This is a genomic window from Undibacterium sp. 14-3-2, assembly GCF_016595265.1.
In the GTDB taxonomy this organism is placed as follows: domain Bacteria; phylum Pseudomonadota; class Gammaproteobacteria; order Burkholderiales; family Burkholderiaceae_D; genus Undibacterium; species Undibacterium aquatile.
The window spans coordinates 1-57671 of sequence record NZ_JAENGS010000002.1 but is presented as its reverse complement, the minus strand read 5'-3'; the positions used below and the strand labels follow the sequence as shown (position 1 = coordinate 57671).

The window sequence follows — 57671 nt, the reverse complement described above, 5'->3', positions numbered from 1 at the left end:
GGTCTTGTAGTCTGGTGCAACGCCTTTGGCTTTTGCATACATACGCGCCAGATTGACTTGCGCCCGGACATTATTTTGTTCCGCCGATTGCTGAAACAGTGCGCGTGCTTTTTGATAGTCTTGCTCTATACCTTCGCCGTTCAGATACATCAGCCCAAGGTTAAATTGGGCATCAGCGTTGCCTTTGTTTGCTGCGGACTGAAATGCTTTAGCGGCTTCGGTAAATTCCTGTTGCTCATACAAAGCGACACCATCCTCGAAATCACCGGCGCAGACACTTTGCAACGTGAATCCTGATAGCGTGATGACGAAGAGTGCAACGAGGTGCTTGAAAGGGCGCGAATTCATATGCAAGCCTTGAGGTAACGGAAAAAAATAGCGGATAAGGATGAGCTATTCTAGTCGCTTTTATTTTGCCTTTGCGGCCAGATTTAAAAATCCTTCACATAACCAGAATTCAGCCCGCCGTTTCTGTGCTGACCTTATCCCAGTCATTTTCATCATCGTATCGAATCAACCAGTTCACCACTTTGTGCCATTCATGTACAGCCACGGCATCCAGGCGGCCCGGGGTTGGCTTGCCAGTGATGTGGGCGTGGCGTACTGCCCAGTGCATGCGATACAGCAGATCTGCCCAGTCAAGTAATACGGACTTTGAACGCAGATGGATTTGTGATCGCAGATTGTCCGGGTGACTGGCAATTTGTTGCCACAACGGTTCTGCGATCGCCTCTTTATAACAACCATCAGGCATACCTATGGTTTTTTGTATGCCGCAACACCAGGCCAGAAAATGCAATGCGTCTGCGGATAACTCCGGGGCTGGCATCGCGGGACCAACTGAATGCTTCCGCATGAGTTGGCGTTCACCTTCGGAAAAATACGAATTGATCTGCTGCGTGTGAATGACATCAAGCACCGTCGCCCGTTGTTGCGCATTCTGTAAGTGCCAGATGGAAGTCAGTGCGATCAGACGTTGAAAAACGTCTTCATTGCTGCGCAGTTGAATTTCATCTTCACTCTCGATGAGCGGTAATTGCAGATTGATGCGTATGCCACGTTTGTGCAGCGTCAGTTCTGACAACTCTTTTCGCAGTTCCGGAGATTTCATAACAGACAGAGATAAAAAAGGTCTGAGATTGTAACAGTGGCGGGCGGATATTCCTCATCTTGCTCTCCGGATGAAATTAATTTTCATCAAGCTGGACGCCGGAAATCAGCATGTCATCCATGATTTGCGACTCAGTACGCAAATTTATGGAAGCAGAAAAATGGGTGAGATTAAACGTTATCAGATCTAATTTGATCTGATAAGACCTCTGTCAGCGGATTGTTATAGCCTATCAAAAGGCGAGTGCTTCTTCTTGTATCTCCGGCTTTACGCAGTGACTCAATTGCTCAATCACATTGTCGACACTGATGGCATCAACCCAGTCATGACGGTGATTCGAGGTAATCACTTTGCTATGAATCTGATCGAACGGCGCCCATTCAGGATTTTTTTGACGCATCAGCGCAATCACGGGCACATGTACTGCATTGGCAAGATGCATCACAGCGGTCTCAACAGAAATGATTAAGTCGCACCAGCTCAGCATTGCCGGTAGTTGAAAGAAATTTTCTTGCGCTGAGAAAAACTGGGTATTTTTCAGATTGTATTCTTTTAAGGCCGCCTGAGTTTGTGCCAGCTTTTCTGGCGGCGCGCTGACGACGAAACATGCGCCACGCCAGGCTTTCATTGCTTGCATGGCTTTAATTAATCCGGCGACTTTTGCCAGCGGCCAGCAACGCTTATTAATCTTGGCAAACGGATTAATGAATACCACTTTGCATTTGGTTTTATCGAAGCCCCATTCTTCCAATTGAAAGCGCGCTTGCTGCAGCCACTGTTTTGGAATGTTCACATACGGGAATAAGTCTTCTTCTTTGCTCTCGATTCCAAACGCCTGGTTAAACCAGTCTGCATAGATCGTGCTGATGTGCACTTGCTGACCTTGAAAGCGGTTTTCCAGAATCGTGGCATCTAATTTTTTGTAGGCAAAAAGATGATGCAGCTTCAGCAGGCTGACCGGTTGTTTGATTCCAGCGATATACCCTTGCGGACTGAGTTTGCGCGCCAGCGAAGCATAGTGCTGAGGACGCAGAATGGAGAGTGAAACAACGATGGGATATTCTTCATCTTTCGCTTCCTGAATACTTTCTGCCAGCAATGTCGGGTTGTAAGTACGGCGATAAACCTTGCGGAACAAATCACAGTCGCTGACCCAGTCATATAGCGCATATTTTTCCAGAAATGGCCATTGGCGTTCATCGCGGGTGCGGCGTAACTCATCCACCCACAAATGCATTTCGATATGCGGATATGCCTGTGAAAATGCCTTAAAAGAATTTTGTAAATAGCTGAAGTCGCCAATGGCGAGCGGCGCGACGAATAATATTTTTTTTGTTTTTTTGAGTAAATCAGCGGGAATTTGTTGCGTGGACATGAAAGGGTGGTGCTTTTCAGAAGATGGAATTGTACTGACTTGGTTACAGTTTGACACAGATACGGAAATTTGGTTCCGTTGCTGACAGGAAAACATATTCGCGATTGTGCTTAAGCAGTGAAGCATCTAATGCGAAATGGAATTCCATAGTGTGAAATTAACGCTGTAATTGCGAAGGATATTTTATCTCATTTTCTGAAAATGTATTTCATATAGCAAAAATATGAATTTAACTTATTGAATATAAAAGAAAAAAATTAAGTTATATGTCTTATATAAGAGTTGGCTTGGTTTCCGAAATGGTCTATCATTAACCCATACAGTTTTGCTTCAACCTGCTGTTTTACCGGTTCGATTCTGAACAGATAGGGCGGCACACGATATTGCTTCGTTAATTTTTTTACCTCTCTAGGAGATTCACATGTCACAGTATCAAGACGACATCAAAGCCGTTGCCGGACTCAAAGACAAACAAGGTAGTGCCTGGAACGCGATCAACCCTGAATCCGCTGCACGTATGCGTGCTCAGAACAAATTCAAAACTGGCCTGGATATCGCACGCTACACTGCGAAAATCATGCGTCAGGATATGGCTAATTACGATGCCGATCCTTCCAAATACACTCAGTCTCTGGGTTGCTGGCACGGTTTCATCGGTCAACAGAAGATGATTTCTATCAAGAAACACTTCAACAGCACTGATCGTCGTTACTTATACCTGTCTGGCTGGATGGTTGCTGCATTGCGTTCTGAATTTGGCCCATTGCCAGATCAGTCCATGCATGAAAAAACTGCTGTTTCCGATCTGATCAGAGAACTCTACACTTTCCTGCGTCAGGCTGATGCACGTGAACTGGGCGGTTTGTTCCGTCAACTCGATGCTGCTGAAGGCGCTGCCAAACAAGCGATTCAAGACCAGATCGATAACCATGTGACGCACGTAGTGCCTATCATCGCTGATATCGATGCTGGTTTCGGTAACGCTGAAGCGACTTACCTGTTGGCGAAACAGTTCATCGAAGCCGGTGCATGCTGTATCCAGGTTGAAAATCAGGTTTCGGATGAAAAACAATGCGGTCACCAGGATGGTAAAGTCACTGTTCCTCACGAAGATTTCCTCGCGAAAATCCGTGCGATTCGTTACGCATTCCTGGAACTCGGCGTGGATGACGGCATTATCGTTGCACGTACTGACTCTCTGGGTGCTGGTCTGACGAAACAAATCGCTGTGACACGTGAACCTGGCGATCTGGGCGACAAATACAACTCCTTCCTTGACGTTGAAGAAGTATCGACTGATTCCATGGCAAATGGTGACGTTGTGATCAAACGTGATGGCAAACTGCTGCGTCCTAAACGTCTGCCAAGTAACTTGTTCCAGTTCCGTGCCGGTACAGGTGAAGAGCGTTGCGTACTCGATTGCATCACATCTCTGCAAAACGGCGCAGACTTGTTGTGGATCGAAACTGAAAAACCACATATCGCTCAGATCGGCGGCATGGTCAGCGAAATTCGTAAAGTGATTCCAAATGCGAAGCTGGTTTACAACAACAGCCCATCATTCAACTGGACACTGAACTTCCGTCAACAAGTATTTGACAGCATGCAAGCAGCAGGCAAAGACGTATCTGCCTACGATCGCACTAAGCTGATGAGCGTTGACTATGACAATACAGAACTGGCGATCACTGCTGATGAAAAAATCCGTACATTCCAGGCTGATGCAGCCCGCGAAGCAGGTATTTTCCATCACCTGATCACTTTGCCGACTTACCATACTGCTGCCTTGTCCACTGACAATCTGGCTAAAGAATACTTCGGCGACCAAGGTATGCTGGGTTATGTTGCTGGCGTTCAGCGTAAAGAAATCCGTCAGGGTATCGCTTGCGTGAAACATCAGAACATGTCCGGTTCCGACATCGGCGATGATCACAAAGATTATTTCAGCGGTGAAGCTGCATTGAAGGCAGCTGGTAAAGACAACACAATGAATCAGTTCTGATAAAACTGCATGGTGAGCCTCAGGCTCACCATGTTCATAAAATAAACCCTGAAAATTGCTTGGCAGTTTTCAGGGTTTTTCTATGGGAAACCGATATCTGAGGTCGGCATTCGCGTTCTAAACGCAAACACTGATGCCAGCGTCAACGCAGACGCCAGATGACCACTTAATGTAACGGTACTCTGTCTGGTGCGACGAATGCCAGACCTTCTTCAAATGAGCGTAGCACCATATCGACATGTTTATTCACCGCCGATTGTTCTGCCAGATTGTCTTCAGAGAGCAGGCGAATAGTCACGATCAGCGCATGTGGAAGATTGCTGCGAAGCTCATTCACAATGGGAATCCAGTCTGCAAGTGTGGACGCAAGCGGATAGGTGATAAATACCGTTGAGACGATATTTGCCCCGTCTTCCCCCGGATCTTCATGATGATCGCCAAAAGAAAAACTACGCGCGTCGATGTTCACTTCCCGTAGTGCCATTACGAACAGCTCGCTCAGCAAGTCATCGCGTTCGCTGTCAAAACCCGCGCATAAAACGACCGAACGTGATGGCACATTCAGTGAGCCTTGCCAGCGACCCAGGCGCTTTTTACGCATCTGTCGTAAATGCGCGCCGACATTGGCATCCAGCATGGAAACGGCACGTCGCTTACGATTTTTATCGTCACCATAGGATGCCTGACTGACCGTTTCAGCAAGTGTGGCAATCGTTGTGCGAATTTTATTTTGCTGCGTTTTCTCCAGCAATCCATTTTCGAAATCATGCGCTCCGAGGGAAAGTCCCGGAATCAGGATGTGATCACAATATTTAGCAAAGCTGAATTTACGCAAAAACACTTGCGCATCGGTCACGATGGCATCGGTATCTGCGGCCAGTAAACGATGGAAAAAACGATGTGCCTCGTCCACGTTCGGCGTGTCCGCAAACAATATCGTGATCGGTTCCAGCGCGCTGACATGACGCCCGGCAACGACCAGACATAAAGTCAGCGGCGTTGACAGCAGCAGACCAATCGGCCCCCACAGTGCCCCCCAGAATAAGGCCGATACCATCACGGCCAGCGGTGACAGGCCAGAACTGTGTCCATAAACTTTGGGCTCCACCCAGTTCGCTACCAACACTTCGATCGCGCCGAAAAAGGCCATACAGACGATCGCCAGAGTCCAACCGGGATCGATTGCTGCGACAAATAGCGTAATCATGCCGCCAGCAATTAATGCACCCAGATAAGGAATAAAACGCAATAAGCCACTCAATGCGCCAAACAGAAAGGCATGCGGCACACCCGCTGCCCACAAGGCGAGGGCGACGATAATAGCGAATGCGGTGTTGACCAGAAATTGCGAAAAGAAAAAACGCGAGACGCCTTCCGTCGCATCCCCCAGCGCCTTGATCGTGCGGCCAACTTCGCTTTGCCCTGTCAGGCGTATCGCCCGGTCGCGTAAAGATTCATGATCAAGCAGGATAAATATCAGCAGCACCAATACCAGAAACGCCTCACCGACTGGCCCGGAAATGGACGACAGCAAACGTGTAATCGTTTCCGTTGTGGTTGGTTGCGGTGTGCGGATTTCTACAGGAATTGGCAGGTTTTGCCCGGACGGTAAAGTCCTCTCGTTTTGCATCGCCGGATCTGCTGACGGGAAGCTATTTGATGACACCGCCTTCATTTCCGCTTCTATGTGCGCAAATGGTCGCTCAGTGATCTGCCGCACCATTGCCAGCTTGGATTGAATCGCCGCGCGATATTGCGGAATTTCTGTAGTGACACTGACTAACTGCGAGGTCAGAACCGCACCGATGCCGATGATACCGGCACCGATAAAAATGACTGCACTGAAGGTAGCTGTCACACGCCCCATGCCCAAGCGTCGCAAGCTGCGTATCAGCGGTGCGATGATCAGGCTCAGTATTGATGCCAGTACGATAGGTTCCAGCACCTCTCGTCCAAAATGCAGCAGAGCCAGAACGCAAATAAGACTGACCAGCGAAGTCGCGGTTGATCTTGCAACAGAAGGGGAATTAGGCATGTGTTAATCCGGAAGAGGCAATCGCAAAACGGTAAAGAGACGGAGTAGCGATTATATTTAAACCAGCACCGAATGGCGCAGCATTGTCAGTGTGACATAAAAAAATTTGCAGCGCTGAAAGGCGTTTGCGGCGCAATCTGCGGCGAGAGATAAACGATGACGAACGACGATGAATGGATACTAATGAGATGTGGGTGGTGAATATGGGCGATGATATAAGTCGAGCCCGAACGCCCGAAGACTGATCACGTCATATTATCGAGACGTTTGGCGACCGCGACCAGCCATTGACGGATAACGGTTTCGTTTTCCGCACAAACGTCGGCCAGTAACTCTTTTTCAGCGGCACTGACGGCTGCTTTGCAGTGCTTTAGTAAACGCCGACCAGCAGGGGTCATCTGAATAATTTGTATCCGTCCATGTTCTGCATGCGGTGATCGAGAAACGATTTCTGCCCGCTCCAGATTGCCGATAATCACACTCATTGTTTGCGGTGTCAGTAACGAGAGCCGCGCGAGCTCGGCACCCGACGCATCGGGATATGCCGCCAGCATCGTCAGCACCGAAAACTGAGGCAGCGTCACGCCCATGGCTTGTAAGGTTTTCTCCATTCTGATTCTGTGAGCCGCATGTGCCTGCCTGAGCAGGTAGCCAATGTGGCCGTCTTCGCCGCGTTTGCCTTCGCCTATTGCGGGAATGGATGTGCTGTGCAGTCGCGTCTTGCGCATGATGTAAGAACTCGTATATTATTGTTCGAATTCTTATATTAACTCTTTTGCTCCCGATATGACAACACTAACGCAGCGTGGATTTGACTGGTCATCCTATGAAAAAACAGCGCCGGGCGTGATCGCGGCGCTGAGCCAGTTGGGTAAAGCTATTGATGAATCCGGCTTGGAAAAATCGCTGACTGAACTCATCAAACTAAGAGCATCGCAGATGAATGGCTGCGCATTCTGCCTGCAGTTTCATTTAAATCTGGCGCGCAAAATAGAGTTGCCTCAGCAAAAAATTGATTTGCTGGCGGCGTGGCGGGATACGGAAATTTACTCTGCCCGTGAATGTGCCGCACTGGCATGGACGGAAGCGCTGACTTTGATGTCGCAACAGCACATCGCAACGGAGGTGTATGCGGAATTGGCTGCCTCGTTCAGCCCGACCGAAATCGCTTTTCTGACTGCCGCGATCGGTGCCATTAATGCGTGGAATCGCATCGCTGGCGCTTTACAGTTTACGCCGCCTTTTCCTGCCAGTTCAGCGGCGCGTTAATTTTAGGATTTTAAGAAATTTGAGAAAATGTCTGCGCATTTATCGCCACTGTTTGCATCGGATGCACTTCATCGTGGAATGAGAATGTCGGCAGATTCGTCGTGCTGTGAAATAGTCACGCGCTTCATCAGCGGCTGGCGCTGCTTATCGTCGGTCAGCGTGCCGCAGTCACAGCAAGAACCAATGCAGCTAAGCCTTCGCCATCAAGGAGTCACAGTGAAATGAATATACGCCCTATGCAAAAATATCTTGGAAGTTGCCACTGTGGTGCCGTGCGCTTTCAGATCGAAACAGATTTTCCAGAACTGACGATGTGCGACTGCAGCATCTGCCGCCGTAAAAATGCGCTGATGGTCAAAGTACATGAAAGTCAATTTCAATTGCTGGCAGGTGAGGATTCGCTCACCGAGTATCAGTTCCACACCAAAACCGCGCGACACTTCTTTTGCAAAGTCTGCGGCATCTATCCATTCCACCGCAAACGGGTGACGCCAGACAACCTCGGCATCAACGTCCATTGCCTCGAAGGCTTTGACCCAACGGACATCCCCGTGCGTCAGGCGGTCGGCGCCGCCATGTTGTAAACCAGAGCCCAATCTGCCGACACAACTGCGCACGCAGCTTTAGCGCATCGTATTATTCACCGCTACATCCATAGCGCAGGCATCGTAAAACGCTTGCGACATGCATTTTTTGTGCTTAGCGCGTCTGAAAATACTGGGGGGAGTATATTTAAAGCCCCTTATTTTCTGCTGAGAATAAGGCATTTTTGGCACATACTCCCCTTTTTTTATATAAATGATGGGAATGAGCGAGCGATTTTGAGCTTGCAGCTACCTGACTTAAAATTGACCCATTGTTTCGAGATCAGCATTCAACGGAAATAGCTCTTTGATGCCCTCGTGTTAAACCTCAGGACTCTAAAAACTTTGCAACGTGTTCTCTTTATCTGCAGCATGAACCGCTGGCGCAGCCCGACTGCTGAACAGATCTATTCTGATTATCCTGGCATCGAGTGCGCTTCGGCTGGCCTTAATCGCGACGCTGAGAATCCACTGACACCCGAACTCGTGGAGTGGGCTGAATTGATCTTTGTAATGGAGCGAAAGCATAAGACGAAGCTATCCAGTGAATTTCGGTCGCACCTTCTTGGTAAGCGGGTGATCTGTCTGAACATCCCAGACAACTACAAGTTCATGGATTCAAAGCTCATTGATTTGCTCCATGCAAAAGTTGATGCGTTTCTTCCTCATCAGGGCTAGTGCTTTAATTGCTTAATTTAGCTTAATCGTGTCGACACGTTTTCAACGTGACTTAGCTTTGCCGTCAGCCACATTTTTTACATCCCTGCATCTCAAATTGACCTACGTGCCCAGACTTAGGTAGCTATCGTCTTCGAATTATCAATGAGCGATGGTTTGGTCTTAGTCTTAGCAGGGCTATTTGGTCGTAAAGCGTGCGTGCTTTGCGATGCTGATCTGGGCTTGGGATCATCAAATGAGTTATGTAACGGGCAGGTCGGGGCTTGGAGAGCTAGCTGCTTTTTTATAAAAACGCAGAATAAATCCGCAGAGGAACGGCAGGGCAATACCCGTGAAACCAAAAGAAAAAGCCCTTGAAAAAATCTAGGGCTTTTCTAATTCGAAGGGGGAAGTCAAATCTTCTTCTGAAAGCCTTATAAATAAACATAGTTTATTATTTTTTATAGTTATATGGCTCCAAGCATGGCTCCAAAAATTTGCTCACTCTAAGTTCTGTTGCAGTTGTATGTTGTTTCCTTGAACGTCAGGCGACCAAAATCGTTGAGAAGATATTTTTAGAAATTGACAAAATTTAATTACATTTAACCTTCTTATGACAAATATTTCATTTTTGATTGAATTTTAAGCTCCTTAATAAAAAACTTAATTAGAGGTCGCAAGTCGTAACAAAAATCCGTCCAATATCAGAAATCGTAAAACTATCGGTCAATTGACTATCGCAACAGTTTGCATTGAAGCGGGGGCGGACATTTGAAAATGATTTTCATTTTACAAATTAAATTGATAAAATGTAAATTAATCTCTACGCTCCTTTTGTCGATTTGGTTATCACCAATATTTTTGAGGTATAACCGATTTGAACTAGAAGCAATAAGGGTTTCAAGAGAAAAGAAACCGACAATCCTTTTTTTGTTGCCGGTTAATTTTTCAAAATGAAAATTAAATCACGTTAGGGTTCTAATTATGGAGGCTAAATGAAAGATACAGAATTACGTGGCATCGTTCTTCAGAATTACTATGACAAACGCAGAGAGGCGATGTTTACACCTAATGAAAAAGACTTTCAACAACAGATATCAATTGAAGATATTTGTGCAATTAGTGAGCAGCTAGGTGAGCATAGGCTTATTACATGGAAGACAATTAAAAAATTTGGTGGCGTATCTTTTGGAATGGGAAAAATTTCCGCATTCGGTATTGACGTAGTTGAGGGAGTTGCCACTCCAGACATAAAGGTAGAGTTTGTGCAAAACAAATCAATAAACATTACTGGTTCGTCGAATATCATCGTTGGCGACAATAACCAACAAAATATATCCCACCACGTTCAAGAAATTGTTCGAGCTATTGATGCAAGCCAAGCAACACCCGAAGAAAAATCTGAGGCAAAAGGTATTCTAAAAAAATTCATTGAGCATCCAATGGTTACTGCTATTGCAGGTGGTGCAATTTCATTACTTGGTAGCTAATGCACCCTAACCAATCCATCAAGCGGGACGCGCTAAAGCGCGCGCCTTATATCAAACGTTATGCATCCGGTTAGGAGTCCCCGTTGAGCGAAGAAGTGAAATACGAAGCGCTGCTTATAGACACATCTATCTTTGATGGAAATGGCCTCCGTCTTGAGAAAGGATTACTCGGGAAGCTCACTCAATTCAAGAGAAGTCCTGTTGTATTCCTAATGCCAGATGTCATTTTCGGAGAAATAAAAACTCACCTTGAGAAAAAAATCCGAGAGTCGAGAAGCGCCCTAGAAAAATCTATTAATGAAGCCGGCGACCATTTGTTCTTCGACGGCAGCACACTAACTGATGCGAAAGCTCTACTACTTGATAGCAAGGAAATTGAGGGACTTGCCGAATCAAGGCTGGAGAGCTTCATTGAAAGCACAGGTGCTCTCAGAGTCGAGTGCGCTGAGCATCTGAATATTTCGGACTTGCTCAAGCAGTATTTCTCAAATAAAGCACCATTTTCGGAGTCTGGAAAGAAGAAAAACGAGTTTCCAGACGCCATCACTTTGATGGCGATTGAATTGTGGGCAGAATTAAATGACAAATCAGTTCTTGCGATAGCTCAAGATCCCGACTGGAGTCGATATTGCGAAGAGTCCAAACGGCTGGTTTGTATCAGCGATCTATCTGATGGTTTGGCTTTCTTCAATAAGGCGAATGCACCATACGCATTCTTATCGAGACTGGAAGCAGAGCTAAAGAGCGGTATCGCGCATCAATTTTTAGATGGCGTAGCTTCCCGTTTAAGTTCTGTTCTTGATGGCTTTACACCTGACCAGGATGCTGATTCGTATCTTCATTGGGAACCAGAGGGTAGTAATGGATGGTTTGATAGTTTCTACTTTACATCTAATGAATTCAGAATCATCGAGAGTGATGACGAATATATTGTCCTTGAGGCGAAGGCCGCGATAACAGTTGAGGTTGAGGGAGAGTTCTCGTTGTCTGTTCACGACCCAATAGACGACGACTATGTGTACATCGACGCCGTTGTTGCTAAGGTCAAAAAAGAATTTGAATCAGCGATACTTATAACAATAGTAGGTAATCTTGATGGGCCAATTGAAGAGCTAGAAATTGATGACGTTGAAATCGTTAAGACAATAAAGAGCATTCACTTTGGAACTCTGGAACCAGAATTTAATATTGACGAGTAACAAGCATAACAAGGCAGTCGAGAGTGAAGCCGTGATACTGTTATTCCTTCGAGTGAGCTGCATTTCGCGGCTCGCCTCACTTTTGCGTTAGCCGTTTTCAGCAATTACCTATGGACATCGAAACAGTTCGCCGTATTGCTCTCGCAAGGCACTTGAACCAGCTAGCAATTTCAAGCCTTCGATCCAATAACGATCTACATTTGTTTGCCGCTGCGAATCTGTTGCAGGATGCCGCTGAGGCCTTCCTTGTTGCCATAGCCGATCACGTCGGCGCCGCAGTCGATCAGAACACCAAGTTCGATAAGTATTTTGTCCTGATCGATGAGCGAATTGCACCTAAAGAACTGCCGTTTAAGACGAAGTTGTTGCGTCTAAATAGGATTCGCGTCGATTCAAAACACTACGGCATTCAGCCTGCGCGGGATGAATGCGAAAGGCTCGCAGTTTCTCTTCGCGAGTTCTTCGAGGAAGTCTCACTGTCCATTCTTGGTGTCGTCTTTTCCACGGTGAGTGCAATCGATTTGCTTGAGGACAGCAATTCGAAGAATGCTTTGCTTGAGGCAAGAGCTGCTCTTGATACTGGCGACCACAGCGCCTGCTCTATCGCGTGTCGAAAGGCCCTTTATCTTGAGATTGAGTGGCGGTACGACATTACAAAGTTCAAGGATGGCAAGTCACTTGGGTTGTTAGGTGGTTTTAGTGACTCCCCGTACTTTGCGAGAAATACGGAATACATACAACAGAACGTCCATAACCCGACTGATTTCATCGTGCTTGACCACAGCAAGCTTGATCAGGATTTATTGAAGGATGGTGTTGACCCTACGGCATATTGGAATCTGTGGCGATTAACACCGGAAATATATAGAGCACCTGATGAACAATGGGTGGTCAAAGAAGACTTTGACAAACTAGACGCCGAGTTTCTCGCTGACAAGATCGAGTACATCTTCTCGACGGCAGTAGACATCGTCCTCGGGTTACACACTGCCCGTAAAGCAGTGAAGAGTCGCGGACATCGGAGCTACTTCCTCGAGTTGCGTAGGGAGGAAGTGTCCGTATTTGAGAGTGCGGATAAGGCATCGAAAGTTGTCGCAACCTCACCTCCTAGTCTGGTTCGCATTGACACCGATTACCGCGTCCTTGGGTTGAAGAGCGACGCAATGTACTGGCACGTCAGTCACTTTGGCGATGGCTATCATCTATGGGGCTACATTCATGCTGACGATGTCAAAAACGGCTAACCCTGCAGTCCACGTGACCTGCGCGAAAAGCCGCGCAGGACGGTGACTTTGGACGTTATTGCAATTATTGGTAACGTTGGTAACACCGGTAACGGCAACTCGTCCCTTAGCCCTATCAATCCATCAGCCTATGCATACGTCTAGGGATGACTATAGCTATCACTACAGACACGTACCCATAGATATGTATGCGCTAGATCTAGGCATATACATACCCATAGACACCCCTAGGCGCGTCTAGCCCTATGCCTAGGCACACCTAGGGCTAGGCAAACGCAAAATCATCGGCAGGTATATCTAAAACCGCTAGACCAAAAACAAAAAGGGTGAAATCCTTCACCCTTGGTTTGTTACCAGCGTTACCGCCGTTACTGATTTTTTAAAGCAGACGCTACTCGCTTTGATATTTAAGCACATACGCTTTGACTGATCCGAAGGTTGGAAGCCGGATATTTTGCGATGGTTGGCCGTTTTCAGCAGGGTTCAGGATGCCTGCTTTGATCAACACTTTTTTCACCAGCTTTTCATCTTTGTCTTGGCAGATTTCATTGCGAAAGACTTCAGGCAACACAATAAATTCTCTGATGTTGTCTGACGTGGTTCTGAAGAATCCAGCACGATGCGGAACCCGTTGTTCGTCGGTGACTCGGATATCTTCAAACCGGCTTGCTCCATGGGTTTCAAAGAAGGATCTGACTTGCGCAAGAATCGCACGTTCTTCGCGGTTGCCATTACCGCCGAAATTTTCCAGCCACGATATAAAGCAGGTTTTTGCTGCTGTCGTTGCATCGCCAGTATTCCAGCCCGTCAGGCCACATTCGGTCGCCAGTTCGCCTGCTACGGCAACCAGTGCAAAGCGCCGCGCTACCCGCTCAACTTGACCTGCTGATCCATTGGGAACCACCTGACGTATAAACAAATTGATTCGGTCATTCACATCTCTATGTAGCTGATCGCGGTTGGCGGTGAGTTGTTCTAACCACGCCTGACCAGTAGCACCATAATACTGAGATGTCCTGTCTTTGATTTCTTTGGCAAATTCAGCGGGACTGGAGCGGCCATGCAATGCTTCAAATATCCCCATATCCCGCCCTGCATCGGCTTCGATATCCGCCAGCCGGATTTCTTGCCCCGCTGTTGATTTCTTTCCGGCTCTGGCCATGATTGCGCTTAACGGTTCTTCACCTGAACTCAAAAAAATCAGCCGCCACTTTTGCGCAGGTTTGGCGACACCATTGCGGCTTGCTCTGGTTTTGCCTTGGCCGTTCGCCAACAGGTAAGCCGTATCGCCTGCAACGGTAGGATCAACTTGTCCGATTTCGTCTAAGATCAATAAGCCGTCATTGTGCAGTGCTGCCAGTCCTTCCATGCCATTCAATGTGGAGCGCCACAGACAGATGTACTTGACAGGTTTGCCCCAGACGGATGCTGCCATGGTGAGCGCAGTGGATTTGCCGGAAGATGACATGCCGCGCAAATGGAAGCCGCCAGAATCTTCATTAGCGATTTCTGCCAACGCGCCTGCAAATGCGATGGAAGTCGCAAACATCAGTCTTGAATTCCCTTGCGCTAAAGCGGCAACCGAATTGCGCCATTCTGCGATGCTCCCTGACGTTGAAAACGCTGGCTCAACGGATTGTGTATTCTGGAACACCATGATTTCATCTGATTTGCCAATGGCTCCCGCAGGGGTAATAAAGACATTGCCATGCCATCCTAAGCGCTGGACACATAGCGCTCTGGCTTTGATATTGGCGACTTTAATATAAGCCGATAGCAGTGCCCGTTCGGTTTGATTGGGCGAGATATGCAAACCTCGATTCGCTAATTCCCGCCGCACCTCTGCGCCGTCGCCTTCTAAGTTATCGAGTGGCATCGCCCATTGGTGTATCTGATCGTCGTCATCTTTCCATTCGAGCAGACGTCCCCATTCACTGCTTCTTTCGTCGCGTGTTTTGGCAATCACGTAAAGCGGAGCGCAAATCCAGCGTGGCTTTTGCTCATTACCGTCTTTATCCGTACCAAAAAAGAAAACGCCTTTTGAAGAAACCTCGAATTGTCCGCCACCATATTTAAAGCGACTCACAGCCTCTTGCTGAACTGGCTTAGATACATCTGCAACGCATTCATCATCGATTTGCATAAATCGCTCCTCAGATGGTTTTGAAGGCGCTGGCACGTGCTTCTTCTAGTTTGACGACCAAGGCGCGAATGCTCTGATCGTCAAATCCGGCGATACGCGCCTGAAGGAGTGCTGCCACTTCATTGGAAGGCCAGCCAATGGCACGCAAGCCAAGCTTGACGGGTTTTGTCCACAAACCTTGCTTGATGCGTAGATAGATAGTGGAGCGCGATGCACCGGATTCGGCTTTGACTGCCGGAAGTCTTAGAATAGTTTGAACCATGTTAGTACCCCTTTGGGCGTTGTTGAACATGGAGCCATTACACCTTTTGACGAACAGCGCGAATAGGCGCAGTTAACTGCGTTAACTCGTCATAATTTAGCCTGAAACCCGCACCAGTATTGGGTTTTAGTGGGCGCTGTTAACTATTTTCTTGGGCCGGTTGAGAGGCCATCAGCACGGAGTATCGTCGCCATCACTGATGCGGTTCGATTTGCGACACCGTTCTCCACCAGCCAGTCGACCACTTCTTTATTGGTGGGGGCAGTCGTCGGATCAGCCGCGTCGTAATTCTTCCAAAACCGATTCGCTGCTGCTGCCAGATGTCGCAATAGCTTGGTTTCGTGTTCTCCCCACGGCCATTCTCTGGAAAGGGGGGATAACGCCTGATCCTGCCAAGGAAATAGCTCTGGCAACGGATAGCGCATCGATTTAAGCCATGCACCAAATTTAGCGAGTTCTATTTCGCTTTCTTCTGATCCGTCTTTGCTGTACGCAATCGGTTTTAACAAAGGATTACCAAGATTCACTTTGGCTTGATTCAGTAGATCGTTAAATTGCGCTGGCGTTCGTGCAAATACCTTGTCCAGATTGGGCAATCCGAAATTCGTGAATTGAAACGGATCAAGATTGCAAGCCAAGGCGACTGCTTCCCAAAGTCTTGCTTGTTTTTGCTGTGACCAATACTCCCAGCTTGGCTCTTGAAGAGTGAAGAACGTCGTTTCGTTAGGAATATTGGGAGTCGTCATCTTGTCAGCTCAGGCGGCGTGTTGAGTGAATTTGGGCGGAACTATTTTATTGGCTGCAATTTGGTCGATGTAATCCGCCCAGTCTTGCATCATCTTTTTACGCTCTTCTAAGAAAATGGCGCGGTCGTAGGCGCTGGCGATTTTATCTTTCTGTGCGTGAGCTAATTGTCTGTCCACGACTTCATGCCGATACCCTAATTGCTCTTTGATGGTACTCATCGCTAAGGCTCTAAAGCCGTGGCCGGTCATTTTGTTCTGATAACCCATGCGCCGTAATGCCATCAGAATTGCGCCATTGCTCATGGGCTTTTCATGGTCGCGTTGGTTCGGGAATAAATACACACCACCACCTGTCAGCGTATGCAACTCGCGCAATAGCTCCAAAGCTTGGCGCGACAGGCAAACGTGATGATTGGTTTTATCTGGATTGATGGTTAATTTGCCGCGCTTCATGCGTTGCCAAGGAATGATCCATTCGCCTTTTTCCAGATCGATTTCGCTCCATGGCGTGGTAATTAATTCGCTGGTACGCACAAATAACAGCATCATCAAACGCAAGGCAATGCGGGTCGGTTTAAACAGGCGTGCATCGTTTTGATTCATCGCTGCCAGAAACGCCGGTAATTCATCGGTGGATATCGCCGCAAAATGTCCGGCCTTCACAGGTTTCAGTACATCCTTTAAATCTTGCGCTGGATTGCGGTTTTCTATGCCTTGCTGATTCGCGTAGCTGAAGATACGGGCACAGGTCGCTTTCAATCGGTGGGCGATCTCGACGGCGCCGCGCGATTCAACTTTGCGTAAGGCGGCAATCATTTGCTGGTGGGTAATTGATGCAATCGGCATGGAGCCAATTTGCGGGAAGATATCAATCTCAAGACGACGCAAGGTATCTTTTGCGGTACTGCCGCGCCATGTCGGGATTTTATTGGTATGCCATTCCCGCGCTAACTTCTCAAACGTATTATTTGCGTTCTCAGAACGTGCCGCCTTGTCGTTATCGCGGGCTTCGGCGGGATCAATGCCGCTATTGAGTAGTTTCTTTGCTGCGGTGCGTTTTTCTCGGGCTTCCAGTAAGCTGGTTTCTGGATATTGCCCAAACGTTAAGCGATTTTTCTTGCCGCTGGCTTGCACGAAATTCATGCGCCACGTTCGAGTACCGGACGGCATCACCTCCAGATACATCCCGCCGCCATCCGATAACTTATAAGGTTTGTCTTTAGGTTTCGCGTTGCGAACCTGCACATCCGTGAGAGGAGTCGCTAATTTTGGCATTTTGGAGCCATGGAAGTTAAGTGGTTACTTCATGGCTCCAAGCATGGCTCTAAATGTCTAGGATGTCAATAAACGTTAAAAACGCTAAATAAACAAAAAACCCGCATCAGCACTGGGCTAGAAGCGGGTTTTTGAACATCTTTGAATCTTAAAAAACTAATTCTTGGCGGAGAAGGGGACTGCCTGAAATTTATCCAATCATTTCCAATTTAATTTTATTTATCTATTTAATTCAATAGCTTATATAAAAATATATTCCAAATTCGTCCAATTAAATCTATCTATATCCGGATAAAATGGCATACTGAATGGCATACCAATTTTATTTAATCACATTCATCGACTATGGCTATTCTTACTGATGCAAAAGCTAGAAACATTAAACCTGACTCTGGCATACTGCCACACGGAGGCGTAGTTGGACTCTCATTAGTTCCTTCGAACTCGAAGGGTTTTGGGAAGTGGGTATTGCGATTCGTCAGCCCCATTACCGGAAAGCGTCGCAATGCTGGTTTGGGAAGTTATCCAGATGTTGGCATTGCTCAGGTTGCGAAAGTTGCACTGCAAATGCGTGAGAAAATCGGACAAGGCATTGATCCTTTGGAAGAGAAAGCGAAGGTTCATAACGTACGATTAATCCCGACTTTTCAAGTAGCAGCAGAAATCCTACATAAAGAGTTATCACCTGGCTGGAAAAATGCCAAACACAGCCAACAATGGATTAATACGTTGACCCAATATGCGTTCCCATTCATTGGTACTTTGCCGCTCGATCAGATACAGCCACGGCATATTGCAGATACTTTACGACCTATTTGGCTAGAAAAAACTGAAACAGCGAGTCGCTTAAAACAGCGTGTGCATGCAGTGATGGCTTGGGGTTGGGCGCATGAATACTGCCGTTCGAATCCGGTCGACGTCGTGCATTTGCTATTGCCTCAGCAAATTGGTAAAACGACACGTACTCAGCATCAGCCAGCAATGCCGTGGCAGGATATTCCCGCATTTGTTAGCACAGTGCTACATACTGACGATTGCTATGATGTGACGCGTACCATGCTCGAATTTTTGATTTTAACAGCGGCTCGATCTGGAGAGGTTCGGGGTATGCAGTGGAACGAAGTCGATTTTGAAAATGCGATTTGGACGATTCCAGCAGAGCGGATGAAAGCGCAATTGCAGCATCGTGTACCGTTATCAAATCGTGCTTTGAATATTCTCAAGGTTCAGCAAGGAAGACATGAGCAATTAGTCTTTCCTTCACCGCGTGATCAGAAAGAACTCTCCGATATGGTGTTGACCAGTTTTTTGCGTAGAGTGGAAGCGAAAAGTGATACCGCTAATCGATGTGCGACAGCGCATGGTTTTCGTTCTAGTTTCAGAGATTGGTGCAGTGAACATGGCTACGCTCGTGACTTGGCTGAGCGCGCATTGGCGCATATGGTGCAAAACAAAGTTGAGGCCGCCTATCATCGTACCGACCTGCTAGAACAACGGAGGCCATTAATGGCAGCGTGGGCGGATTTTATGCGCAAGGTAAAATGAATAATTATTTTGGTTACCGCCGTTATTGCCCTTGATGACACTGTTCTACGCAATATCAACTTACCACTACTGACAAGTATGCCGTCACTATGTCACACTTCTCCAATGTGTAAGTTTTAGTGCAATTGACCACTAAATCTAATCACTTTGGATAATAGGCGAACGGTTTGAAGCAGGAAATGTCCTTATATGAACATTCCACAATGCCTAATCTGTGATTAGGAGGTTGATGCCATACTGAATTAAAGGAACATCATGGAGATAAAGCGACTAAAGCTCGATAATTTAGGGCGATTCCGTTCATTGGAAGTTGATTTTGCCCCAACTCAATCGATTAATTCAAATGTAACCGTATTGATTGGCAATAATGGTGCTGGAAAAACGTCGATTCTAAAAGCTTTGGCAACGTCACTTAGTTGGCTTGTTGCTCGTGTACACAGTGATAAAGCAGCAGGTAGTCCCATTCCTGAAGAGGTCATATTGAATGGTAAGCCTTCTGCTGCGATCAGTATCACATTGCATAATAAGATCGATTATCAGTGGACTTTAGCCAAATCTCGTTCAGGTAGAAAGGGGGAACATATATCGCAGTTAAACGATGCATCTAAATTGGCAGATGAATATCGCACTACCTTAACTAACGATGAACATAGTAGCTTACCTTTGGTTGCTTTTTACCCCGTGGAACGAGTCGTGCTGGATATCCCACTGAAAATTAAGGAAAAGCATTCATTTTTGCAGCTGGATGGTTACGATAATTCGTTAAATCAAGGTGTTGATTTTCGTCGTTTTTTCGAATGGTTTCGAGAGCGGGAAGATTCCGAAAATGAGTCTGCCATTCCGAATGAGGTACTCGATCATCTAAAAGAAGTCTTCGAAAAAAATAGCAATGGTGTTGTTTGGAAAGAGTTGCAAAAATTAAATGCATCTGCAAAGGATCGGCAATTGACTGCGGTTCGTAGCGCAATTTCGAATTTTATGCCGGGCTTTAAGGATTTGAAGGTGAGACGCAAGCCTCGATTACATATGTCAATCGATAAGCAAGGTGAAACTCTGAATGTTTTACAGCTATCTCAGGGGGAGAAATCTCTTATGGCCTTGGTTGGGGATATTGCCCGGCGCTTAGCGATGATGAATCCTGCATTAGAGAATCCATTACATGGCGATGGAGTAGTGTTGATAGATGAGGTTGACATGCACTTACATCCGCAATGGGCCCGAAACATTATTGAGCGCTTAACGACAACCTTTCCTAATTGCCAATTTGTACTGACAACACACTCACCGCTGGTAATTAGCGATTGTAAGGATGTGCTGGTCTATGCGCTCGACAACGGCGAAATAACCCAAGTGCCCTCACAATATGGACAGGATGCAAACACCGTGCTACTAGACGTGATGGATACCCATATTCGCAATGCCTCTGTTTCTAAGAGATTGAACGAACTGTTCGATTTGATACAAGGTAAAAAATTTGATTTTGCTCGGAATATGATAGCTCAATTGGAAACAGAATTGCCTCAGCAGAATTTGGAGCTGACGAAAGCTCGATTGTTGTTGCGCAAGGAGGAGTTGCGTAGTGAGAAGAATTAATAAAGGTATCGAACCAGCAAGCCTGAGTGCGTTCAAAAGAAACCATCCTAATGGTAAATATGCGGAATTATCATCAGATGAAAGGCAAGACATACGCCAAGCTTGTACAAGGGAGCAATTTTATCTGTGCGCATATTGCTGCCAGTCGATCACGGGTAAAAAAGACGATACGATGAACGAGCATGTTGAAGCTCAAAGTTTGGCTCCTAATCGTACGCTTGACTTTAGTAATATTATTGCAAGTTGTAAAACACCTAGACAGTGCGATGCTTCTCATAAATCACAACCGCTACCAATTACGCCGCTAATGCCCGAATGTGAAGCAGAGTTACGTTTTAAACTTAGCGGTAGAGTCGAGGGACTAAGTGAAAACGCCAAAGAAGTAATTCGGGTATTGAATTTAGGCGACACTGAAGAAAACAACAAAGCTCTGATTGAAAAACGAAAACAGTTAGTTGCAACTTTGATTTGGTCGAGTTATGGAGATCCAATGCAACTTAAAATTGAAGACGATGTTGCATTGATTCAAATGATAATTGATGATTTGAAACAACCAATTGATGGCAAGCTTGGAGCATTTTCGCCAGTTTTGGTTAATATTTTAAGCAACTGGTGAGAATGAGTTAAAGTTTATATATGTAGTTGTGACTAGGCTTGTCTAAAGAGCGAAGTATGGGGCGACTTTACTAGATATGCCCCATAATTGACGCGAGCCCCATTACCAAATTTTATATAAGTATTTATCTATACTTATCAATTTTGCAAAAATCTACTCCCCCCTTCCCTTTAACTTAGCAATTCGAAGAAATTCCTTGGGCAAACTAGTCTTTGATCATCAGTTCGGCGAACAGATCATCTATCTTTGAGCGTATTTTTGCGGCGAGCTCGTTTTTCACTGAATTTGAAACTTTTGAACTTGTGTTTCCTTTAATGGTAAATTTGTCTATTGAGTAGGTGAATGGAGCACTCATTATTCTCGCAAAATTGCGTGTCTTGTCAAAGCTATATATCAGCGTACACGTCCCGGAATTCTGGGCTATCTCGAATTCGTATTCCACTACTAGCTTCGTAATGAAGAAGTATTCAAAATAGTCCTCTGACGAGAATATTGAGATATCGTTTAGCTTGTCGCCGTCTATCTTAAGATTCCGCATTGTTCCTTCCATCCACTTGATCCCGGGATCGTCAGGTAGCGCTTCTTTGAATTCGTTTCTGCGGATGTTCACGTCGACGATTATTCCAAGACCCTTATTGACACCAAACTCCGCCGCTAACTTTAGCAAGAATAGGATCCTGTTCTTGTTGTCGAACGACTTAAATAATATCTTTCTTGGTTCACTGTTATCACTAACTCCGTCAATCTTGAATTTCTGTGTCAATGACCTCACAAGCTGATCGTTTATTTTTCCCGTTTCCTTCGAGGAGTGTTGAGACAAAATTTTGAGAGTCAGCGAGCCAGCCTTCTGCTCAATCAGGATCTTCGCAAAAAAATTGAGATCTCGCCCCAGTAGATCTTGACTGTAGTCTGTCCTATTAATCGCGTATTCGATAGCTGCGCTGTTGGGGCCGCTAAATGATACTGAAGGGTTAGATGCGAAAGTAACGCCTGGAATTCCGTCTAGATGAACGAGGCCTACGAGCTCTCCGGCTAATGCTTTTACGCTGTTTTGCCAGTTTGCGCTATCGGACGCGAGTTTTATATCCTGTGGTTGTTCTTTAGGACGAGTTTCTCTTGATATAGAGGCTTCGAGCAAAGAAACGAACTCAAATGGGCGGAGAATCGACGTCGAAAGAATTGGAATTGTGTTACTTTTTTCCGTATTAGAGCAAAAAACTCCTTTTCCACGCAATACCGTTGCTACCTCGCCATATGAGATGTGATCGCTCCCAAGCAGTATCCGTAGTTGCTCTCCGTACGGAAGCCAGTTATCAGCATCCACTTTTTCCTTAATTGTTTCAGACATTATTATCCCAATGCGTTTAAATTTGAAAGGTTGAAGCAGAAGGGAACGAACTTCTTTTTCCTGTCGACGAAAGGAAGTTCCGACGCGATCACATCATTGGCATGGTGAGCTGCGTTGTAGTCGGGGAATCCTATACGAATTTCATGGGGCCACGCGCCGGCGAAACCAAGCGCTAGCGAGAGCACTCGCCGGTAGCAGTCCTGTTCGAAAGCTTGGTTGACGTACAGATAGAGTATTTCCTTATCTAATGCCTGCGCCTTGACTGGGATGATGTCTGACACTATCAACTCCAACGGAAGTATGTCGCCGTGTCGCTCGTCTAAGCGGTTTACTAGACCACCAGTTTCGGGGTAGAAAAAATCAAAGTGTTTGATACCGCTTTCGGCCTTAATGTGCGTGATCGCGGTGAGAATGAATTTGTATCTCGCCCCATCCACCAGATATACGCTCTTGTTGCATTTCTCTTCCTGCAACTTTACATTTTTTATGATGGAGAGTATGTCCTTATCAGCTGTTTTCTTTTCAGAACTAGTCCAAATAAGAAGCCCCGAATGCTCCTTGTGCTTTCTACTTTTGTATTTTGATAGCAGATTGAGCAGACTAGAGTCATATTGCGCACAGGAAATTATTTCATTGACTTCTTCTAGATGATTTTTGAAGTTACTCTTCAGGTCGCTTTCCTTTTCTGCGTATCCATTTAAGTTGTTCTTTACGGAAATATGAACGACATCTGTCCTGCTATCGTAAAACGGGTTGTTGTAAATAAATACGAGGTCGTCGCCGTGCGAGCGTTTCTGATTATCCGATGCGGTTTTATGGTTTAGGTCATTGCAATTGATCGAAACGGACTGCAGACTTTGCCCCCAACCTATAAGGTCTAAGAAAGCTTTGGCTAACGTTTCTCCGATTTCGCCTGATCGCTTAGAGTCTTCCCCGCTCATTGATTATCTCCCATGTCGATGGTTATTGTTAGATACCGTCCGTCTTTCGATATTTCTTTTTGGACTGACTGCAGCGCATTCTTTCCGCTTATAAGCAAGTCAATACCAGGGTAGAGTCTGATTTTTCTGAATGCAGATTTTGTCGCGTTCTGTATAGTTTTCTGATTCAATATCGAACTACTATCGAGCCTTAGCCCGGTTGATGAGGAGGTGGCTTCGATAATTTCCTCGGAGCGCGTATCTCCTATGAATCTGCTGTTTATCTTAAATAGCTTTTCTACGGTAGGTTCTTCGGAAGCTAATAATGCATTGAATTCATCTCGGTACTCTGATACCTTGGCAGGCTCCAATATTTCTTGGACGGTTGTCTTTACGATTTTGCCTATGTATTGAGCGGAAGATTTCGCAGTAGCAATAGGTTTTGTTTTCAAGAAGTCGTTAATCCAATAAGCGGTAGTAGCGTTCCCTCGTTCCGCAGCGAGAACGTGGAAACCATCCTCGATGACAAGCGCGGCTTTTTGAATTTCCCTAGGGTCAATACCTTCGTTATCTTGCAGGACTAACAAGCCATTCTCGTTTCTAATTGAAAGATACTTTTCTTTTGATTCAACTTTGAATATGCCTATGGCTCGCGTGACCTTAGTGTCGATTGTTATTCCTGAGAACAGCATTACGAAAAGGTCGCCACCAGCTATGTTGGGATGGGTCGTCTTGCTGTATAGATGCTTTGCTATTTTTTCTGACTCACGGAAAAAGCTTCCCTCGTTTTTGAATATTTCCTTAACATAGACGAGAATTTCGTTCAGGTTAACATCTGATTCATGATAGAAAGAAAAATCTTTAGAATTGCTTTTTATCCCGCCCAAGTAATCCTTAAGAATAATAGCCGAAATACTAGGGGTAATAATTGGCTCCGAATTGGATAAGACGATTCCCTCGTCGCGAATCTTGTTGCCAACATGATGCGCAACGAGCTTGTCCAGCTTAGCGAGACCTATGTCCATCGATTGTTCCAAATCAGATAAATAAAGTAGGGGGGAAGTGGACTCAGAATGAGCGAGTCCGACATATGTGTGCGAAATTTTAAGAGCCTGTAAATAAATTTGTGTAAATGTCCACGGTCTATTAACCTCTCGAGCGAGGAATTACCGATGGACATTTTAATGGATAGAGAAAAACTGAAAGCTTTGGCAAAAGAGCTTGCCAAGGACATCAAGACGGAAGCAGATCTGAATATGCTGTCGAGGGAGCTGGTCAAGCTCACTGTAGAAACCGCCTTAAATGCCGAACTCACTGAACATTTGGGTTACGAGAAGCATTCGGATAGCAAGCCAGGGCGAGGAAATACACGCAATGGCAGTACCGCAAAACGTCTCAAAGGTACGCATGGAGAAGTAGAAATTCTCACGCCACGAGACCGTGACGGTAGCTTCGAGCCGCAGCTCTTGCGCAAAGGACAAACGCGCTTAACGGCGATGGACGATCAAATTCTGACGCTGTACGCCAAGGGACTATCGACCCGCGAAATTGTGCAGACTTTTAAAGAAATGTACGATGCAGACGTCTCGCCTACATTGATTTCCAAGGTCACGGATCGAGTTCTAGAGCAAATCACACAATGGCAATCGCGTCCACTCGATCCCATTTATTCGATCGTCTATTTGGATTGTATCGTCATTAAAATTCGCGACAACATGCGCGTCATCAACAAGGCGATCTACTTGGCGCTTGGCGTGAATATGGAGGGTAAGAAAGAGCTACTCGGTCTGTGGATGTCCGATAATGAGGGAGCGAAGTTCTGGCTATCCGTGCTGACTGAACTAAAAAATCGTGGCGTGCAAGATATTCTAATCGCTTGCGTCGATGGCCTTAAAGGTTTCCCTGAAGCGATTGCCGCCGAATACCCAGAAACCCGCATTCAGCTATGCATCGTCCACATGGTGCGCAACAGCTTGAAGTATGTGTCGTGGAAGGACTACAAGGCTGTTACTGCTGATCTCAAGCGAATTTATCAAGCCACGACTGAGGATCAAGCATTGACTGAATTAGAGCGCTTTGGCCAGCAATGGAGTGAACAATATCCGCAAATTGCCAAATCATGGACGACACACTGGGTCAATCTGCGCACGCTATTTGAGTATCCCCCAGAAATACGCAAAGCGATCTACACGACCAATGCGATTGAGTCACTTAACAGCGTCATCCGTTCGGCAACCAAGCGCAGAAAGCTATTTCCAAGCGATGAATCAGCCATGAAAGTAGTCTATCTTGCCATCTCTCAGGCTGCAAAGAAATGGACCATGCCGATTCACAATTGGCGTATGGCCTTAAATCGTTTTATGATTGAGTTTGGTGATCGCATTCAAAAATACGATCACTGACTTGTTCCGTGGCATTTACACAGAATTTCTTACAGGCTCAATTTTAACAATATTGCAAATTAGCTGAAGATTGTCAATAACACTATGACTCTTAGAAGGTGGCTCAATATTAATGATGATTGCCTTAGGCCGTTACCGTTTAGCGAACAGTCTTACAGGTTAGTCTTTGGCTTTGTCTATGTCGTTATCGGTGCGAAGATCGGCGAATCATTTTATGGCGCATTGTTGAGTAATCTTGAATGTTTGAATTGTTGTTATACCCTCATTCTGACAGCCATATTCGGGTACCAGAATGGCATTCCAAAATTTTTCAAACATATATCACCCATATGTGACCAAGCAAATCCCGCTTAGTGACTCGGTTTTTGTCAGCCGATTTCTTCATCTCAACTAAGAGGTAATTCCCATGAACTATCGTTGTCCCAAATGCGACTCTGCGCGCATTACTGTGAAGCACATGTAAACCTCCCTCAAAATCTCATTTAAGAAAATTCTACTTTTAAATTTGTCTTTTTGGTGGAAGGATTACCTAGTAAATTTCAGGCAACGCCCCCAAACTTATTGCTAGGTTATATCGAGCTATTTTCCATTTCGCCAAAGCAAGGATTCGCTGTTGTTTGGCATCACTTAAGTCACTTTGTGCCTTTAATAATTCAAGGATATTTCCGATGCCAGCTTTATAGCGACCTTTACTCACCTCGAATGATTGTGTAGCACTTTGAATTAGAATTTCGGTCGTTTCTAAGTTACTTAATTCAGCAAGAAAATTTTGATAATTTACCCAAACTTCGTTTGCTACTTTCTGCTCAGCACCTTTAAGTTCATACTGGGCAAATTCTATCTTAGCTTGTGCCGCTCTTGATTTGTATTTACTGCTAAAGCCATCAAAAATAGGGACGCTAATTTGAATTCCTATATTGCGTGTCTTAATTACTTCACCCGCTGATACTTGTACTATAGGTGCGCCACTACGCTCTAACGATGTAAAAAGCGAAATCGTTGGTCGGTTTATCGCAACAGCGGTGTCATACTCAGATCTTGCGGCTAAGATTTGAGCTTTAGCAGTCAAAATTTTTGGATGCATTCGTATCGCATCATCGATTAAAACGTCAATCGATTTCACAATCGAATTTATATTCGGGACTTTATCTTCCAACGCAGGTAAATTAATCACGATATTGGGTTTATATCCCATCGACATTGCAAGGGCACCAATCGAATTTTGCAAATTACTTGATGCTTGCGAGCGTTTCAGAGTCGCCTGCGCTAAAGACGTTTGAGCCTGCAATTTATCAGCCAGTGTACCTACGCCAATTTTATATTTCGCATCTGCCGCACGAAAATTTTCTTCGGCACTATGCTCGGCATCTATTGTTGCAGCTAATAGAGCTTCGTTCGCTTGTGCCTGACAATAATTCTGCATCGCATCTTGAAACACTGTTAGCAGCTCAACATCATGAGATGCAAGTGCGGCATTAAAAAGTTGTTTTGCATTTTCTAAGTTAGATGAACGAAGACCAAAATCGTACAAGACCCAATTTATATTGAGATTCAAATCTGTACTATGGGTAGTAAAACCATAGTCATGTTGCGCATATCCTGGGGAATTTATATATTTACTCGCATCTGCCCAATTGCCAGTAACGCTTGCAGTAGGCAGGTATGCCGCATTCTGCACCCCTATGGCTGCAGCCTGCTGTTTTATCGCGGCCCAAGTTTGTAGGGTTTGAGGATTTTGACAAAGAGAACGTTCGAGTGCATCAATTAACTCCAAGGGTTTCGGTAGTGGTTGTTCAAAGTTACATCCATTTTTGTGCGAAAAAGTTAAACGTGATGAATAGCTCGGAACAGCTTTACTCGTACCAAAAGGGTCATCAAAGAAACTGCCGGCTAAAACACTGCTCCCCCATGCGCTACAAAGAACGCCAACCAGACATGAGTGAGTCGCAATTCTCTGGAGATGTCGTCCGCAGAATAAAATCTTCATGCCGGAGCATCCATAGTAGCCAAATTCTCATCCCCTTTACCCTTGGAAATTGAAATGTGCAATTTCCCATTAATAATTGACATAATCCGATCTGCTGACCTAATCGTTTCTGGTCTATGCGCCACGATCACTCTTGTAATGTTCAGGGATTTTATCGATTTATTGACAATACGTTCCCGCTCAATATCCAAGTGACTTGTGGCCTCGTCAAGAAACAGAATTTTTGGTCTTTTATATAGTGCCCTAGCGAGTAAAATACGCTGCTTTTGACCACCAGATAGAACGGTACCCATATCACCAACTAACGTGTTGTACCCCATCGGCATTCCGACGATATCATCGTGAATTGCGGCTAGCTGAGCACACTGTTCAACCCATTGTTGATCGATAGGCTGCGCAAAGAAGCTAATGTTATCAATAATAGAGCCTGCGAAAAGAACATCATCTTGAAGTACTGTACCAATCATATTTCGTAATGAATTTATCGGTATTCGGTTGATGCTTTTTCCTCCAATGAGAATTTCACCTTTGTTAGGAGCAAGAATGCCAAGCAGGATATTAACAAGGGTAGTTTTTCCACCACCGGATGGACCTACAATTGCAACTGATTCTCCATCATTAATGTCGAAAGAAATATCGTCGATAACATATGGCTCCTGATCTGAATACTTAAATCTTAGATTTTTTACTTGTATCGTTGTGGAAGTCAATTGAATATCGTTTTCAAGCAAATTACCGGAAGTCTGTTCTGGATCCGTCAACACAACATCGGCCAAACGCTCGCCTTGCAATTGCAACATCCTTACTTCAAAAAATTTATCGATTAATGAACTCACTCTTGCATCAAATTGGCCTTTATATGAATTAAAGGCAATTAATGCACCCACCGTGAAATTTCCACTCATGACAAATTTAGCGCCAAACCAAACTATCAATATGTTTTCTAGGCCAAATAAAGCGCCGTTCATAAATTTATAAAACAATCCAAGTTTTTGCGTTCTGAGATTCGCATTAATTTGATTAACGAGTAAGCTAATCCAACTGGATCGACGCTCATCTTGTCGATTAAATAGTTTAATTGTTTTTACGCCACGCATGGATTCCAGAAAATGACTTTGCTGCTTAGCAGAGTGAATAATCTGTTCTGCAGTAGAAGCCCTTAGAGGTGCGTACCATGCAAAACGACTTAGCGCATAGAGAACCATAGCACCAACGGCTATCCAAGCTAAAGTTGGGCTGTAGACGAACATGAGTACCAATGTCACAACTGACATCAAACCATCTAATATGGCCGCAATGAACGAAGTGGTTAAGGTTTGTTGAATAACTCCCACGGTATTGAATCTTGAAACAAGATCACCTAGATGACGTTTTTCAAAATACCCAATGGGTAGTTTTAGTAAATGCGCAAACACATTTGCTTGCCATTGGACATTTAGCGATGTTCCAGCATACATCAAGATCCAACCACGGAATAATTCAACACACTGTTGAATTAACATAAGCAATCCAAATCCAATTGCAAGCGTCGTCAACAAATTTTGATCTGCTGACACTAGAACGTTATCAATGACCCATTGCAAGTAAAACGGATTTACTAAGTTAAAAACTTCCAATACAAGAGAAAGTAAAAAAATTTGACTGAACGATCTAAATAATCCAGTCACTCTACCCATCAATGATCGCAATTTAAGAGGTTTCGTTTCGTTGACTTCTTTGAAATTCGAATTTGGCCACAATTCAAGTGCTACGCCAGTAAACGACTTTGAGACATTCGTTAAAGAAAGTTTGCGATGACCGCAAGCAGGATCAATGATCGAAACAGAGTTGGCGCTTACATCAGTCAGTACAACAAAATGATTAAAATTCCAATGCAAAATACATGGTAATTTCAATTTATCTAAATCATCAATATCAAGCGAAACCGCTCGAGTGGTCAAATTGATACAGTCAGCAATTTTTATCAGAGATTGTAAATTTGCTCCCTTCAATGACAATTGGAATCGACACCTAAGCCCTTGAAGGTCAACATGGTAGCCGTGATAACCTGACACCATACATATACTAGCAAGACCACATTCTGACACTTCAGTTTGCAAGATGACTGGTACTTTTCTTATTAATCCAAATGAAAGCCTGTCTAGCATAATTATATTTTCCCCGTTAAGGTGTATAAGGGATCTAACACCCATTCGTAGAGATAAAGCGTTTCTTGACGTATATCTGCGTCGAGAAGCATTCCAGTTTGTAATTTTTGGTAGCTTCCATAAGCCAAAATTTTCTGTGATTCTAATTTCACTATCACTCGGTACATCGGTTCAGTTGGACTGCTCGTGACGTCCCCATTAGCCATCGTTGTTACAGCATTTAATTCGCTTCCAAGCAAAGCCGTCTTAGAAACAGACTCGACTCTTCCCACGTGATGACCGAATTTTTGATATGGAAATGCTTGGTATCTAATCAAAACTTCATCACCATGCCTTACGAAACCAATCGAACGGCTAGGAGCATAAAGTTCAGCAACAAAAATAGCGTTTGTAGGAACAATACTTGCCATTGGTCGGGTCGTTTCAACTGATTGACCAACTTCTGCAACGATGGCAGTAACAGTTCCAGATTCAGGCGCAGTAATCTGAATGGTTCTTTTAGCTTCGCTTTCGGTAAGCTCTTGATCGGTGCTAGCTAATGCTCTTTCAATTTGCAGGAGATCATTCCTTTGCTTAAAGGTATTTCCTGCAAGATTATCTTGTTCTTCGAGTAAATTACGTTCAACAGTAATTCGATCTCTCTCCAAAGATTGGAGTTTATTTTTCTGATCTAATAACTCCTCTTGCTTTTGCTGCTGTTGCTCTACGGAAATATAATTTAGCTTTAAGAGATCGGTGTAACGATTGAGCGTAGTGTTTGCAAAATCAACTCGATTTTTTTGATCAACGATTAAATCATTCAACTTTGCAAGTTCTTGCTTCAGTCCATTCATTTTATTTAAACGAACCACCATGTCTTGTTTTTGTAAAAGACGTGTACTTAGAATTTCGTCTTGTAAACTTTTTTGACGTTTTGCTACTTGATTGCTGATAGATTTTTGGGTCGCACCTATAGTGCTACTTTCTCGATCAATTGAAACGATATAAAGAATATCTCCTGCAAAAACTGCCTGTCCTTCTTTCACGAATCTCTTAATTACGATTCCTGCTTGAGGAGAATAAAGTTTTATTAATCCAGTGTCTGGTAGTAACTGTCCACTTACCGTGACCTGCTCCCCGAGTTTAGTACGGTAATAATGTAGAGTTTGCCCTGATGGAGGCAAACATGAAGAATCGATTCACGGAAGAGCAAATCATTAGTGTCTTAAAAGAAGCAGAAACCGGTGTGAAAGTGGCAGAGATTTGCCGTAAACACGGAATCAGCGATGCGACTTATTACAACTGGAAGGCGAAATTCGGCGGGATGACGGTCTCAGAAGCGCAGCGGCTCAAGACACTGGAGGCTGAGAATGCCCGGCTAAAGCGGTTATTGGCGGAAACGATGCTCGATAACGCTGCACTCAAGGATGTTGTTGGCCGAAAGTGGTAAGCCCACAAGCCAGACGCGACGCTGTTTCCTATGTCATGGCAACTCACGGATTAGGCGTCACGCGTGCTTGTGGGCTGATCGGTATTTCCAGGTCGTTGTATCGATATGAATCGACTCGCCCGAGAGACGAGGAGTTGTCCAAACGATTGACTGAGCTCGCCGGCCAAAAGCGCCGCTATGGCTATCGACGCCTGCATGTGTTGTTGTGTCGCGAAGGCTGGTTGATTAATCACAAACGTACCTATCGGGTCTATCATGATGCTGGCCTGATGGTACGTAGGCGAAAACGCAAACGAATTGCAGGCGTTGAACGACAGCCGAAAGTAATAGCTCTAGCACCGAATCAAAGTTGGTCAATGGACTTTGTCTCGGACGGATTTATTGACGGGCGTAGGCTACGCTGTTTGAATATCGTTGATGACTTCACAAAACAATGTTTGGCAATAGAAGTAGATACATCGCTACCTGGACGTCGTGTTGTTACTGTTTTAGAACGGCTTGCAGAAAGTCGAGGATTGCCAAGATCGGTGACTGTAGATAACGGGCCTGAATTTATTAGCAAAGTACTTGATGAATGGGCGTACCGGAAGCAGCTTCAATTACGCTTCATCGAACCGGGCAAGCCTCAGCAGAACGCCTACATTGAAAGTTTTAACGGCAAGTTTCGGGATGAATGTTTGAATGAGCATTGGTTCTTATCAATGCGTCACGCAAGAGAAGTCATTGCAGCTTGGCGTCAGGAATATAACGAAGAGCGTCCGCACAGCTCACTTGGTTATCTGACACCAAATCAATTTGCAGATAGTTTTTTAACCGCAGACTCTATGTCAGTTCCGGACTAAATTGGGGAGCAGGTCAACCGTACTATGCTTCGTATAGGTTCCAAAAATCAGAAACAAACAAATGACAGAAGCAACTGCAACAGAAAATGCTACTCCAACTGTAAATGAAATCGGTCGAACTAAAATGACATCACTTAGCCATTTTGTTTGCTGTGCAGAGATTGCTTCTTCTCGAAAAATACCCATACTTCCATCATTCAAGCTATTTAATCTATCCTTGGAATCAGATCCTCTTGAATGATAAGGGATAAATAATTCCGCTCTTTTCAAATTGCTAGTTCCAGTAAGCGCAAAATTCAATTGCGCAATAAATTTTGTCGCACTGGAAATTTGAATAAGCCTAGTAAATAAAAACCTTTTTTCTAAATTACTGGCAATGGCATACGTGGAGAATCTGGAAGTTGCAACTTAAAGCCATCTCTTAAGGGGCCACCAAGAAGAGAAAGTGCCTCGTGTGCAAGCTTGATCAAATGAGTTGTATCACCGCAAATTGCTGTGGTAAGCGCATCATCTAATCGAATATAAAGTTCTACATCAATTTTTCTCAAATTTTTTGAGATAGCTTTCCCCGAACAAATACCAGCCCCTCCAGCAATTAAAAAAATACGAACAATTACTCGATATAGCTCAATAGCTAAAATTTTTTTATCTTCTGAAGTCATGTTTCTGTCAATATCTCTGAGGAAGTTCGTAACTGAAACTCTGTAACTTGGAGCACTCTTAGAAAGATATCCAGCGTTTCTAATTCGCTCTGCAACAACCCTTAATTGCGCAGAGATACTATTTTCAGATGGAAATACAACGCCTTCTCCAACAGCATCTAATAGCGCGAATTCACCACTAATTCTTGCGTTGTGAAGGGCGCCATTCAATGTCTCAACATCAAACAGCAAAACGTCTACATGATGCCCCATGAACAATCGTTTTTCATGAATTGGCTGAATCGCGGCGTCATATACGATGAGCAAATCTATGTCTGAGTCACTACACTGCTCTTGTCTAGTATGGGAACCAAAAATAAAGAAAAACGAACTATCACCATAAAATTGTGTGACAAACTCTTTGCTAACCGCAATTATTTCTGAGTTAATTTTGCATTCCATACGTTTTCCAATAATTCATAAATAATGAGTTTAAATAAAGCTCTTAAATCGCAGATTTGTATTTTCCACGTAACGATATAAATAAAATTATTTCTTGCCCGTAGCTCCAGGCATTTCCTCAACTATTTTTTAATCGGTAAATTTCACACTTGAGTAATATTGTGTACATTATTACCATCTTTGTTTCCTGCACTTTTAGTAGTTATAATCAGGTAACCGATAAACAAAGTTGCCGTTACAAGTTTGAGGTAATTTGAATATTTTTCTCCCAAAAGAGTATTTGAAACAAATCCAACAAAATGTGTATATCCAAGGAATCCTCCAAAGAAAATTGTTAAGAAAAAATCATATGAGAAATGCATCGCCATTACTACCAAGAGAGATCGAGTTCTCCTGTAGAGAGCTACGAGTAAAAGCGATGTAACCGACAACATTATCTGTCTTGAAAGAGACATGTGAGGCTGAGAGTAATGCAGCACAACAAAAAAGATAAGTTGAATGACAACAGATATCGCAACGCCCAAAACTCGTGACAATCTATCAAAAAGTAAAAACCTACAAACTAGCTCTTCTTCGAGTGCAGCCGCAATAGAAAGTAAAGTAATTGAAATAATATTTACAATGGAAGGTAAGACTAAGGACAAGTTAGCACCAAAATATAAATGCAAACCAGCAGTAGGGATAATCAAGCATAGAGGGAATCCAATTGCCAACAAGACACCAAAGCGGAATTCTCTTCTTTCTTTTACGTACAATTCCCCGCGAAGTTTTCGAGGAAATAAAATGAGTATTGCTAGAAACGAAAAACATGCGTGTAAAAAATATTGAGCAATTTGATCAAATAGACTATTTTTAAACAATAACTCTATAATGTAGTTTGTGATTTTATAGTTAACAAAACCACAAAAATAGATTGCCAATGCTATTCGAATAAAAATCCATAGTTTTACTTTAGATGTTTCGATCTTTACTGCCGAAAAATATGCATCTTGCTTTTTTATTTCTGAATTTAGCATCAACTTACCCTGAGGCACCTATCATATAAACGAAACTGTGCAGAGAACTCTATAATTAAAAATCCATTAACCGACGATTTAAGCGAAATCAGCGGAGCACTTTCCAGTTTTTAAAGAGACTTTAAGTAGTCTTTTAAGATCCACAATTTGATACATTAACCTTATTGTGGATCTTGGTAAATTTTCAAGTTATGTGCATAATTTGAAAAACTTAATCGTCACTTACATCAGTGATCTAGCGCAAAATAAATGCAATAAAGCCACTGCCCCTGGCTACACCTATACGAAATCTCCGCCTCTGGATCATTCCATTGACCCCAGCTGTTTTGACCAGGTAAACGTGTGGCAGCTGCATCAGCACCGCTAACATTTTTAATTTGATTGAAACTCAATTCACTAATAGCCATAAAATTTCCTTTTTAATACGTTAACACACCCAACTTGTTTTAATGCGCAAGGCTGCTAGTACGTCCGTATTGTTAAAAAGTAGCTTTGCCAGGAAATTGTAAAATGATCTTCACAATTTATCAACTGAATTAAAAGTCAATTGTTTTTTAACATCACTAACAATTAGTATTTCTTTATATAGAAACAAATGATAGTGCCGACTCACCCACATAATCTTGCAAAATTTCTGCAGCAGAAAATAAAAAATGCTTATTCAGAAATACGTAATAGCAGCTATTTATGCCAACTTTATACTCTGGGAAGTAATTAAGTAAAAATTTAAATAATAGGCCACAATCTGATTTTTGCTCTATTAGCACTAATCTACCCCCCTTCGATTGGAAAACTTAATATATTGACGCGCGCCGAATATTGACAGAAAGAATTTTTGTCCTACAGATCTTTGAATTGAGCGAGACCTGCCCGGCTGGCCTTGCTAATAGACGTCTTTCGTCTAGGACGAGCTCTTGTCGTGCTGTATCACTCTGACCAATTATCTAATTCAACCGATCGTCGCAACATTAGATTGCCGTTAAGGCATCTCCAGCACACTTTCAACGTACAGGCTGGTCAGCATACTGCCGAAGCGCGACACCACATCACCAAGGTGACGCTTCTCAAAAAAAGAAACAGGTAAATGCGTGAGATGGGCAAATACACGCGCACTCCATTGCAAGCTGATATCCATACTCCAGCACATCAGAAACCACGAGCGCGCCAAGCTGATCACTGTCTGAGTGATCATTAGTAAGACAAAGCCAAATACCAGCACCGTCAGCAACTCTTTATCGCCACTGACGATGACTTCGTCGATGACGAATTGATTAAACAAGGGTGAGCAGATTGCAAAAACTTCCAGCGCCAGCAACATGACTTGCACAATTGCAGGGCGCAGGCCGACGATGTGACCCGTCAGATCGCGAATCGCAATCCGTTTGCGCTCGTCTTTAGCGGCGAATGCCGTACTGGGAAATAATCCCAGGGCAACGTCAGTAAAATGCTCTGATGCTTCGTCTAGCGAGACCCGTCGCTCACCCACTGCAGGATCAAGCAATATGAGTGCAAGCTTGCCTTGCCAGTTTTTGGCTACTTTTTTTAAGACAACGAAGTGATTCAGATTCCAGTGCAAAATTCACGGCAATTGCAATTCAGGCAACTCATCCAATTCCAAGCGCAAAAGACGGGTTGAAAAATGCAATGCCGACGCATGGCGCATCAACTGCGCCAGCGTCGCCCCTTTGAGGCTGATCGCAAACTGGCGGCGCAAATCCGTGAGATCAGTATGGTACCCATAATGCGAAGCGATCATCGCCAGACAAGCGAGACCGCATTCGCTGGATTCGGTTTGGAGGACGGGGGACATTTTATCGATTATATAAAGATGATTATTTTTCCCATTCGCCTATCAAATGAATTCCGTAAGTTTTTTCTAAATTTTCAACTTCTTTAAAATTCGCAGGAAAATAATATTCTTGAATTCCGGATACATTGAAAGCCATGAGTTCGGCTTTTGACGGAAACCAATAAGCGTTTTCTATTCGTCCTTTCCAGTGGTACGAAATAACTGTTGCCTTTTCATATTTTGAATATAGGTTTAAATCATTTTCTTCATTACCCGTTAATTCGTATTCTTCTACCTGCCCTTGCTCAGTTTTAACCGACATGATGATAGACGGCGGCGCAAAAGATGTTTTACTCGCCATTTCACGATAGATAGTTGGAGATATTCTTGCTTTCGCGAATAGTGATTTCGCTGACTTTTCCCCTATAAGAAAAGGATTTTTTTCTGGATCTCCATGAGAAATTCGCAACTCCGTTCGGACAAGGTCAAATTGTGACGTAATGTCCGCATGAAATCCTAGTGCGGCATTGGATAAGAGAGCCTTCTGTTTCGCCGGAAGAAAAATCCAATTTGCGCATGCGGAAAAGCAATAATCACTCACGATAACCTTGATATTGTGCTCAAATATAATCAATCCAATTTCAGCTGCAGCATGCACTTCACCGCCACTTGATGTAACGATAAACTCTTTTATATTTTGTAAATCTTCCTTTTTTAATGTATTTAAACTTTGCTCGGTTATCATTCCAAAAGCAATTAAGGTGCTATCGTTTTTCTTCCAAAACTTCATGTCCAAATTCTGAGCTTGAACATTGGAAAGAAAGAAACTCAAGACAAATAACAATAATTTATGCAGTGTTTTCATTTGCAAATTTCATAAATTGATTTCGATAATGACTAAATAGCATTGAATCTATCATTTGTTGTTTGTAGCGTTTTCTCAATAGGAGTGTGGTTGGGATCATGGACATTTGGCTCACTTCCTACAAAATCGCATCTTGTATCGAGGCCATTAACCAGATAATTTGCGCAGTCTACGAATTGCTGGGCGATCAGTGCGGCTTTCACCTTGATCGCCATGCCGTTCGGTCGAAAGTTCAAACAACGGCTGGCCTGCATGTACGCTCTGCCCCTCTTTGACTAACACCTTTTGGAGAATGCCAGTAGTCGGTGCGATCACGCTGACACTGCCTGAGGCGGGCAAGGTTAGACCAGTGATACGCGCTTTTTTTGTAATACTGCCGAGGGTGATATAAGCAATTAAGGCAAGAGTGACGACTACTGCGACGAGTGCGATCAGCCATGTCGATAGCGGTTGCGCTAAACGAATTGCTCCCATCCATTGCTGGCTTTGTGCTGCGGCGACTTCAGTACGAAATAACGAACTGATCGTCTGAACGGCTTGTTGCGACATCTCCAACCTTCTTCTCTTATAAAAGTTATCATTAGTAATTTACATTAAAATAATTACAATTTAATTGCATTGTTAAATATAGTTAATTTTTTAAAACCAAGAATAATTCCTGTGAAAAAAAATTAACGACATCCTATTATTTTTTTTCAGCATGCCCCCCCCATCACCTACCCATCTCAGCCCCCCTCCCAAAACAAGAACGCATTCCAAAATTTTTCAAACATATATCACCAGTATGTGACCAAGCAAATCCCGCTTAGTGACTCGGTTTTTTCAGCCGATTTCTTCATCTCAACTAAGAGGTAATTCCCATGAACTATCGTTGTCCCCATTGCGACTCTGCACGCATTGCTGTGAAACACACTGGTAAAAGAACTGGCAGTGCCATCGGTACGGTTGCTGGTACCGTTGCCGGTGTCTCTGGTGCCACTGCCGGTGCTGAAGTCGGTGCCAGTATGGGTACCTTTGCCGGTCCTGCAGGCATGCTGATCGGTGGTCTGGCCGGTGCTATTTTTGGTGGACTCATCGGCGGCTCGACCGGTTGTGTCGCCGGTGCCAAGATCGGTGAATCATTCGATGGTGTTTTGTTCGATAACCATGCATGTCTGGAGTGTGGTTATACCTTCAGTATGCCGCGCAATTAAATTCTCTTTCCCTTCGTCGTTCTTTTCTCTTTTCCGTCTTTTTCCCCTCGTTTTTCCGTTTCATCTCACTCAATCGTTCACGCCATTTGGTTTGTGCCGGGTGGCTTTTTTGTGCGCGGATTTTAGTTTTCCGATTTTTGGCTTTTTAGTTTTCTGGTTTTTCCCGTTTTTCAATTCTCTTTTATTTACTTTCTTTATTTCTTCTCTCAGGAGGTTTTATGGCACATCTCGTCGAATCAATGGCTTATGTTAATCAAGTTCCCTGGCATGGTCTGGGCAATCAACTCACCGCAAAGCAACCAATTGAAGTCTGGGCACAACAAGCTGGGATGGCGTTTGACATCAAAGAAACGCCAGTGCGTTTCATGACTGAAAGCATCGGCAGTCTCGGGGCAATCATGTCTTTCCCTGAACAAAAGGTCCTGTACCGTTCCGATACCAAGGCGGCGTTATCGGTGGTATCCAACCGTTATCAGGTAGTGCAGCCACGGGAGATTCTGGAGTTTTATCGCGATCTGACGGAAATCTCTGGGTTTGAGTTGGAAACCGCTGGTGTCTTGAAAGAAGGCCGCAAGGTCTGGGCACTGGCTAAAACGAATCAATCGTCTGCTCTGAAAGGCAACGATGTGGTGAATGCGTATCTGCTGTTGGCAACCGCCTGCGACGGTACGCTGGCGACAACGGCGCAATTCACCAGTATCCGGGTGGTGTGCAATAACACGCTGGCGATTGCTTTAACCAATGGAGCTGGTGCAGTGAAGGTGCCGCATAACACCAGCTTTGATGCCCAAGCAGTCAAAAAGCAACTCGGTATTTCGGTGGCGTCATGGGATGCGTTTATGTATCGGATGAAGACACTCTCTGAACGTAAGGTGAAGTCACATGAGGCGATGAATTACTTCTTGCGGGTATTTACTGATGCGAGCCATACCGCTGGTGGCTTGTCGAATGAACGGGCGATCAAGAAAGTACAAGCACTGTATGACGGTCAAGGCAAAGGGGCTGAACTGGCGTCCTCGAAATCCACCGCCTTTGGTTTGTTGAATTCAGTGACGGAGTATGTCGATCATGAACGACGTGCCCGCAGCACCGATCACCGTCTGGAGTCCGCTTGGTTCGGCCAGGGCGCGGCCTTGAAACAGAAGGCACTGGATCAGGCATTGCTGATGATTGCCTGAGTTTGTTTCTTGTGTCTTCTTTCCCATCTCATCACAGCCAGGTCACATTTAACGCCCCGGGCTGTTCTTTTATGCCCGTGGAATTGCATGGGCATGCGCTTTTTTACTTCTGTACATTTTTAATTGAAGGAGTCGGACATGTCTCTTAGTCAGCAAATTCAGCATGGTTCTCAGCTTACTTCTCAGCGTCCTGCGCTGAAGTTAGTCAAAACCAATCATTTAAGTCGCGATGAATGGTTAGCAGTACGCAAAGGGGGCATCGGTAGTAGTGATGCCGGTACGGCGGTGGGACTCAATCCTTATCAGTCACAACTGGAATTATGGATGATCAAGACCGGACGTGATGCGGCCTTACCGCAAGTCGATCCGAATGATGAAGATAGTCCCATGTATTGGGGCACCTTATTGGAACCGATTGTAGCCGCGCATTACACACGTCGCACTGGTAACCGGGTACGCAAGATCAATGCGGTATTACAGCATCCTGACCCGGACAAGAACTGGATGCTGGCAAACATCGACCGGGAAGTCATGGGGGCAGCGGACGTGCAGATTCTGGAATGTAAAACTGCCGGAGAGTTCGGTGCGCGGTTGTGGCGTGATGGTGTGCCGGACTATGTCGTGTGTCAGGTTCAGCATCAGTTAGCCGTAACAGGAAAAGCGGCAGCAGATGTGTGTGTCCTGGTGTGTGGTCAGGAGATCCGTATTCATCGGATAGAACGGGATGATGTGTTGATTCGTCGTCTGATTGAATTGGAACGGCAGTTCTGGCATTACGTGGAAACGGATACGCCACCACCGGCGGATGGTTCTGCTTCTGCGGAGACGGCCTTACGTTGCTTGTATCCGCAGGACAAAGGGAATGTGGTGGATTTTAAAGAAGACAGACACTTGTCTTCCGTCTTTGCTGATCTGGTTGCCGTGCGTGACGATATCGCTAACCGCGAAGCGATTGAAGCGCAACTGAAACAAACCTTACAACAGCACATGGGTGACGCCAGCATCGCTTTATTTGAGACTGGCAAAATCAGCTGGAAACGTTCCAAAGACAGCAACGGCATTGACATGGCGCGATTGCTCGAAGATCAGCCGGATATTCCACGACAGTACGCGACGACGAAGCCGGGAAGTCGGCGCTTTCTGATTTCCACGTGAAGTCCATGCTACTCCATGTGGAACGCTGTGGGCACTACAAGCATTCATCAACGAATTGACGAACAAAAAACCACTACCCATAAATCCAAGGGCTGCGTCTTTCTTCTGAGAGAACGCAGCTTTTTTTATTTGAAGGAGCAATCATGATTAAAGGACTTGCCATTACACCGCCGGTACTGGGGCGGATTTCCATTGGTAAAGTGATCGAAAAAAATAGCAAACGCCTTCCTGAGAAGGACGATCAATTTACCATTACCTCACAGGTGCAAGGACGGGATGGCTGGGTGACGCATCCCCTTGATGAGGAATTACGCAAGCTTTCCGCGAATGGGAAATTGCGTTCGATTCCGGTTCGCGTGTTATTCAACGATCCGGATATCAACCTGCGTGCGGAATACAGTCTGTTCGATCGGCAGACGGGTCGTCCGCTCTGCGTCGGCAATGGCGACACCTGCAAACGCTACACGGCAAATGGAATGCAAACACTGCCTTGTCCGGCTCCGGAGAGTTGCGAACTGGCGAAGGGACAGGCTTGCAAACCCTATGGGCGGCTGAATGTGCAAATTGGGGATGAAGATGATGTCGGGAGCTTTATTTTTAGAACGACAGGCTTTAACAGCATTCGTTGCCTGACGGCGCGTCTGCATTATTACCAGGCCGTCTCCGGCAATCTGCTGGCCTGCTTACCGTTGGAATTACGCTTACGAGGTAAAAGTACGACGCAAAGTCACCGGTCAGCCATCTATTACGCGGATCTGACCATACGCGAAGGGATGAGTCTGGAAGAAGCGATTGCCACAGCCAAACAAATTCATGAACGACGACAAGCTGGCGGCTATATGCAGGACGCCTTGGATCAGGCAGTACGGGAGGGATTTGCGAATGGGGCGTTTGAAGACAGCGAAGAAGATGCGGGAGAGATTGTAGAGGAGTTCTTTGCAGGAGCTGCGGCAGAGACGCCATCCATCAGCGAGCCATTGACCACGCATGCTGACAAGACCAATGCGACGAGCACATCGACCAAACCCAATCTCATGGAGAAGCTGGAGAAAAAAGCAGCGCTGTTGTCGGCATCGTAATGCAACTCAGAGACCTGCCTCGTGCAGTAGTTCTGACGGGGTACAACCTATTGCTTTAGCTATACGAACGATATTCAAGATCGTGACATTACGCTCACCACGTTCAATTTTACCCATATGGGATCGATCAATCTCTGCGTAATCAGCTAAGGCTTCTTGCGACAGATTCATCAAAACCCGACGCGCCCGTACAGCCGCGCCTATTTGAACGAGGAACTGATCTTTATCTAATTTTGCGGAGACTCTTGCCATATCGCAAATGGTCGCGCTATGATGCTTAAACAGCCACGGCATTTACGACCCAATTAATTATTGATCAGCTTTGAAATCTGGCTTTACCCATTAAATGAAAGGAAATCCTCATGAGCAAAAAAATCAAGTGCCCGGAATGTAAAGGCAAAGGCGAGATTCCTTGCCCAATCGACTATGACGAACATCCTCATCCGGCTAACTGTCCCGGTTGTGCCGGTGACCGCCATGTCCGTGTTGAATGTCCTCGTTGCGACGGTACCGGAAAAGTCGACGCTAACTAATTCACTTTATCGCTTCTCATGCTGAAAGGAGCACTCCATGAGCGACAAGAAAGAGAAAGACCCTTATTACAAAATGTCCGATGCCCTCGACGAGTTACGCTTTGATGCTGTGGGCAAAACCGACAAAGCGGTTGCGGGACTTAAGCTGGTTGGCAAAGGTTTGTACAACATTACCCGCTTCACGTTTAAGGAAGCACTTCCTGAAATAAACAGTCGCGCACAGAAAGAAATCAACAACACCAAATCCAAAAAATAATTGCGCGCACCCATTCTCAGGCATTCAACATACTGTCTCTACACTTTGTCTGGTAGGGCTGTGTTCAGCTAACTTCTTTAGTTCAACCACCGCATCACACCTGATCGGTGGTTTTTATTTACATAAATAATTAACTATTAATCAATATTTGGAGTTTATTTTGAAAACGAATTACCCACAATACAAAACAGCCCTTGCTGTCATCGCTGCTGCACTTTTACTGACTGCCTGCGGCAAAAAAATCGATTATCGTGAAGCCGTTAATCAACGTGGTCTAGTTTACCGCGCCAATGAAAACACTCCGTTCAATGGAACTATCAAAAATGAACCCTGGGGCACGTCTTATCCGGAAATCGCCACAGGTAGTTGCAGTGTCGAATATAAAGAGGGTCTGAGGGATGGCAAGATGCTCTGTACCTCTGCTAACGGAATCAAAATGGTGGAGTCCGAGTGGCGTGAGGGGAAGAAAAATGGTTCAGAAAAACTCTGGGAGGCGACCACCAGTAAATTCTGGAGAGAAACTCACTATAAAGACGGAAAGAAAGATGGAGTAGAAGAGGTACATAACCCTTATGAAAACGAGGTCTTGATCTCGAAAATCGAATGGGTTAATGATCAAAATGTTGGGAGTGAAAAGATCTGGGATATTACCGGCAAAAAACTGCTCAAGGATTTCACTTGGGTCGATGGAAAACAAACTGGTTTTAGCAACTTTAACCTCGAACAAAGAACATATAAAAATGGCAAACCGGATGGTGTTCAAAGAACGTATGGATACCCTACCGATTTCAACCAATCGCAGGCGCTCGTGGACAAAGTGAGCACTGCTAGCAGCATTGTAGAAAAATTGCGCGGTGGTATGTATTTCATGGGGGAACAACCAGGAGTGGTAGTTTACAAGGAAGAAATCTATGCGGATGGCGTCTGGCAAGTCAAACCGAAAAATCAGTCTTGCGTTAATACCAAGATGACTGAATATCAAACCGCTGAAGGCAAGAACGTGATTATCGGCAATCTTGAATTATCACGTTGGGAGAGTGCATGTGAACAGACTGCAGTGATTACAGCGAATCCTCAATATAAGGCATGTTTTGATGCAAAAGTGGCACATTTTCATGAGGGTTTAGATATTCGCCTCACTTCTGGAATGCAGGACCAATACGAAAAAGAGTGTCTGCAGGGACAATGATCCGTATTGCTGTAGACAACTAACTAGCCAATCACCCGTTGTAGTAAGGGTGATTGGCTAGTTAGATTCAGTCGTCGTTCGGTAGTCTGGCGCCATGATTTTTAAGATACCCCGGTAGACAGACGAAGTGTCAACCGAAAGAAATGAGCCTGTAAATAAATTTGTGTAAATGTCCACGGTCTATTAACCTCTCGAGCGAGGAATTACCGATGGACATTTTAATGGATAGAGAAAAACTGAAAGCTTTGGCAAAAGAGCTTGCCAAGGACATCAAGACGGAAGCAGATCTGAATATGCTGTCGAGGGAGCTGGTCAAGCTCACTGTAGAAACCGCCTTAAATGCCGAACTCACTGAACATTTGGGTTACGAGAAGCATTCGGATAGCAAGCCAGGGCGAGGAAATACACGCAATGGCAGTACCGCAAAACGTCTCAAAGGTACGCATGGAGAAGTAGAAATTCTCACGCCACGAGACCGTGACGGTAGCTTCGAGCCGCAGCTCTTGCGCAAAGGACAAACGCGCTTAACGGCGATGGACGATCAAATTCTGACGCTGTACGCCAAGGGACTATCGACCCGCGAAATTGTGCAGACTTTTAAAGAAATGTACGATGCAGACGTCTCGCCTACATTGATTTCCAAGGTCACGGATCGAGTTCTAGAGCAAATCACACAATGGCAATCGCGTCCACTCGATCCCATTTATTCGATCGTCTATTTGGATTGTATCGTCATTAAAATTCGCGACAACATGCGCGTCATCAACAAGGCGATCTACTTGGCGCTTGGCGTGAATATGGAGGGTAAGAAAGAGCTACTCGGTCTGTGGATGTCCGATAATGAGGGAGCGAAGTTCTGGCTATCCGTGCTGACTGAACTAAAAAATCGTGGCGTGCAAGATATTCTAATCGCTTGCGTCGATGGCCTTAAAGGTTTCCCTGAAGCGATTGCCGCCGAATACCCAGAAACCCGCATTCAGCTATGCATCGTCCACATGGTGCGCAACAGCTTGAAGTATGTGTCGTGGAAGGACTACAAGGCTGTTACTGCTGATCTCAAGCGAATTTATCAAGCCACGACTGAGGATCAAGCATTGACTGAATTAGAGCGCTTTGGCCAGCAATGGAGTGAACAATATCCGCAAATTGCCAAATCATGGACGACACACTGGGTCAATCTGCGCACGCTATTTGAGTATCCCCCAGAAATACGCAAAGCGATCTACACGACCAATGCGATTGAGTCACTTAACAGCGTCATCCGTTCGGCAACCAAGCGCAGAAAGCTATTTCCAAGCGATGAATCAGCCATGAAAGTAGTCTATCTTGCCATCTCTCAGGCTGCAAAGAAATGGACCATGCCGATTCACAATTGGCGTATGGCCTTAAATCGTTTTATGATTGAGTTTGGTGATCGCATTCAAAAATACGATCACTGACTTGTTCCGTGGCATTTACACAGAATTTCTTACAGGCTCAAAGAAATCCTCACATTAACGATACCCATCACCATATAAGGTGCTTTTATGAAATCAATATTCATTATTCTCAGTGTATTTTTCACCTACCTATGCCTACCTGCGTTCGCAGCAGAAGGCAGATGGACGCAAGGCTATGGTCAAGGCAATCTGGAGTATTTCATTGATCAGAAAGGAATGCAGTTATATATTGGTTGTCCGACTCAGAATGGCAGTGCTGAAGCAGCCTCGTCCGTCTCGCTACGTCGACTCAGCGATAATAAGGAAATTAAACAATTTACCATCATTGTCAATGGCATCAGCTACGATGCGCCCTTTGATGCGGACAGTCACGTTGGCGCACAAAATTTTTTGTCTCTGCTAGACGGACTTCGTAAAACGAATGCCGTCGTCAAGTTCGGTAATCAATCAATGACTTTCCCGAAAAGTAATGCTGCCACAGTCATTCCTGTCTATGGCAAGAAATTTGAATGCAATTTAATGTAGCGCCGTACTCAAAGTGAGTTTGGGTTGCTTGGCAAGGATCGGTTGCCGTTAGATAGATGGTAATTATCCGTAGCGACCCTTTAGGAGAAACTGGCACCGGCGAAGCGAGGCTTGTCTGTGTCTTGAGTAACTAAGTGTATAGATCCGGCTTTACTGCATTCTTTAAGGAAAATGTAGCTCACAGATCGGAACTCGATAGTCCCCAGCTTGAAGAAATCAGGGAATCTTGACATACGGGTTGGATCCTATCAAATGCTGGAGGCCTGTTTCGAAACCAAATCCGAAGCAATGGCAGTGGCGTCCAAGCTCATTAATAAATGTACAGCTTTGGCTCGCTATATAGACATGGCTCAGATTACATTCGCAGTTGCGGTGATATCTATGTATCTCCCAAGTTTAGATATTTCCGAACTTGTTGGCGGTCACGATGGAACATTCAGGGATGAAATATTCAAGCAGGGTAAAAGCCGCATGCTTCTTACTGTGGAACTCCTTTGACACATAAAACGGAACTCCTTTGACATCGCTATCTCATCGTAAACTATTTGATTTAGTCCAAAAAATAGATGAACGATCCATTTCTAATTAGAACAACAGAAGTCACTCTCGACACTAACTTAACAGAAAAATTCAAGAGCTAACGACCAACAGCTCCCTTAGGATGGAATCACCTTCCCAATGAGAAATCATAATATTTAATTAATTCCGAATATTGGTTTTTATGCTATTTAATTAATTTAATTTAATTTAAAATTTAAATTGAGTTGATAAATTAATAAAAATTAATAGCCATCTAAAAGGGGAACTTAACGTATAAAAAGTAAGGGTGATATTCAATATCGTCAACGAATATCAAATAACGATCTCGTAAGTAATTACTTTTACAAAAGTAACGAAGCAATATTCGATAAGAATAATAGACCTATAAATTAATCTAAATTGCATATACGAAACTTTTCTACGCATAAGCATTATGTCTATGGAGTACAACTTTTACCGGGATGAAGTTGTCTCTCCTATCACCTTGTTGAATTCTCAAGTGAAACATTTACTGTCACTGGGATTCGCGTATCCGACCCAAGGCATCATCGGCCTAAATAGGCGAAGAAACTCGTTCACTTTTTATCAAAAGCAAATTTAATTTGTCTTTTGATGAATTATTCATTGATATTTTATTAAAGAATAAGCCGTAAAAACATAAAAGTAGCGAGCAGATTTTTTTTACACGATTCCCCTCCCTTTCAGATCGTTTTCTGATGATTTACAGTCATTCGGTCATCAACTGAAAGGGAAAAATCATGACGTTACCTCCTCCAAACAAAGTATTACGGCTCCGTGATGTCGTTGAGCGTCTGGGCATTTCACGCAGTTCACTGTACGAAAAACTCTCGCCAACGTCACCACGTTACGACAATACATTTCCACGCCCATTTAAGCTCGGAGCATCCTCAATCGGCTGGCTGGAATCATCCATAGATACCTGGCTAGAGCTCCGCATCCAGTTTAGTGCGGGAGCCCAAATGCCCATTCAGCAACGGAATCGGAGGAATCAAAACGTTACAACTGTGTGCTAATAAAATAAGCAGGTAATGGTTATGAATACGCTAGAAAAAATATCCGTCTTAGAAGCATTTGCAGAAGGAAAAATCACTTCTTTGGGCGTAAATAGTAATGGGGTGAAGTTCGTGAGTACCGATTGCTATTTTCTTGCCCGCGAGTTGCATCAACTCGAAAAAATAGTCATTAAAATCAGTAAGAGCGATCAAGTTCTATTTGGCATAACAGCTGACTGGAAAAAACAAAAATATTTTCTGAAACCTATTGGACTTGGAAAGAATCTTCTTAATGAACTCAAAATCAATATGGACGGAATTAATTTGCATTTTCCAATGCATCAGATGAATCCGTATATCGATTTGTTTTTACAGGAGTTAAACAAAAATACGTCAATGGATCCATTTGAGATGGAAAGATGGGCAACAGAAGAGGTTATAAATCAGCGAGTATCTCAGCTGAATGAATTTGTTGAAAAATTAAGGATTACAACTCGCAGTAAGGAATTTTGTAATTTAATAAACAATTTTCAACGTTCCTCAAACAAAAATTTCCAAGAAGGTCTTAAGTACATCAAAGCATTATTTACTCTCCACTCCAGATTACTGATACTGCGAATTGATCTTGGATACGCCAAATCGTTAGATTTACTGTATGAGCCTGATTCAACTATCAATCACTCCTTAGTTCGTCTGCATCGAGAAAAACTATTGCGCTATCTGAAAGCGCAATTCCCTACAGTTGGTTTTATATGGAAACTTGAATACGGTTTGGAAAAAGGATTTCATTACCATTTGATTGTTTTTTTGCGAGGTTCACGTGTACAGCAAGACGTGAACATCGCAAAAAAAATAGGAGAGCAGTGGAATGTAATTACAGAGAGAAAAGGTGTGTATTACAACTGTAATGCAAGCAAGTCCAAGTATAAATATTGCGGAATAGGAATGATTAATCACCACGAGGAACACTTACTCCATGGGTTGAAAAAAGCATTGCTTTACATTACCAAAGTTGATTATTACGTTAAATGTCTGTTGCCGGACAAGGGGAAAACCTTTGGCAAAGGCAATATGCCACAAGAGCCCACAAGTACGGTTGGACGACCACGCACTAAGAAAGGAACCTAAGTGCTACGACTGTACCGAATCTGAATGAGGTAAGCATGGTCGAGTGAATGATAATTATTTTTTAGCTTAGACTTGATCGGACAATGGATGTCAGATGCATGCCCCTCACCCTCAAGTGATTAGAAATTGGCGACGAAGACTACATGCTTTCAATATCGCTTAGCGACCAGCCTATTATTTCGACAATCCGCACGCCGGGCATCCCTATTATTTTCTGTTTACGTACCATGCCCAACACTCTGGACCACGTCGTATACTAGTATATCTGTAGTAGCCTGATCCATATTTGACAAATATCTGGTCGATCAGAAGCTGCGTGACTCCTTTGATTTCTGCTATATGTTGAATTACCAATATCGACTTCACGTCGGATTACCCATGGAGCTCAATCACTCGCGCAGCGCTACCTTAAATTCATATCGAAAATCTTCATCGTTTTTCAGCCAGCGCTTTAAGTTGTTTTGCAAACCTTCGGGCTTGAGTTTGATTTTTCGATCGATACAAAATTGTTTAAGATCACCCACAATGCGTTTGATAGCGGTGTGTTCACTACTCCAGCCTTGTTGTGGGCGAAGTTCTTTGACGAGAATTATGGCTTGTTTTTTCGCGCGCCCGGAATGTTGCTCGCTACGTGCTTTGCCACCTCGGGATGCACTTTCACGTCGATTTCCATCGAAGACCTGTGAGTTTTTAAGATAAAAATACGTCCTGGCATCCCCAGCGTAATAGCGAGCCAGACAAAGCATAGGCCAAGCATCCTCTCGTTTGTCGGATAACATCACGTGCTCGATGAGGATAGTGAAAATCATCCACAAAAGAAGTGGTGTATAGCAAGGATCATCCGCGGCAATTCGGTCACCCATAAAAAACATTGTATCTTTAATCCAATACGCACCGTATGAACCATCTTCGATCCCCTGATTAATTCTAACTTTCAATTCATTGAAAGTTTGATCTTTGATGTACGTTTTGAATAAGTATTCCAGATCATCAGAATTTTTTTTAACACTAGTCGCCAGATCATCTAGTCGAATATGATCAAGTATTTGCGCACGACGGTTTGTAGGTGACATGCCTTTTCGCTATCAAAAATAAAACTATAATCGAAGTTGTTATTCTTCGCACAATTAAAAGCATTAATTGCACCTAGATTACGCAAGCTTTTTTAATAAAGAATTTTTACTATGCATGCGGTTTGATTAAAGCCCGGTAGTCGTATATTTAGGTCGGGCGCGCTCAAAATTGAGGCGAGTAGAATCGAGGTTTCGTTGGAGTGATTATTGAATTGGTTCGGTAATGTCCAATGAAGTGTTACTCTATCCAAATGGGAATGGCATACCGGATGGCATACTGATCTTCGCAAAAAAAGAAAAAGCCCTTGAAAATCAAGGGCTTATCTTTAAATTATGGCGGAGAAGGGGGGATTCGAACCCCCGGTAGGGATAAACCTACGCACGCTTTCCAGGCGTGTGACTTAAACCACTCATCCACCTCTCCTGCTTTTCGCCGATGCCAGATCAGCGAAGCTCGCTATTCTAGCAAAGTATTGAGGCAGATGGAAGTATGTTTTTAATGTATTTGAAATATCATGCGCCAAGCCACGGTAAATCGTTGGCGCACCAGCCTCCGACTGTTTTTCTGTGGCCATGCGCATCTCTGTCTCCTTCAAAGCCTTGCAGGATGTCAAAGCACTGGGTGTAGCCGGATTCGCTGGCGAGTTTTGCGGCATGACGTGAGCGCACACCTGAACGACACAGAAAAAGAATGACGGCATTTTTGTTCGTCGTAATGGTGGCGAGTTGCTGTAAGAAATCAGGGTTTTGCGCTCCGCCCGGATACAGGCTCCACTGCACTGCAAAATGTTGAGTGTCGTGAATCACGACCTTACCAACCCAATCACGTTCGGCATTGGTGCGGACGTCAACGAGGATGCAATCTGGATTTGACTGCAATAGTTCAAAGGCCTCAATGGGAGTGACCGCTCCGGCATACGGAAGCGATTGTTCCTGTGCGCGTTGTCGGGCAGATGTGAGCGTAGTGTTGCTAGACATAGTTAATCCAATGCGGGCAGTTTGAGTCGGATGTTTGTCATTGAATTATGCATGAAGCGACACGTGTATGCATCGTTTCCGTTTGGTTTGATTGATGGCGCGTATAAAATTCAGTTGTTAGCAGGCTCTGCGTCTGAGATGGATAATTTGCATACAAATCAGTAGTCATATGAGAGCGCACGCAATTTTGGCGACAGCTTATGCTGCCGATAGCGCACCTATTCCGCAATGCACGCTAATGGTGCAATCATTTGCACCTAAAAAGTGCGATCATTTTTTTCATATCCTTATTTTGTTTTTTTTGGTGCACCGCCAGAAGCTTTTTATTCTTGATTTTGATTAAACGTTTTAAAAACAAGGTGTTAGCGATAATTTTCCAATGCTGTGCGGATTCTGGAATATGGCATAGTTTCTGCTATTATTGTCCACGGAGTTGAGCGGTCAGATGATTAAGCAGAAAGAAAATTAACGACAGGTTTCTTTTGTCAGGATGGCAGAACGAAGGCTCAGTAATCCCCGATTTATTTTTAGCGCTACTTGAGGAGTTTCACATGGCAATGACAGCTGCAGAAGTTTTGAAGATGGCAAAAGATAACGAAGTAAAATTCGTTGATTTCCGTTTTGCTGATACACGCGGTAAAGAACAGCACGTGACTGTGCCTGTTTCTGCGTTCGATATCGATAAATTCGAATCTGGCCATGCATTTGATGGCTCTTCTATTGCGGGCTGGAAAGGTATCGAAGCTTCTGACATGTTGTTGATGCCAGATCCAAACACAGCGAATATCGATCCGTTTATGGAAGAAACCACATTGTTCATGCAATGTGACGTCATCGAGCCTTCCGATGGCAAAGGTTATGACCGTGATCCACGTTCTATCGCAAAACGCGCGGAAGCTTATCTGAAATCTTCCGGTATCGGCGATACAGCCTATTTTGGTCCTGAACCAGAATTCTTTATTTTTGATGGTGTACGCTGGAAAATCGACATGTCCGGTTGCTTCGTCAAGATTGATTCTGAAGAAGCTTCCTGGACTACAGGTGAAAAACTGGAAGGCGGCAATTCTGGCCATCGCCCTACAGTTAAAGGCGGTTACTTCCCAGTTCCGCCAGTCGATAGCTTCCAGGATATGCGTTCTGAAATGTGTTTGATTCTGGAATCTCTCGGTATTCCAGTTGAAGTACATCACCATGAAGTTGCTGGCGCTGGTCAAAATGAAATCGGTACAAAATTCTCTACATTGGTAGAGCGCGCTGACTGGACTCAAAATCTGAAATACGTTGTCTGGAATGTGGCTCATACCTACGGCAAAACAGCGACTTTTATGCCTAAACCTATCGTTGGTGATAATGGTTCCGGTATGCACGTGCATCAATCTATCTGGAAAGATGGCAAAAACCTGTTCGCAGGCGACGGCTATGCTGGCTTGTCTGATTTCGCTCTGTACTACATCGGCGGTATCATCAAACATGCAAAAGCACTGAACGCGATCACAAATCCAGGTACTAACTCTTACAAGCGTCTGGTTCCAGGCTACGAAGCACCGGTGAAACTGGCTTACTCTGCTAAAAACCGTTCTGCATCTATCCGCATTCCTTACGTTGCGAATCCAAAAGGCCGTCGCGTTGAGGCGCGCTTCCCAGATCCACTGGCAAACCCATATCTGTGCTTCTCTGCACTGATGATGGCAGGTCTGGATGGTGTGCAGAATAAGATTCACCCAGGTGAAGCAGCTTCTAAAGATTTGTACCATTTGCCACCAGAGGAAGATGCATTGGTTCCAACAGTGTGCGCGTCTCTGGAAGAAGCCTTGGATGCACTGAATAAAGATCGCGAATTCCTGACTCGTGGTGGTGTGTTCAGCGACAGTATGCTCGACGCTTACATTGAACTGAAAATGCAGGAAGTTCAACGTATGCGCATGACTACGCATCCTGTTGAATTTGACATGTACTATTCCCTGTAATTGCAAGGGATGCTATAAAAGCGGGGGCAACCCCGCTTTTTTTGTTTTGTTACTGCGCGTAACGTGGAATTGTGAATATGCGCAGCATCGCATACACTACACCTCTGTTTTTGACTAGTGATTGAATATGAAGCGACTATTGATTGGTTTTATTTCGTTAATCGCCATCCAAAATATTGCCCACGCGCAGGCCGATGTGTTTTTATGCGTCGATGATAATGGCAAGAAAGAGTATAAAAATACGGGTGCAACGAAAGGCTGTAAGAGAGTCGAGTTGCCCGGCATTACAGTTGTTCCTGCCCCGGCTTTACCTTCCACTCCCAAGAAAACACAGGCAAAATCCGCTTCTAGCCCTGCAGATTTCCCTAAGGTTGACGAGGGAACGCAAAAGGCCAGAGATTCGGATCGCCGGCAAATTTTGTTGGATGAGCTCAAAGCGGAAGAGCAAAAACTGGCTGATTTGAAAAAAGAGTACAACAATGGTGAGCCTGAGCGTCGTGGTGATGAGCGTAATTACGCAAAATATCAGGAACGCACCGGAATGATGAAAGATAACATCAGCCGCACCGAAAAGAACATTGAGGCATTGCGGCGCGAAATTTCCAACCTAAAATAATGCAAAATCTCTGCTTTCCATGCAAGAAATTGAATCGGCGGGCATGATGCTTGCATAATAAGGTCGCACTATGCGGCCTTTTTTTATGGATTATGGTGAAAAATTCTCTCTCTATTCTGCCGGCATTCGCCGGACTTGAGTTGCTCAGCTCTGCTGTCATCGTGTTTAATGCTGACGGTAGTATCAAGTTCGCTAATCCAGCGGCGGAGATATTGCTGGATTGTTCAGCAAAATCCCTGATCGACCAAAAGCTCAATGCTTTATTTTTAAATGGCGATGCTTTGTTGGCGGTGTTTCATCAGGCCGTCGCCCATCATTTCGCTGATAAGCGTCAGGATCTGACTCTGGAGCGTGCTGGCAGAGAGCCTTTGCATGTGCATAGCATTGTCACAGCATTAGATAATCCTGAAACACCAGTGTTGATTGAATTCCGGGAAAACGTCCAGCAACTCAAGCTGGATAGAGAAGAGAGGATGCTCGATCAGAGCAAGGCAAATAAGGAGCTGATCCGTAACCTCGCGCATGAAATTAAAAATCCACTCGGTGGCATCCGCGGAGCGGCGCAGTTGCTTGAGTTGGAATTGCCGGAGCGCCAGCTAAAGGAATTGCGCGAGTATACGCAAGTCATCATCAAAGAGGCAGATCGCTTGCAGACGCTGGTTGATCGTTTGCTTGCTCCGCACCGCCTCCCTCATATAGTAGGTGATGTCAATATTCATGAAGTGTGCGAGCGGGTTCGCAGCCTGATTGTGGCGGAATTTCCGCAGGGACTGACAATTCACAGGGATTACGATTTGTCGATACCGGAATTCCGTGGCGATAAGGAGCAGTTGATACAGTCAGTGCTGAATATTGCCCACAACGCCGCACAGGCGTTAGCGGAGCGAATTCGTCACGGAGATGCAGAGCTGACTTTTAAAACCCGTGTCGTCAGGCAGATTACTTTAGCCAAGGTCAGATACAGGTTGGCATTAGACTTGCATATCATTGATAACGGTCCTGGAATCCCGCCTGAAATTTTTCACCGCATTTTTTATCCTTTAGTTTCAGGAAGAGATGGTGGCAGCGGACTTGGACTGACTTTGGCGCAAACCTTTGTCGATCAGCACTTGGGTGTAATTGAATGCGAGAGTCGTCCCGGTTGTACTGATTTCAGAATCCTTATTCCTCTGCCTTAAAGTCGGACGAGGAAACGCTTTATTAGTGCAAGTTAGCGCCTTTGCTAATCAATATGTTCAAACCTGGAACTAAAAAAAATATGAAACCTATTTGGATAGTGGATGACGATGATTCAATTCGCTGGGTGCTTGAGAAAGCGCTCGCAAGAGAAAATCTGACGACCAAGAGTTTTACAAATGCGCGCGATGCCATGACTGCCTTACAGTCAGATACGCCACAGGTATTGGTTTCTGATATTCGCATGCATGGTGCCTCTGGCCTGGAATTGCTGCAAACTGTCAAAGCTAAGCATCCCGGCTTGCCAGTGATTATCATGACCGCGTTCTCGGATCTGGATTCTGCCGTCGCTGCTTTCCAAGGCGGGGCATTTGAATACTTAGCCAAACCATTCGATCTTGATAAAGCGGTTGAATTGATTCGTCGTGCACTTGATGAGAGTCTGCGCGAATCCAGCGTCGAACAAACGATTTCTGAAGCGCCGGAAATTCTTGGTCACGCACCTGCAATGCAGGATGTTTTTCGTGCGATAGGGCGTTTATCGCAATCGAATGTGACAGTATTAATTACTGGTGAATCAGGTAGTGGTAAAGAGCTGGTTGCCCGCGCCCTGCATAAGCATAGCCCGCGATCATCCCAGCCTTTTATCGCGCTGAATACTGCTGCAATTCCTAAGGATTTATTAGAGTCTGAATTATTCGGTCATGAGCGCGGCGCATTTACCGGGGCACAGACAACGCGACGCGGTCGTTTTGAGCAAGCAGAGGGCGGTACTTTATTTCTCGATGAAATTGGCGACATGCCATTCGATTTACAGACAAGATTACTGAGGGTGCTGTCGGATGGACATTTTTATCGTGTAGGTGGTCATCAGCCGATGAAGGCGAATGTACGTGTGATTGCAGCGACCCATCAAAATCTTGAAACCAGAGTCCGCGAAGGTTTGTTTCGCGAGGATTTGTACCATCGCTTGAATGTTATTCGCTTGCGTTTGCCTAGTTTGCGTGAACGTCGAGAAGATATTCCTGTGCTGGCGAAATTTTTCTTGTCTCAAAGTGCGAAGCAACTGGGTGTCGAGGTCAAACGTTTATCTGAGTCAGCTTTGCAGTTTTTGTCAGGACTGGATTTCCCTGGAAATGTCCGGCAATTAGAAAATCTGTGTAACTGGATTACCGTCATGGCACCAGGTCAGACGGTGGAGATCCCGGATTTACCGCAAGATTTGTTGCCCTCAGGTGAGCAAGGTAACGGGATAGCAACGACAGCGAATAGGGTTGAGGCAGAACCCTATATCAGCAGCGCTTCTGAGGCGACCCTGTTGCATCACTCACATATTTCTGTCCCCGATCGCCAGCTTCATCCTGCGCAAAGCTGGATTGAGCTTTTAGAAGAAGAGGCAATGACGATGCTGTCGCAAGGCCAGCCTGAGGTCATTGTGAAATTAGGTGATAAGTTTGAAGCAATCGTGATTAAGGCTGCGCTCAAATATACACATGGTCGGAAAAATGATGCTGCTGTCAGGCTGGGAATCGGACGTAACACGATCACGCGCAAAATACATGAATTGGGTATCGACGGCGCAAAAGATGACTGAACTGCTGTCCAGTCTCGTGAAATTTTAACCCTCTGAATTCCGTAGCAGTTTTGAAGCGCTGCAGTTCTGATGTTTTTGGTGTTAACGAGATATGGGCAATTTCAAGATGAATCCGATTTACCTTGAAATTGCCCGCTCTTAATTGGTCTGTTTTGCGTTAGGTTAGTTGTATATCGAGTTAACTGTCTGCGTTGATGGACAGCGCTACTGCTTCCGCAATTTTGATGCCATCAACACCTGCCGAAAGAATGCCCCCTGCATATCCTGCACCTTCGCCAGCAGGGTAAAGTCCTTTAGTGTTCAGACTTTGCAAGCCATCGTCAGTTCTCTTAATGCGAATGGGCGATGATGTCCGGGTTTCTATGCCAGTCAGGATGCCATCGTTCATCGCAAAGCCTTTGATCTTTTTATCGAATTCAGGAATTGCTTCGCGTATCGCGTTAATCGCAAAATCAGGTAAGGCGTCGGCCAGATTGCAAAGCGTCACGCCAGGTTTGTATGACGGCGTTACATTACCCAGTTCTGTTGATTTGATCCCTTTAATGAAATCGCCGATAAGCTGCCCTGGTGCATTGTAATTTTCACCGCCCATTTTGTAAGCGCGTTCTTCGAGTTTGCGCTGCAAATCAATACCTGCAAGAGGATTCCCCGGGTAATCTTCCGGAGAAATGCCGACGACAATGGCGCTGTTTGCATTGCGTTCATTGCGCGAATACTGACTCATCCCGTTGGTTACCACGCGTCCCGGCTCCGATGTCGCAGCGACGACCGTTCCTCCGGGGCACATGCAGAAGCTATACACGGAGCGGCCATTCTTTGCGTGATGCACCAGCTTGTAATCTGCGGCACCCAGAATTTCATTTCCTGCATTCGGGCCAAAGCGCGCTTTGTCGATGACGGATTGCGGGTGTTCGATACGAAAGCCAATTGAAAATGGTTTAGCTTCAATATAAACGCCCTTATCGTAGAGCATCTGGAACGTGTCACGGGCGCTATGGCCGATCGCAAGAACAACGTGATTTGATTCGATGTATTCGCCATCATTCACGCGCACTCCACAGACTTCACCATTTTTGATATCGATATCCGTTACTTTTTGCTCAAAACGAATCTCGCCGCCAAGTGCTTCAATGTTATGCCGCATCTCTTCTATCATCTTCACCAGCCGAAAGGTGCCTATGTGAGGCTTGCTGACATACAGAATTTCTTCCGGCGCGCCTGCCTTTACAAATTCAGTGATTACTTTTCTACCGTAATGCTTTGGGTCTTTGATCTGACTGTACAGTTTTCCATCAGAAAATGTTCCTGCACCACCTTCGCCAAATTGCACATTTGATTCTGGATGGAGTTCACGCTTACGCCATAATCCCCAGGTGTCTTTTGTGCGCTCCCTGACGGTTTTTCCTCGCTCGAGAACGATGGGGCGATATCCCATCTCTGCCAGTAATAATGCAGCGAACAGACCGCAAGGTCCAAAACCAATAACAATTGGACGTTTAAATTTACTATCGTGAGCATGTGCAACGAACTTATAGCTGGTGTCTGGTGTGGCAGAAATATTTGGTTGCTTGTTCAGACGAGCCAGTGCCTTAGATTCATTTTTTAATTCTACGTCGATGGTGTAGATCAGAATAATTGCAGTTTTCTTTCGTGCATCGTAGCTTCGCTTAAATATATTGAAGTCAATAAGATCCGATTCAGGAATTGCTAATTGTTCCAGTATCGCCCCTCTTAATGCGGATTCAGGGTGATCTAAAGGAAGTTTTAAGTCGGTGATGCGTAACATAGATGGTGTCCGTAAAACTAATCAGTAAAAACTGTTTAGTAATTTAATTCTGCGTAAAAGTAATATTTTACCTGTTACCGTAAAGGCAGCAGTTAATTGTTGCCCAGAACATGAGCTATTGCGCAGGATGTCCATGCCGCCGTCATTCGCATATTCATTAAAATAATTTACCTGTTAGATTGCGAATTGAGGAAGGTTTTGCTATAGTTCGGCTCCCGCTGAGAAGCGGGGGAAGAAAGTGAAGTGAAGCAAGAAGTCA

General features: G+C 44.7%; 53 protein-coding genes, 1 tRNA gene and 1 pseudogene (1 of these 55 running past the window's edge). 27 read left to right on the top strand and 28 right to left on the bottom strand.

Annotated elements, in window-relative coordinates; all coding sequences use genetic code 11:
• The 3 genes from Undi14_RS04795 to Undi14_RS04785 all read right to left on the bottom strand — a co-directional run.
• Window positions 1-348, bottom strand: the 5' portion of a protein-coding gene (locus Undi14_RS04795; protein ID WP_200178360.1) for a tetratricopeptide repeat protein. The gene continues 363 nt to the left of window position 1, outside the view; the window shows 348 of its 711 coding nt (coding positions 1-348); the start codon lies at window positions 346-348; its stop codon lies off the left edge, out of view.
• Window positions 349-457: 109 nt separating this feature from the next.
• Window positions 458-1111 (bottom strand): DUF4272 domain-containing protein, encoded by a 654-nt coding sequence (locus Undi14_RS04790; RefSeq protein ID WP_200178358.1) that lies wholly within the window; start codon window positions 1109-1111, stop codon window positions 458-460.
• Between the two features lie 232 nt (window positions 1112-1343).
• Window positions 1344-2486: a glycosyltransferase family 9 protein gene (locus Undi14_RS04785; RefSeq protein ID WP_200178356.1), complete on the bottom strand. Its 1143-nt coding sequence runs from the start codon at window positions 2484-2486 to the stop codon at window positions 1344-1346.
• Window positions 2487-2907: 421 nt separating this feature from the next.
• On the opposite strand from Undi14_RS04785, the gene Undi14_RS04780 reads away from it, so the two are divergent.
• Entirely contained in the window at window positions 2908-4488 is a 1581-nt protein-coding gene (locus tag Undi14_RS04780; protein ID WP_200178354.1) for an isocitrate lyase, read from the top strand.
• 166 nt (window positions 4489-4654) lie between these two features.
• On the opposite strand, the gene Undi14_RS04775 is transcribed toward Undi14_RS04780, so the two are convergent.
• Together Undi14_RS04775 and Undi14_RS04770 are read right to left on the bottom strand one after the other, a co-directional pair.
• Window positions 4655-6523 carry an AI-2E family transporter gene (locus Undi14_RS04775; protein WP_200178352.1) on the bottom strand — a complete coding sequence of 623 codons (1869 nt, stop codon included), beginning with the start codon at window positions 6521-6523 and terminating at the stop codon, window positions 4655-4657.
• A 245-nt stretch (window positions 6524-6768) separates the two neighbouring features.
• Window positions 6769-7251, bottom strand: coding sequence for a MarR family winged helix-turn-helix transcriptional regulator (locus tag Undi14_RS04770; RefSeq protein WP_200178350.1), 483 nt, complete (start codon window positions 7249-7251; stop codon window positions 6769-6771).
• Window positions 7252-7309: 58 nt separating this feature from the next.
• Between Undi14_RS04770 and Undi14_RS04765 the strand changes: the two genes are divergently transcribed.
• From Undi14_RS04765 to Undi14_RS04740, 6 genes are all read left to right on the top strand, one after another.
• Window positions 7310-7792, top strand: a complete 483-nt coding sequence (locus Undi14_RS04765) for a carboxymuconolactone decarboxylase family protein (protein WP_200178340.1) — start codon at window positions 7310-7312, stop codon at window positions 7790-7792.
• A 221-nt stretch (window positions 7793-8013) separates the two neighbouring features.
• On the top strand, window positions 8014-8376 hold the full coding sequence (locus tag Undi14_RS04760; RefSeq protein WP_200178338.1) for a GFA family protein: 363 nt from the start codon (window positions 8014-8016) through the stop codon (window positions 8374-8376).
• Between the two features lie 345 nt (window positions 8377-8721).
• Complete coding sequence (locus Undi14_RS04755; protein WP_200178336.1) at window positions 8722-9054, top strand: low molecular weight protein tyrosine phosphatase family protein; 333 nt, start codon at window positions 8722-8724, stop codon at window positions 9052-9054.
• A 974-nt stretch (window positions 9055-10028) separates the two neighbouring features.
• The gene (locus Undi14_RS04750; protein ID WP_200178334.1) at window positions 10029-10523 is read left to right on the top strand and encodes a hypothetical protein; all 495 of its coding nucleotides are present in this window, start codon (window positions 10029-10031) and stop codon (window positions 10521-10523) included.
• An 83-nt stretch (window positions 10524-10606) separates the two neighbouring features.
• The gene (locus tag Undi14_RS04745) at window positions 10607-11722 is read left to right on the top strand and encodes a PIN domain-containing protein (protein ID WP_200178332.1); all 1116 of its coding nucleotides are present in this window, start codon (window positions 10607-10609) and stop codon (window positions 11720-11722) included.
• Window positions 11723-11832: 110 nt separating this feature from the next.
• Window positions 11833-12966, top strand: a complete 1134-nt coding sequence (locus Undi14_RS04740; protein WP_200178330.1) for a hypothetical protein — start codon at window positions 11833-11835, stop codon at window positions 12964-12966.
• A 391-nt stretch (window positions 12967-13357) separates the two neighbouring features.
• Here Undi14_RS04740 and Undi14_RS04735 read toward each other — a convergent pair whose 3' ends face one another.
• From Undi14_RS04735 to Undi14_RS04720, 4 genes are all read right to left on the bottom strand, one after another.
• On the bottom strand, window positions 13358-15109 hold the full coding sequence (locus Undi14_RS04735) for a DUF927 domain-containing protein (RefSeq protein WP_200178329.1): 1752 nt from the start codon (window positions 15107-15109) through the stop codon (window positions 13358-13360).
• Between the two features lie 10 nt (window positions 15110-15119).
• Entirely contained in the window at window positions 15120-15371 is a 252-nt protein-coding gene (locus Undi14_RS04730; protein WP_200178327.1) for an AlpA family transcriptional regulator, read from the bottom strand.
• A gap of 143 nt (window positions 15372-15514) precedes the next feature.
• Window positions 15515-16117 carry a hypothetical protein gene (locus Undi14_RS04725; RefSeq protein WP_200178323.1) on the bottom strand — a complete coding sequence of 201 codons (603 nt, stop codon included), beginning with the start codon at window positions 16115-16117 and terminating at the stop codon, window positions 15515-15517.
• 9 nt (window positions 16118-16126) lie between these two features.
• On the bottom strand, window positions 16127-17392 hold the full coding sequence (locus Undi14_RS04720) for an integrase arm-type DNA-binding domain-containing protein (RefSeq protein WP_200178321.1): 1266 nt from the start codon (window positions 17390-17392) through the stop codon (window positions 16127-16129).
• Window positions 17393-17737: 345 nt separating this feature from the next.
• On the opposite strand from Undi14_RS04720, the gene Undi14_RS04715 reads away from it, so the two are divergent.
• The 3 genes from Undi14_RS04715 (at window position 17738) to Undi14_RS04705 (ending at window position 21146) form a co-directional block, all read left to right on the top strand.
• Window positions 17738-18937, top strand: a complete 1200-nt coding sequence (locus Undi14_RS04715) for a site-specific integrase (RefSeq protein ID WP_200178319.1) — start codon at window positions 17738-17740, stop codon at window positions 18935-18937.
• Between the two features lie 255 nt (window positions 18938-19192).
• Window positions 19193-20530, top strand: a complete 1338-nt coding sequence (locus tag Undi14_RS04710) for an AAA family ATPase (protein ID WP_200178316.1) — start codon at window positions 19193-19195, stop codon at window positions 20528-20530.
• Window positions 20517-21146, top strand: a complete 630-nt coding sequence (locus tag Undi14_RS04705; RefSeq protein WP_200178314.1) for a retron system putative HNH endonuclease — start codon at window positions 20517-20519, stop codon at window positions 21144-21146. The genes Undi14_RS04710 and Undi14_RS04705 overlap by 14 nt, the downstream gene beginning before the upstream one ends.
• A 205-nt stretch (window positions 21147-21351) precedes the next feature.
• Here the strand turns inward: Undi14_RS04705 and Undi14_RS04700 are convergent, their stop codons facing one another.
• The 3 genes from Undi14_RS04700 to Undi14_RS04690 are packed head-to-tail and all read right to left on the bottom strand — an operon-like array spanning window position 21352 to window position 24439.
• Window positions 21352-22494 (bottom strand): hypothetical protein, encoded by a 1143-nt coding sequence (locus Undi14_RS04700; protein ID WP_200178313.1) that lies wholly within the window; start codon window positions 22492-22494, stop codon window positions 21352-21354.
• A gap of 2 nt (window positions 22495-22496) precedes the next feature.
• A complete protein-coding gene (locus Undi14_RS04695) occupies window positions 22497-23435 on the bottom strand; it encodes a hypothetical protein (protein WP_200178312.1) in 939 nt (312 codons plus the stop codon).
• Window positions 23432-24439 (bottom strand): nucleoid-associated protein, encoded by a 1008-nt coding sequence (locus Undi14_RS04690; protein ID WP_200178310.1) that lies wholly within the window; start codon window positions 24437-24439, stop codon window positions 23432-23434. The genes Undi14_RS04695 and Undi14_RS04690 overlap by 4 nt, the downstream gene beginning before the upstream one ends.
• Before the next feature lie 159 nt (window positions 24440-24598).
• Between Undi14_RS04690 and Undi14_RS04685 the strand changes: the two genes are divergently transcribed.
• On the top strand, window positions 24599-25816 hold the full coding sequence (locus tag Undi14_RS04685) for an IS256 family transposase (protein ID WP_200179190.1): 1218 nt from the start codon (window positions 24599-24601) through the stop codon (window positions 25814-25816).
• Window positions 25817-26345: 529 nt separating this feature from the next.
• Here Undi14_RS04685 and Undi14_RS04680 read toward each other — a convergent pair.
• Genes Undi14_RS04680 through Undi14_RS04670 form a run of 3 tightly spaced genes read right to left on the bottom strand, consistent with a single transcriptional unit; the run spans window position 26346 to window position 30975 of the window.
• Window positions 26346-27803: a TolC family protein gene (locus Undi14_RS04680; RefSeq protein WP_200178304.1), complete on the bottom strand. Its 1458-nt coding sequence runs from the start codon at window positions 27801-27803 to the stop codon at window positions 26346-26348.
• Window positions 27800-29956 carry a peptidase domain-containing ABC transporter gene (locus Undi14_RS04675; RefSeq protein WP_200179195.1) on the bottom strand — a complete coding sequence of 719 codons (2157 nt, stop codon included), beginning with the start codon at window positions 29954-29956 and terminating at the stop codon, window positions 27800-27802. The genes Undi14_RS04680 and Undi14_RS04675 overlap by 4 nt, the downstream gene beginning before the upstream one ends.
• On the bottom strand, window positions 29953-30975 hold the full coding sequence (locus Undi14_RS04670; RefSeq protein WP_370589888.1) for an HlyD family secretion protein: 1023 nt from the start codon (window positions 30973-30975) through the stop codon (window positions 29953-29955). Before Undi14_RS04670 ends, Undi14_RS04675 begins: the two co-directional genes overlap by 4 nt.
• Before the next feature lie 140 nt (window positions 30976-31115).
• On the opposite strand from Undi14_RS04670, the gene Undi14_RS04665 reads away from it, so the two are divergent.
• Window positions 31116-32221, top strand: a protein-coding gene (locus tag Undi14_RS04665) for an IS3 family transposase (protein WP_200178303.1) whose coding sequence is annotated in 2 segments (ribosomal slippage) — window positions 31116-31374 and window positions 31374-32221 — 1107 coding nt in all. Because the reading frame shifts where the segments join, the coding sequence is not laid out codon by codon here.
• Here Undi14_RS04665 and Undi14_RS04660 read toward each other — a convergent pair.
• From Undi14_RS04660 to Undi14_RS04625, 8 genes and pseudogenes are all read right to left on the bottom strand, one after another.
• A complete protein-coding gene (locus tag Undi14_RS04660; RefSeq protein WP_200178302.1) occupies window positions 32207-32491 on the bottom strand; it encodes a hypothetical protein in 285 nt (94 codons plus the stop codon). The two genes, Undi14_RS04665 and Undi14_RS04660, sit on opposite strands and share 15 nt — an antisense overlap.
• Before the next feature lie 92 nt (window positions 32492-32583).
• Entirely contained in the window at window positions 32584-33324 is a 741-nt protein-coding gene (locus Undi14_RS04655; protein ID WP_200178301.1) for a nucleotidyltransferase domain-containing protein, read from the bottom strand.
• 143 nt (window positions 33325-33467) lie between these two features.
• Window positions 33468-34340 (bottom strand): CPBP family intramembrane glutamic endopeptidase, encoded by an 873-nt coding sequence (locus tag Undi14_RS04650; RefSeq protein WP_200178300.1) that lies wholly within the window; start codon window positions 34338-34340, stop codon window positions 33468-33470.
• Window positions 34341-34567: 227 nt separating this feature from the next.
• Window positions 34568-34747: a hypothetical protein gene (locus tag Undi14_RS04645; protein WP_200178299.1), complete on the bottom strand. Its 180-nt coding sequence runs from the start codon at window positions 34745-34747 to the stop codon at window positions 34568-34570.
• A gap of 572 nt (window positions 34748-35319) precedes the next feature.
• On the bottom strand, window positions 35320-35658 hold the full coding sequence (locus tag Undi14_RS18155; protein WP_234030470.1) for an ABC transporter transmembrane domain-containing protein: 339 nt from the start codon (window positions 35656-35658) through the stop codon (window positions 35320-35322).
• A 108-nt stretch (window positions 35659-35766) separates the two neighbouring features.
• A pseudogene (locus tag Undi14_RS18150) lies at window positions 35767-36150 on the bottom strand (cysteine peptidase family C39 domain-containing protein); the annotation flags it as partial.
• A 22-nt stretch (window positions 36151-36172) separates the two neighbouring features.
• Complete coding sequence (locus tag Undi14_RS04630) at window positions 36173-36994, bottom strand: hypothetical protein (protein WP_200178296.1); 822 nt, start codon at window positions 36992-36994, stop codon at window positions 36173-36175.
• Between the two features lie 147 nt (window positions 36995-37141).
• Window positions 37142-37543: a biotin/lipoyl-binding protein gene (locus Undi14_RS04625; protein ID WP_200178295.1), complete on the bottom strand. Its 402-nt coding sequence runs from the start codon at window positions 37541-37543 to the stop codon at window positions 37142-37144.
• 311 nt (window positions 37544-37854) lie between these two features.
• On the opposite strand from Undi14_RS04625, the gene Undi14_RS04620 reads away from it, so the two are divergent.
• The 4 genes from Undi14_RS04620 (at window position 37855) to Undi14_RS04605 (ending at window position 41599) form a co-directional block, all read left to right on the top strand.
• Window positions 37855-38187, top strand: a complete 333-nt coding sequence (locus Undi14_RS04620; RefSeq protein ID WP_200178294.1) for a hypothetical protein — start codon at window positions 37855-37857, stop codon at window positions 38185-38187.
• 218 nt (window positions 38188-38405) lie between these two features.
• On the top strand, window positions 38406-39365 hold the full coding sequence (locus Undi14_RS04615) for a DUF932 domain-containing protein (protein WP_200178292.1): 960 nt from the start codon (window positions 38406-38408) through the stop codon (window positions 39363-39365).
• A gap of 138 nt (window positions 39366-39503) precedes the next feature.
• A complete protein-coding gene (locus Undi14_RS04610; protein ID WP_200178291.1) occupies window positions 39504-40520 on the top strand; it encodes a YqaJ viral recombinase family protein in 1017 nt (338 codons plus the stop codon).
• 143 nt (window positions 40521-40663) lie between these two features.
• Window positions 40664-41599, top strand: a complete 936-nt coding sequence (locus Undi14_RS04605) for a hydrolase or metal-binding protein (protein ID WP_200178290.1) — start codon at window positions 40664-40666, stop codon at window positions 41597-41599.
• A 6-nt stretch (window positions 41600-41605) separates the two neighbouring features.
• Here Undi14_RS04605 and Undi14_RS04600 read toward each other — a convergent pair whose 3' ends face one another.
• The gene (locus tag Undi14_RS04600) at window positions 41606-41851 is read right to left on the bottom strand and encodes a helix-turn-helix domain-containing protein (RefSeq protein ID WP_186884987.1); all 246 of its coding nucleotides are present in this window, start codon (window positions 41849-41851) and stop codon (window positions 41606-41608) included.
• A gap of 110 nt (window positions 41852-41961) precedes the next feature.
• Here Undi14_RS04600 and Undi14_RS04595 point away from each other — a divergent pair, with 110 nt between their 5' ends.
• The 7 genes from Undi14_RS04595 (at window position 41962) to Undi14_RS04565 (ending at window position 48222) form a co-directional block, all read left to right on the top strand.
• Complete coding sequence (locus Undi14_RS04595; RefSeq protein ID WP_200178289.1) at window positions 41962-42132, top strand: hypothetical protein; 171 nt, start codon at window positions 41962-41964, stop codon at window positions 42130-42132.
• A 37-nt stretch (window positions 42133-42169) separates the two neighbouring features.
• Window positions 42170-42388: a hypothetical protein gene (locus tag Undi14_RS04590; RefSeq protein WP_200178288.1), complete on the top strand. Its 219-nt coding sequence runs from the start codon at window positions 42170-42172 to the stop codon at window positions 42386-42388.
• Between the two features lie 160 nt (window positions 42389-42548).
• Window positions 42549-43577: a toxin-antitoxin system YwqK family antitoxin gene (locus Undi14_RS04585; RefSeq protein WP_200178286.1), complete on the top strand. Its 1029-nt coding sequence runs from the start codon at window positions 42549-42551 to the stop codon at window positions 43575-43577.
• 221 nt (window positions 43578-43798) lie between these two features.
• Complete coding sequence (locus tag Undi14_RS04580; protein ID WP_200179190.1) at window positions 43799-45016, top strand: IS256 family transposase; 1218 nt, start codon at window positions 43799-43801, stop codon at window positions 45014-45016.
• An 87-nt stretch (window positions 45017-45103) separates the two neighbouring features.
• Window positions 45104-45541: a hypothetical protein gene (locus tag Undi14_RS04575; RefSeq protein WP_200178284.1), complete on the top strand. Its 438-nt coding sequence runs from the start codon at window positions 45104-45106 to the stop codon at window positions 45539-45541.
• A gap of 1298 nt (window positions 45542-46839) precedes the next feature.
• Window positions 46840-47115, top strand: a complete 276-nt coding sequence (locus tag Undi14_RS04570) for an AlpA family transcriptional regulator (RefSeq protein WP_200178282.1) — start codon at window positions 46840-46842, stop codon at window positions 47113-47115.
• A gap of 21 nt (window positions 47116-47136) precedes the next feature.
• On the top strand, window positions 47137-48222 hold the full coding sequence (locus tag Undi14_RS04565; protein WP_200178280.1) for an inovirus-type Gp2 protein: 1086 nt from the start codon (window positions 47137-47139) through the stop codon (window positions 48220-48222).
• Between the two features lie 389 nt (window positions 48223-48611).
• Here Undi14_RS04565 and Undi14_RS04560 read toward each other — a convergent pair whose 3' ends face one another.
• The 3 genes from Undi14_RS04560 to Undi14_RS04550 all read right to left on the bottom strand — a co-directional run bounded on the left by Undi14_RS04560 (window position 48612) and on the right by Undi14_RS04550 (window position 50273).
• On the bottom strand, window positions 48612-49295 hold the full coding sequence (locus Undi14_RS04560; protein WP_200178276.1) for a hypothetical protein: 684 nt from the start codon (window positions 49293-49295) through the stop codon (window positions 48612-48614).
• A gap of 334 nt (window positions 49296-49629) precedes the next feature.
• Window positions 49630-49719, bottom strand: a tRNA-Ser gene (locus Undi14_RS04555).
• Between the two features lie 89 nt (window positions 49720-49808).
• The gene (locus tag Undi14_RS04550) at window positions 49809-50273 is read right to left on the bottom strand and encodes a rhodanese-like domain-containing protein (protein ID WP_200178273.1); all 465 of its coding nucleotides are present in this window, start codon (window positions 50271-50273) and stop codon (window positions 49809-49811) included.
• Window positions 50274-50824: 551 nt separating this feature from the next.
• On the opposite strand from Undi14_RS04550, the gene glnA reads away from it, so the two are divergent.
• The 4 genes from glnA (at window position 50825) to ntrC (ending at window position 55626) form a co-directional block, all read left to right on the top strand.
• A complete protein-coding gene (gene glnA, locus Undi14_RS04545; protein ID WP_200178271.1) occupies window positions 50825-52240 on the top strand; it encodes a type I glutamate--ammonia ligase in 1416 nt (471 codons plus the stop codon).
• 127 nt (window positions 52241-52367) lie between these two features.
• A complete protein-coding gene (locus Undi14_RS04540) occupies window positions 52368-52856 on the top strand; it encodes a DUF4124 domain-containing protein (RefSeq protein WP_186896624.1) in 489 nt (162 codons plus the stop codon).
• A gap of 92 nt (window positions 52857-52948) precedes the next feature.
• Window positions 52949-54034, top strand: a complete 1086-nt coding sequence (gene glnL / locus Undi14_RS04535) for a nitrogen regulation protein NR(II) (protein ID WP_186883306.1) — start codon at window positions 52949-52951, stop codon at window positions 54032-54034.
• Between the two features lie 80 nt (window positions 54035-54114).
• Window positions 54115-55626, top strand: coding sequence for a nitrogen regulation protein NR(I) (ntrC, locus tag Undi14_RS04530; RefSeq protein WP_200178262.1), 1512 nt, complete (start codon window positions 54115-54117; stop codon window positions 55624-55626).
• Between the two features lie 178 nt (window positions 55627-55804).
• Here the strand turns inward: ntrC and Undi14_RS04525 are convergent, their stop codons facing one another.
• Entirely contained in the window at window positions 55805-57412 is a 1608-nt protein-coding gene (locus tag Undi14_RS04525) for an NAD(P)/FAD-dependent oxidoreductase (RefSeq protein ID WP_200178261.1), read from the bottom strand.
• Between the last annotated feature and the right edge of the window lie 259 nt (window positions 57413-57671).

Bases quoted from the DNA above. Each gene is read 5' to 3' on its own strand.
- Undi14_RS04790 (WP_200178358.1), bottom strand. From the start codon at position 1,111: ATGAAATCTCCGGAACTGCGAAAAGAGTTGTCAGAACTGACGCTGCAC.
- Undi14_RS04785 (WP_200178356.1), bottom strand. From the start codon at position 2,486: ATGTCCACGCAACAAATTCCCGCTGATTTACTCAAAAAAACAAAAAAA.
- Undi14_RS04780 (WP_200178354.1), top strand. From the start codon at position 2,908: ATGTCACAGTATCAAGACGACATCAAAGCCGTTGCCGGACTCAAAGAC.
- Undi14_RS04775 (WP_200178352.1), bottom strand. From the start codon at position 6,523: ATGCCTAATTCCCCTTCTGTTGCAAGATCAACCGCGACTTCGCTGGTC.
- Undi14_RS04770 (WP_200178350.1), bottom strand. From the start codon at position 7,251: ATGCGCAAGACGCGACTGCACAGCACATCCATTCCCGCAATAGGCGAA.
- Undi14_RS04765 (WP_200178340.1), top strand. From the start codon at position 7,310: ATGACAACACTAACGCAGCGTGGATTTGACTGGTCATCCTATGAAAAA.
- Undi14_RS04760 (WP_200178338.1), top strand. From the start codon at position 8,014: ATGAATATACGCCCTATGCAAAAATATCTTGGAAGTTGCCACTGTGGT.
- Undi14_RS04750 (WP_200178334.1), top strand. From the start codon at position 10,029: ATGAAAGATACAGAATTACGTGGCATCGTTCTTCAGAATTACTATGAC.
- Undi14_RS04740 (WP_200178330.1), top strand. From the start codon at position 11,833: ATGGACATCGAAACAGTTCGCCGTATTGCTCTCGCAAGGCACTTGAAC.
- Undi14_RS04735 (WP_200178329.1), bottom strand. From the start codon at position 15,109: ATGCAAATCGATGATGAATGCGTTGCAGATGTATCTAAGCCAGTTCAG.
- Undi14_RS04730 (WP_200178327.1), bottom strand. From the start codon at position 15,371: ATGGTTCAAACTATTCTAAGACTTCCGGCAGTCAAAGCCGAATCCGGT.
- Undi14_RS04725 (WP_200178323.1), bottom strand. From the start codon at position 16,117: ATGACGACTCCCAATATTCCTAACGAAACGACGTTCTTCACTCTTCAA.
- Undi14_RS04720 (WP_200178321.1), bottom strand. From the start codon at position 17,392: ATGCCAAAATTAGCGACTCCTCTCACGGATGTGCAGGTTCGCAACGCG.
- Undi14_RS04715 (WP_200178319.1), top strand. From the start codon at position 17,738: ATGGCTATTCTTACTGATGCAAAAGCTAGAAACATTAAACCTGACTCT.
- Undi14_RS04710 (WP_200178316.1), top strand. From the start codon at position 19,193: ATGGAGATAAAGCGACTAAAGCTCGATAATTTAGGGCGATTCCGTTCA.
- Undi14_RS04700 (WP_200178313.1), bottom strand. From the start codon at position 22,494: ATGTCTGAAACAATTAAGGAAAAAGTGGATGCTGATAACTGGCTTCCG.
- Undi14_RS04695 (WP_200178312.1), bottom strand. From the start codon at position 23,435: ATGAGCGGGGAAGACTCTAAGCGATCAGGCGAAATCGGAGAAACGTTA.
- Undi14_RS04690 (WP_200178310.1), bottom strand. From the start codon at position 24,439: ATGGACATAGGTCTCGCTAAGCTGGACAAGCTCGTTGCGCATCATGTT.
- Undi14_RS04685 (WP_200179190.1), top strand. From the start codon at position 24,599: ATGGATAGAGAAAAACTGAAAGCTTTGGCAAAAGAGCTTGCCAAGGAC.
- Undi14_RS04680 (WP_200178304.1), bottom strand. From the start codon at position 27,803: ATGAAGATTTTATTCTGCGGACGACATCTCCAGAGAATTGCGACTCAC.
- Undi14_RS04655 (WP_200178301.1), bottom strand. From the start codon at position 33,324: ATGGAATGCAAAATTAACTCAGAAATAATTGCGGTTAGCAAAGAGTTT.
- Undi14_RS04650 (WP_200178300.1), bottom strand. From the start codon at position 34,340: ATGCTAAATTCAGAAATAAAAAAGCAAGATGCATATTTTTCGGCAGTA.
- Undi14_RS04645 (WP_200178299.1), bottom strand. From the start codon at position 34,747: ATGGCTATTAGTGAATTGAGTTTCAATCAAATTAAAAATGTTAGCGGT.
- Undi14_RS18155 (WP_234030470.1), bottom strand. From the start codon at position 35,658: ATGTTGCTGGCGCTGGAAGTTTTTGCAATCTGCTCACCCTTGTTTAAT.
- Undi14_RS04630 (WP_200178296.1), bottom strand. From the start codon at position 36,994: ATGAAAACACTGCATAAATTATTGTTATTTGTCTTGAGTTTCTTTCTT.
- Undi14_RS04625 (WP_200178295.1), bottom strand. From the start codon at position 37,543: ATGTCGCAACAAGCCGTTCAGACGATCAGTTCGTTATTTCGTACTGAA.
- Undi14_RS04620 (WP_200178294.1), top strand. From the start codon at position 37,855: ATGAACTATCGTTGTCCCCATTGCGACTCTGCACGCATTGCTGTGAAA.
- Undi14_RS04615 (WP_200178292.1), top strand. From the start codon at position 38,406: ATGGCACATCTCGTCGAATCAATGGCTTATGTTAATCAAGTTCCCTGG.
- Undi14_RS04610 (WP_200178291.1), top strand. From the start codon at position 39,504: ATGTCTCTTAGTCAGCAAATTCAGCATGGTTCTCAGCTTACTTCTCAG.
- Undi14_RS04605 (WP_200178290.1), top strand. From the start codon at position 40,664: ATGATTAAAGGACTTGCCATTACACCGCCGGTACTGGGGCGGATTTCC.
- Undi14_RS04600 (WP_186884987.1), bottom strand. From the start codon at position 41,851: ATGGCAAGAGTCTCCGCAAAATTAGATAAAGATCAGTTCCTCGTTCAA.
- Undi14_RS04595 (WP_200178289.1), top strand. From the start codon at position 41,962: ATGAGCAAAAAAATCAAGTGCCCGGAATGTAAAGGCAAAGGCGAGATT.
- Undi14_RS04590 (WP_200178288.1), top strand. From the start codon at position 42,170: ATGAGCGACAAGAAAGAGAAAGACCCTTATTACAAAATGTCCGATGCC.
- Undi14_RS04580 (WP_200179190.1), top strand. From the start codon at position 43,799: ATGGATAGAGAAAAACTGAAAGCTTTGGCAAAAGAGCTTGCCAAGGAC.
- Undi14_RS04575 (WP_200178284.1), top strand. From the start codon at position 45,104: ATGAAATCAATATTCATTATTCTCAGTGTATTTTTCACCTACCTATGC.
- Undi14_RS04570 (WP_200178282.1), top strand. From the start codon at position 46,840: ATGACGTTACCTCCTCCAAACAAAGTATTACGGCTCCGTGATGTCGTT.
- Undi14_RS04565 (WP_200178280.1), top strand. From the start codon at position 47,137: ATGAATACGCTAGAAAAAATATCCGTCTTAGAAGCATTTGCAGAAGGA.
- Undi14_RS04560 (WP_200178276.1), bottom strand. From the start codon at position 49,295: ATGTCACCTACAAACCGTCGTGCGCAAATACTTGATCATATTCGACTA.
- Undi14_RS04550 (WP_200178273.1), bottom strand. From the start codon at position 50,273: ATGTCTAGCAACACTACGCTCACATCTGCCCGACAACGCGCACAGGAA.
- glnA (WP_200178271.1), top strand. From the start codon at position 50,825: ATGGCAATGACAGCTGCAGAAGTTTTGAAGATGGCAAAAGATAACGAA.
- Undi14_RS04540 (WP_186896624.1), top strand. From the start codon at position 52,368: ATGAAGCGACTATTGATTGGTTTTATTTCGTTAATCGCCATCCAAAAT.
- glnL (WP_186883306.1), top strand. From the start codon at position 52,949: ATGGTGAAAAATTCTCTCTCTATTCTGCCGGCATTCGCCGGACTTGAG.
- ntrC (WP_200178262.1), top strand. From the start codon at position 54,115: ATGAAACCTATTTGGATAGTGGATGACGATGATTCAATTCGCTGGGTG.
- Undi14_RS04525 (WP_200178261.1), bottom strand. From the start codon at position 57,412: ATGTTACGCATCACCGACTTAAAACTTCCTTTAGATCACCCTGAATCC.